Origin of the sequence: Acidovorax sp. NB1, from assembly GCF_005405905.1 — a bacterium.
GTDB lineage: Bacteria > Pseudomonadota > Gammaproteobacteria > Burkholderiales > Burkholderiaceae_C > Acidovorax.
On sequence record NZ_BJHU01000021.1, the window covers coordinates 509,850 to 567,520 of the forward strand.

At 61.3% G+C, this 57,671-nt stretch carries 51 protein-coding genes (2 of these 51 cut by a window edge); 14 read left to right on the plus strand and 37 right to left on the minus strand.

What is annotated here, in order from left to right:
• From AvAM_RS10640 to AvAM_RS10655, 4 genes are all read right to left on the minus strand, one after another.
• A protein-coding gene (locus AvAM_RS10640) for a response regulator transcription factor (RefSeq protein WP_063459990.1) crosses the window boundary here: on the minus strand, positions 1 to 461 show its 5' portion. It extends 232 nt beyond the left edge of the window; the window shows 461 of its 693 coding nt (coding positions 1-461); its start codon is at positions 459 to 461; its stop codon lies beyond the left edge, outside the window.
• 24 nt (positions 462 to 485) lie between these two features.
• Positions 486 to 1,376, minus strand: coding sequence for an acetylglutamate kinase (gene argB / locus AvAM_RS10645; RefSeq protein WP_094288851.1), 891 nt, complete (start codon positions 1,374 to 1,376; stop codon positions 486 to 488).
• Positions 1,377 to 1,442: 66 nt separating this feature from the next.
• Positions 1,443 to 3,317, minus strand: a complete 1,875-nt coding sequence (locus AvAM_RS10650; protein ID WP_137747020.1) for a hypothetical protein — start codon at positions 3,315 to 3,317, stop codon at positions 1,443 to 1,445.
• Positions 3,302 to 4,405: a glycosyltransferase family 4 protein gene (locus tag AvAM_RS10655; RefSeq protein WP_137747021.1), complete on the minus strand. Its 1,104-nt coding sequence runs from the start codon at positions 4,403 to 4,405 to the stop codon at positions 3,302 to 3,304. The genes AvAM_RS10650 and AvAM_RS10655 overlap by 16 nt, the downstream gene beginning before the upstream one ends.
• Before the next feature lie 156 nt (positions 4,406 to 4,561).
• On the opposite strand from AvAM_RS10655, the gene AvAM_RS10660 reads away from it, so the two are divergent.
• The 7 genes from AvAM_RS10660 (at position 4,562) to AvAM_RS10690 (ending at position 16,377) form a co-directional block, all read left to right on the plus strand.
• The gene (locus AvAM_RS10660) at positions 4,562 to 8,215 is read left to right on the plus strand and encodes a methyltransferase domain-containing protein (protein ID WP_137747022.1); all 3,654 of its coding nucleotides are present in this window, start codon (positions 4,562 to 4,564) and stop codon (positions 8,213 to 8,215) included.
• Between the two features lie 157 nt (positions 8,216 to 8,372).
• The gene (locus tag AvAM_RS10665; protein ID WP_171012189.1) at positions 8,373 to 10,202 is read left to right on the plus strand and encodes a glycosyltransferase; all 1,830 of its coding nucleotides are present in this window, start codon (positions 8,373 to 8,375) and stop codon (positions 10,200 to 10,202) included.
• Between the two features lie 448 nt (positions 10,203 to 10,650).
• Complete coding sequence (locus AvAM_RS10670; RefSeq protein WP_137747024.1) at positions 10,651 to 12,258, plus strand: cell surface protein; 1,608 nt, start codon at positions 10,651 to 10,653, stop codon at positions 12,256 to 12,258.
• Between the two features lie 78 nt (positions 12,259 to 12,336).
• Positions 12,337 to 13,311 carry a peptidylprolyl isomerase gene (locus AvAM_RS10675; protein WP_137747025.1) on the plus strand — a complete coding sequence of 325 codons (975 nt, stop codon included), beginning with the start codon at positions 12,337 to 12,339 and terminating at the stop codon, positions 13,309 to 13,311.
• Positions 13,312 to 13,384: 73 nt separating this feature from the next.
• Positions 13,385 to 14,185 carry an ABC transporter permease gene (locus AvAM_RS10680; protein ID WP_137747026.1) on the plus strand — a complete coding sequence of 267 codons (801 nt, stop codon included), beginning with the start codon at positions 13,385 to 13,387 and terminating at the stop codon, positions 14,183 to 14,185.
• Entirely contained in the window at positions 14,186 to 15,460 is a 1,275-nt protein-coding gene (locus AvAM_RS10685) for an ABC transporter ATP-binding protein (RefSeq protein ID WP_137747027.1), read from the plus strand. It begins immediately after the preceding gene.
• Positions 15,451 to 16,377 (plus strand): hypothetical protein, encoded by a 927-nt coding sequence (locus AvAM_RS10690; protein WP_249368042.1) that lies wholly within the window; start codon positions 15,451 to 15,453, stop codon positions 16,375 to 16,377. Before AvAM_RS10685 ends, AvAM_RS10690 begins: the two co-directional genes overlap by 10 nt.
• Positions 16,378 to 16,411: 34 nt before the next feature.
• On the opposite strand, the gene AvAM_RS10695 is transcribed toward AvAM_RS10690, so the two are convergent.
• Positions 16,412 to 18,247: a glycosyltransferase family 39 protein gene (locus AvAM_RS10695; RefSeq protein ID WP_137747028.1), complete on the minus strand. Its 1,836-nt coding sequence runs from the start codon at positions 18,245 to 18,247 to the stop codon at positions 16,412 to 16,414.
• On the opposite strand from AvAM_RS10695, the gene AvAM_RS10700 reads away from it, so the two are divergent.
• Positions 18,234 to 18,512 carry a hypothetical protein gene (locus AvAM_RS10700; RefSeq protein WP_137747029.1) on the plus strand — a complete coding sequence of 93 codons (279 nt, stop codon included), beginning with the start codon at positions 18,234 to 18,236 and terminating at the stop codon, positions 18,510 to 18,512. The genes AvAM_RS10695 and AvAM_RS10700 overlap by 14 nt on opposite strands.
• Here the strand turns inward: AvAM_RS10700 and AvAM_RS10705 are convergent.
• From AvAM_RS10705 to AvAM_RS10795, 19 genes are all read right to left on the minus strand, one after another.
• On the minus strand, positions 18,509 to 19,342 hold the full coding sequence (locus AvAM_RS10705; RefSeq protein ID WP_137747030.1) for a sterol desaturase family protein: 834 nt from the start codon (positions 19,340 to 19,342) through the stop codon (positions 18,509 to 18,511). The genes AvAM_RS10700 and AvAM_RS10705 overlap by 4 nt on opposite strands.
• A 79-nt stretch (positions 19,343 to 19,421) precedes the next feature.
• Positions 19,422 to 19,841, minus strand: coding sequence for a hypothetical protein (locus AvAM_RS10710; protein WP_137747031.1), 420 nt, complete (start codon positions 19,839 to 19,841; stop codon positions 19,422 to 19,424).
• Between the two features lie 24 nt (positions 19,842 to 19,865).
• Positions 19,866 to 22,262 (minus strand): type II secretion system secretin GspD, encoded by a 2,397-nt coding sequence (gene gspD / locus AvAM_RS10715; RefSeq protein ID WP_137747032.1) that lies wholly within the window; start codon positions 22,260 to 22,262, stop codon positions 19,866 to 19,868.
• Positions 22,263 to 22,946: 684 nt separating this feature from the next.
• On the minus strand, positions 22,947 to 23,525 hold the full coding sequence (gspM, locus tag AvAM_RS10720; RefSeq protein WP_137747033.1) for a type II secretion system protein GspM: 579 nt from the start codon (positions 23,523 to 23,525) through the stop codon (positions 22,947 to 22,949).
• A gap of 3 nt (positions 23,526 to 23,528) precedes the next feature.
• Entirely contained in the window at positions 23,529 to 24,731 is a 1,203-nt protein-coding gene (locus AvAM_RS10725) for a PilN domain-containing protein (RefSeq protein ID WP_137747034.1), read from the minus strand.
• Positions 24,732 to 24,736: 5 nt separating this feature from the next.
• Positions 24,737 to 25,603 (minus strand): general secretion pathway protein GspK, encoded by an 867-nt coding sequence (locus AvAM_RS10730; RefSeq protein WP_137747035.1) that lies wholly within the window; start codon positions 25,601 to 25,603, stop codon positions 24,737 to 24,739.
• On the minus strand, positions 25,603 to 26,277 hold the full coding sequence (locus AvAM_RS10735; RefSeq protein ID WP_171012191.1) for a prepilin-type N-terminal cleavage/methylation domain-containing protein: 675 nt from the start codon (positions 26,275 to 26,277) through the stop codon (positions 25,603 to 25,605). The genes AvAM_RS10730 and AvAM_RS10735 overlap by 1 nt, the downstream gene beginning before the upstream one ends.
• Entirely contained in the window at positions 26,274 to 26,684 is a 411-nt protein-coding gene (locus tag AvAM_RS10740) for a type II secretion system protein (RefSeq protein WP_137747037.1), read from the minus strand. Before AvAM_RS10740 ends, AvAM_RS10735 begins: the two co-directional genes overlap by 4 nt.
• A complete protein-coding gene (locus tag AvAM_RS10745) occupies positions 26,681 to 27,130 on the minus strand; it encodes a GspH/FimT family pseudopilin (RefSeq protein WP_137747038.1) in 450 nt (149 codons plus the stop codon). Before AvAM_RS10745 ends, AvAM_RS10740 begins: the two co-directional genes overlap by 4 nt.
• Before the next feature lie 24 nt (positions 27,131 to 27,154).
• Complete coding sequence (gspG, locus tag AvAM_RS10750; protein WP_137747102.1) at positions 27,155 to 27,577, minus strand: type II secretion system major pseudopilin GspG; 423 nt, start codon at positions 27,575 to 27,577, stop codon at positions 27,155 to 27,157.
• A gap of 28 nt (positions 27,578 to 27,605) precedes the next feature.
• Positions 27,606 to 28,856: a type II secretion system F family protein gene (locus tag AvAM_RS10755; RefSeq protein ID WP_137747039.1), complete on the minus strand. Its 1,251-nt coding sequence runs from the start codon at positions 28,854 to 28,856 to the stop codon at positions 27,606 to 27,608.
• Positions 28,849 to 30,576, minus strand: a complete 1,728-nt coding sequence (locus AvAM_RS10760; RefSeq protein ID WP_137747040.1) for a GspE/PulE family protein — start codon at positions 30,574 to 30,576, stop codon at positions 28,849 to 28,851. The genes AvAM_RS10755 and AvAM_RS10760 overlap by 8 nt, the downstream gene beginning before the upstream one ends.
• A 38-nt stretch (positions 30,577 to 30,614) precedes the next feature.
• Positions 30,615 to 31,586, minus strand: a complete 972-nt coding sequence (locus AvAM_RS10765; RefSeq protein WP_137747041.1) for a glycosyltransferase family 2 protein — start codon at positions 31,584 to 31,586, stop codon at positions 30,615 to 30,617.
• On the minus strand, positions 31,583 to 32,695 hold the full coding sequence (locus AvAM_RS10770) for a DUF1972 domain-containing protein (RefSeq protein ID WP_249368044.1): 1,113 nt from the start codon (positions 32,693 to 32,695) through the stop codon (positions 31,583 to 31,585). The genes AvAM_RS10765 and AvAM_RS10770 overlap by 4 nt, the downstream gene beginning before the upstream one ends.
• A 56-nt stretch (positions 32,696 to 32,751) precedes the next feature.
• Positions 32,752 to 33,297 carry a dTDP-4-dehydrorhamnose 3,5-epimerase gene (gene rfbC, locus AvAM_RS10775; protein WP_137747042.1) on the minus strand — a complete coding sequence of 182 codons (546 nt, stop codon included), beginning with the start codon at positions 33,295 to 33,297 and terminating at the stop codon, positions 32,752 to 32,754.
• A 6-nt stretch (positions 33,298 to 33,303) separates the two neighbouring features.
• Positions 33,304 to 34,188, minus strand: coding sequence for a glucose-1-phosphate thymidylyltransferase RfbA (gene rfbA / locus AvAM_RS10780; RefSeq protein ID WP_137747043.1), 885 nt, complete (start codon positions 34,186 to 34,188; stop codon positions 33,304 to 33,306).
• 13 nt (positions 34,189 to 34,201) lie between these two features.
• Entirely contained in the window at positions 34,202 to 35,092 is an 891-nt protein-coding gene (gene rfbD / locus AvAM_RS10785; protein ID WP_137747044.1) for a dTDP-4-dehydrorhamnose reductase, read from the minus strand.
• Positions 35,089 to 36,177: a dTDP-glucose 4,6-dehydratase gene (rfbB, locus tag AvAM_RS10790; protein ID WP_137747045.1), complete on the minus strand. Its 1,089-nt coding sequence runs from the start codon at positions 36,175 to 36,177 to the stop codon at positions 35,089 to 35,091. Before rfbB ends, rfbD begins: the two co-directional genes overlap by 4 nt.
• Before the next feature lie 111 nt (positions 36,178 to 36,288).
• A complete protein-coding gene (locus AvAM_RS10795) occupies positions 36,289 to 38,274 on the minus strand; it encodes an SDR family oxidoreductase (RefSeq protein ID WP_137747046.1) in 1,986 nt (661 codons plus the stop codon).
• A gap of 227 nt (positions 38,275 to 38,501) precedes the next feature.
• Here AvAM_RS10795 and AvAM_RS10800 point away from each other — a divergent pair, with 227 nt between their 5' ends.
• From AvAM_RS10800 to AvAM_RS10810, 3 genes are all read left to right on the plus strand, one after another.
• Positions 38,502 to 39,098 (plus strand): phasin family protein, encoded by a 597-nt coding sequence (locus AvAM_RS10800; RefSeq protein ID WP_137747047.1) that lies wholly within the window; start codon positions 38,502 to 38,504, stop codon positions 39,096 to 39,098.
• A 253-nt stretch (positions 39,099 to 39,351) separates the two neighbouring features.
• The gene (locus tag AvAM_RS10805) at positions 39,352 to 40,014 is read left to right on the plus strand and encodes a TetR/AcrR family transcriptional regulator (protein ID WP_137747048.1); all 663 of its coding nucleotides are present in this window, start codon (positions 39,352 to 39,354) and stop codon (positions 40,012 to 40,014) included.
• A 51-nt stretch (positions 40,015 to 40,065) separates the two neighbouring features.
• A complete protein-coding gene (locus AvAM_RS10810; protein ID WP_137747049.1) occupies positions 40,066 to 40,839 on the plus strand; it encodes a hypothetical protein in 774 nt (257 codons plus the stop codon).
• A gap of 158 nt (positions 40,840 to 40,997) precedes the next feature.
• Here the strand turns inward: AvAM_RS10810 and AvAM_RS10815 are convergent, their stop codons facing one another.
• Entirely contained in the window at positions 40,998 to 41,765 is a 768-nt protein-coding gene (locus AvAM_RS10815) for a type III pantothenate kinase (RefSeq protein WP_137747050.1), read from the minus strand.
• A gap of 170 nt (positions 41,766 to 41,935) precedes the next feature.
• On the opposite strand from AvAM_RS10815, the gene lysM reads away from it, so the two are divergent.
• Positions 41,936 to 42,421 carry a peptidoglycan-binding protein LysM gene (gene lysM, locus AvAM_RS10820; protein WP_137747051.1) on the plus strand — a complete coding sequence of 162 codons (486 nt, stop codon included), beginning with the start codon at positions 41,936 to 41,938 and terminating at the stop codon, positions 42,419 to 42,421.
• A 219-nt stretch (positions 42,422 to 42,640) separates the two neighbouring features.
• Here the strand turns inward: lysM and AvAM_RS10830 are convergent, their stop codons facing one another.
• The 7 genes from AvAM_RS10830 to AvAM_RS10860 all read right to left on the minus strand — a co-directional run bounded on the left by AvAM_RS10830 (position 42,641) and on the right by AvAM_RS10860 (position 50,095).
• Complete coding sequence (locus AvAM_RS10830; protein ID WP_137747052.1) at positions 42,641 to 43,057, minus strand: rhodanese-like domain-containing protein; 417 nt, start codon at positions 43,055 to 43,057, stop codon at positions 42,641 to 42,643.
• Between the two features lie 15 nt (positions 43,058 to 43,072).
• A complete protein-coding gene (locus AvAM_RS10835) occupies positions 43,073 to 44,041 on the minus strand; it encodes a M48 family metallopeptidase (RefSeq protein WP_137747053.1) in 969 nt (322 codons plus the stop codon).
• 10 nt (positions 44,042 to 44,051) lie between these two features.
• The gene (locus AvAM_RS10840) at positions 44,052 to 44,837 is read right to left on the minus strand and encodes a 1-acyl-sn-glycerol-3-phosphate acyltransferase (RefSeq protein ID WP_137747054.1); all 786 of its coding nucleotides are present in this window, start codon (positions 44,835 to 44,837) and stop codon (positions 44,052 to 44,054) included.
• 66 nt (positions 44,838 to 44,903) lie between these two features.
• Entirely contained in the window at positions 44,904 to 45,515 is a 612-nt protein-coding gene (gmhB, locus tag AvAM_RS10845; RefSeq protein WP_137747055.1) for a D-glycero-beta-D-manno-heptose 1,7-bisphosphate 7-phosphatase, read from the minus strand.
• A gap of 49 nt (positions 45,516 to 45,564) precedes the next feature.
• Positions 45,565 to 47,712 carry a glycine--tRNA ligase subunit beta gene (gene glyS / locus AvAM_RS10850; RefSeq protein WP_137747056.1) on the minus strand — a complete coding sequence of 716 codons (2,148 nt, stop codon included), beginning with the start codon at positions 47,710 to 47,712 and terminating at the stop codon, positions 45,565 to 45,567.
• Between the two features lie 11 nt (positions 47,713 to 47,723).
• Positions 47,724 to 48,629 (minus strand): glycine--tRNA ligase subunit alpha, encoded by a 906-nt coding sequence (gene glyQ / locus AvAM_RS10855; RefSeq protein WP_010462637.1) that lies wholly within the window; start codon positions 48,627 to 48,629, stop codon positions 47,724 to 47,726.
• Positions 48,630 to 49,093: 464 nt separating this feature from the next.
• Entirely contained in the window at positions 49,094 to 50,095 is a 1,002-nt protein-coding gene (locus AvAM_RS10860; protein WP_249368056.1) for a type II asparaginase, read from the minus strand.
• 262 nt (positions 50,096 to 50,357) lie between these two features.
• Here AvAM_RS10860 and AvAM_RS10865 point away from each other — a divergent pair, with 262 nt between their 5' ends.
• Complete coding sequence (locus AvAM_RS10865; RefSeq protein WP_137747058.1) at positions 50,358 to 51,266, plus strand: LysR family transcriptional regulator; 909 nt, start codon at positions 50,358 to 50,360, stop codon at positions 51,264 to 51,266.
• Positions 51,267 to 51,344: 78 nt separating this feature from the next.
• Here AvAM_RS10865 and fabB read toward each other — a convergent pair whose 3' ends face one another.
• The 5 genes from fabB to AvAM_RS10890 form a co-directional block, all read right to left on the minus strand.
• Positions 51,345 to 52,571 carry a beta-ketoacyl-ACP synthase I gene (gene fabB / locus AvAM_RS10870; RefSeq protein ID WP_137747059.1) on the minus strand — a complete coding sequence of 409 codons (1,227 nt, stop codon included), beginning with the start codon at positions 52,569 to 52,571 and terminating at the stop codon, positions 51,345 to 51,347.
• On the minus strand, positions 52,568 to 53,089 hold the full coding sequence (fabA, locus tag AvAM_RS10875) for a 3-hydroxyacyl-[acyl-carrier-protein] dehydratase FabA (protein ID WP_137747060.1): 522 nt from the start codon (positions 53,087 to 53,089) through the stop codon (positions 52,568 to 52,570). Before fabA ends, fabB begins: the two co-directional genes overlap by 4 nt.
• 159 nt (positions 53,090 to 53,248) lie before the next feature.
• On the minus strand, positions 53,249 to 54,850 hold the full coding sequence (lnt, locus tag AvAM_RS10880) for an apolipoprotein N-acyltransferase (protein WP_375708151.1): 1,602 nt from the start codon (positions 54,848 to 54,850) through the stop codon (positions 53,249 to 53,251).
• 20 nt (positions 54,851 to 54,870) lie between these two features.
• Positions 54,871 to 55,746 carry an HlyC/CorC family transporter gene (locus tag AvAM_RS10885; protein WP_137747062.1) on the minus strand — a complete coding sequence of 292 codons (876 nt, stop codon included), beginning with the start codon at positions 55,744 to 55,746 and terminating at the stop codon, positions 54,871 to 54,873.
• A gap of 114 nt (positions 55,747 to 55,860) precedes the next feature.
• A complete protein-coding gene (locus AvAM_RS10890; RefSeq protein ID WP_094288933.1) occupies positions 55,861 to 56,601 on the minus strand; it encodes a GNAT family N-acetyltransferase in 741 nt (246 codons plus the stop codon).
• A gap of 549 nt (positions 56,602 to 57,150) precedes the next feature.
• On the opposite strand from AvAM_RS10890, the gene AvAM_RS10895 reads away from it, so the two are divergent.
• Positions 57,151 to 57,671, plus strand: partial view of a hypothetical protein gene (locus AvAM_RS10895; RefSeq protein WP_137747063.1) — the start only. 799 nt of this gene lie beyond the right edge of the window; 521 of the gene's 1,320 nt are visible here — the first part of the coding sequence; its start codon is at positions 57,151 to 57,153; its stop codon lies off the right edge, out of view.

Here is a 57,671-nt window from a genome sequence, read left to right on the forward strand (position 1 = left end):
ACCTGCTCGCCCGCATCGCTGCGGATGCTGGCGCGGCGGCCAGCCGTGTCCAGCTCCAGCGGGCCAAAGCTCAGCACCGCCGTGGTGGCCGCCTGCGAGCGGCGCAGCAAGGCCCGCAGGCGCGCCAACAGCTCGGGCAGCTCAAAGGGCTTGACCATGTAGTCGTCTGCCCCCAGGTCCAGCCCCTGAACGCGGTCATGCAACGCGTCACGTGCCGTGAGGATCAGCACCGGCATGGCCGGGCTGGCCATGTCCGGGCGCCGCAAACGGCGCGTCAGCTCCAGCCCATCCATGGCCGGCAAGCCGATGTCGATGATCGCCGCATCGAACGACTCGGTGCGCAGCACCTCCTCGGCGCGCTCACCGCTGCCCACCCAATCCACGGCATAGCCCGCGTCGGTCAGCCCCAGCTTGATACCGCTGGCCACCATCACATCATCTTCGACCAGGAGCAAACGCATGGCGGGCCGCAGGAATATCGGAAATCAGTGCGACCGGATCATCGTGCCGTAGGCCTGCTCGGTCAGGATCTCCAGCAGCATGGCATGTGGCACCCGGCCATCAATGATGTGCACCGCGTTGACGCCCGCCTTGGCTGCGTCGAGCGCCCCGGCGATCTTGGGCAGCATGCCGCCGGAAATCGTGCCATCGGCGAACAACTCGTCAATGCGGCGGGCGGTCAGGTCGGTCAGCAGGTTGCCCGCCTTGTCCAAGACACCCGGTGTGTTGGTCAGCAGCACCAGCTTTTCAGCCTTGAGCACCTCGGCCAGTTTGCTGGCCACCACATCGGCATTGATGTTGTAGCTCTCGTTGTTTTCGCCGAAGCCAATGGGGCTGATCACAGGGATAAAGGCATCGTCCTGCAGTGCCTTGACCACGCTGGGGTCGATGGAAACGATATCGCCCACCTGGCCCACGTCGTGCTCGATGGCCGGGTTCTTGTTGTCCACCATCTTGAGCTTCTGCGCGCGGATCATGCCGCCATCGCGGCCCGTGAGGCCCACGGCCTTGCCGCCCGCCTGATTGATCAGGCCCACGATGTCCTGTTGCACTTCGCCAGCCAGCACCCATTCGACCACTTCCATGGTCTCGGCATCCGTCACGCGCATGCCCTGGATGAATTCGCCCTTCTTGCCCAGGCGGTTCAGGGCCGTCTCGATCTGCGGGCCACCGCCATGCACCACCACCGGATTCATGCCCACCAGCTTGAGCAGCACCACGTCTTCGGCAAAGTCTGCCTGAAGGGCCGGGTCGGTCATGGCGTTGCCGCCGTACTTGATCACCATGGTCTTGCCATGGAACTTGCGGATATACGGCAGCGCCTGGGCCAGAATTTCAGCCTTGTCGCGCGGGGCAATCGAAAGAAGGTCGGTCATGGGGGCGTGCCATCCGGAAGAAGAAAAAAGTAAGGCTTAAATTGTGCCCCAAGAATCTGAGAAGACTCACGGAGTCGGCCTGATGCCATACAGGACTCCCGGTCCACTTTTCCCCAGCAACACAAGTTGCGAAGAGTATTGCGCCTCATCGAAAGGAAACTTGCCGGAATGGATCAAGACCAGGCGAACGCCTAGATCCTGCATGATCCTCTGAGTCTCCAGTGGCGGACGCATCCGGCACGCCGAGCTGCAGTCTGCAATACGCGGAAAAGCAGCCCGCCCAAACCAGTCGCCAATGAGTTGCCCTCTGTAGTAAAAAAATGCGTTTTCATAGCCCATGTTGAGAACGCGCTCCCCGTACTGTGGAGCGAGTTCTTCAGCCCTGTGCAGCAGCGCTATTTCAGCAAACCCCTCGCGTTGCGCCGAAAGAGGGGCGCGCTTATGCCACTGAATCAACGACGAGTACGCGAGATAGCCAGCACAGGCAAGTGCAAGCATCCAAAAACACCGCACTAACATGTCAGTCGGCTCATGCCCCACAGTTGATGAAGTAGCCAACAACGCCAGCCCCCTCACCAGCGCCATGCACAGCAGCGCCGCAAGCGGCAAGACGGGAACAAGATATCTATCTACTTGGCTAATCCAAAACCAGAACAAAACATTGGCCCACACTACAAAACCGACAACAAACCAGAAGCGTCGATTACCCCTTATCAGCAACAATGGCAAACCGAAAGCGGCGTAGAGATAAGGTACATGGGCATGCCAGATGCCAGGCAAAAAGTTCACCCATTGCTTGGACAAACCATGCGTAGCTTGCTCTGCCATCTGCAACACAAGATCCTGCTCAGTCCACAAGTAGTAACCAAATATCGAGGCCCCAGCAGGATGAATGGGATCACCGGTCATCCAGTAGCTACGGGCATACCAAAACACCGCCACCATCCCGCACGGCACACCGAAAGCCAACACGTTACCCACAGCCCGTTTCCCCGAACCCCATATCAAGGACACTATCAATACAGCGGATACCGAGCCCCCCGCCACTACCAGCCCATGAAATTTAATGCCCCCTGCGAAACCGGCACACAGTCCAGCCAGCACCAACAAAGCACGATGCTCTCGCGCGCTTGGCCATGCCCAAATAGCGACGCCCAAAACAGCAGCCATGCAGAACAACGCCAACCCCGCATCTACATAGGCAAACCCCAGCGAATGCCCCAAGGCGGGCGTACAGATGTACAAAGCCCAAGCGAATACCCCCCATGCGGAGTGACCGAAAATCCACCGGGAAGCACCCATCAACCCTAGGAGAGTCACAGCCACAGGCCATGTCGCCAGCCACTGCGCCAGCCACGTGTCCACCAGCAATCCTCCAGCGAACAACAAGTGCATAAAAGCGGGAAAATATGGAAACCGCAGCCACTCATTGGCTACCAGCGACTGATGCTCAACAATCGCGCGGGCCAGTGGTAAATGGTAGGACGTGTCGTCCCATGCCCCCGGGAAGCGCCATGAAACCGCTACCGACAGCAGTACTGCACACGCTAAAGCGCACCACTCAGGGAGTGTTACCAATGCGTGGTCACTTGCGCCCACCGTCTTGATCGCAGACCCGCGATATCGCAAAACAGCAGCAATGCCAACGCTTCCGCCCCCCGCCATGGCAATCCCTGGCCAATGGAACAAGCCACAGACCGCCAACAACAACAGGAGCAACATGGCCCCGCCCATGCCCAGCACTTGCTGGAAAAACAACGCCAACAACCCCGTTGGTATCTGGCCGTAGCTTTGAGTCAAACAGCGGGTATCGCTCCGAGCCCCCCTCCAGAGCATTTGCCACAAACTCCAGCCAAGTGCTTGAAAGACGCCGATCCAAACCAGCGCCGCAAAGCCGGACCAGACAGGTGAGACACCAAACAATATCAACCCTGAATCCACCCAGGCACCTTAAAGCGCACGATGGCCAAATAAGCGACAACGTAAGAGACCACAAACAATACAGTAAATACAATAAGAAGCACGGTGTTCTGCCATGCCAGCACCGCTGGCACCACCGTCAGCATCGTGAAGGCCCACAGATAAGGCGATGTGCGATTGTTACGACTCAGCATGCGCCGAGATATATCGTCATCAAACACACCACGCACAATGCGCCGGTAAATTAGCTGGTGAAAATGCAATGCATCCGCCACACCAGGGGAAACCCCGCGCACCAGTTTTCTATAGATAGAAAACACCGTCTCCCACACAGGATAGATAAGCAGAAGAACGGGAAACCATGGCGAAACGGCTGGATTGCGCTGCACCAGGGAAATACTGGCGATCGCAATCACCACCCCCCATACGTACGCCCCGCCATCACCGGCAAAAAGCAAGCCGCGAGGATAGTTCCACACCAAGAAGCCCATCGTGGCGCCCGCTGTGGCAGCAACCAGCACCGCCAAGCTACGGTCCCCCACCTGCAATGCCACATGAACCAACGCCAGGCAAACTGCCAGCGCTACAGCACCTGCAAGGCCGTTGTAGCCATCGATGATATTGAAAGCATGAGGCAGCCCTGTCACAGCCAACAACGCTATACCACAGCCAAACCAAGGCACTGACGCCATCCAGCCATCCAGCCAATACAAATCCAACCGCGGTACGTTCAGGCCCAAAAGCGTCAACGCCAAAACCCCCGTCAATCCCGTGAGTGCCAGACGCCAACGCACAGCCAGACGCTGCGTTGCGTCCTCTGCCATGCCGCCCAAAACCGCAGGCATCAAAGCCGCCATCCAAAGCCCCACCCAAGGCCCCAAGCGCAAAGAAGCAGGATCTCCAAAAAACATGGACTGGGCTACCCCCATGCCCCAGCCGATCGCTACTCCCGTCAGCAGAGCCAATCCGCCAAGACGGGGAACATGCCCAGCATGAAACCGTTGGGGCATGTGATGGCCATAGGTGCGCGTGTGGGCATGCCCCCAGCGGACAACGGCACCAGCAACGAGCGCCGAAATCAAAAAGGCTACGAGAGAAATCAAAATCATGGCACGCCGATCCTATCGGCCTGCGCCAGCCGATATGTAAGGGTTCTTCAACACGGCGCGGCGTCAACCTGCCAAGCAAAGCCCTCTATTGTGGCAGGAACCGAGCGTCCAAGCCCCCGTGGCTAAAGCCAGAAAAAGCGCCGTCATAATCCTTGCATGACCCAAAGCAATGAAGAACTGCACTTTTATCTTCGGCAAATTCGGCCGGACGAGCAAACTTCGCTATCGGTTTTGGCCTCTTTGGTACCCGTGGAGGGCAAGGTACTTGATCTTGGCTGCGGAAGCGGCGCGCTGGGCCAGTACCTTAGCACTGAGCGCGGCTGCACCTGTGACGGCGTGACACTCAGCCGCGCAGAGGCCGAACATGCACACCCTCATTACCGCAAGGTCGAGGTGGCAGATCTGGAAGCAGTCAACCTGCCTCAGCTTTTCGCGGGCCATCAATATGACGCCATTGTTTGCGCCGACGTTCTAGAGCATTTGCGCAACCCCGAGCGAATTCTTCAAGCATGCCGCACCCTGCTCTCACCTAAGGGGCGGCTACTGATTTCAGTGCCCAATGCCGCCTATGCTGGCCTGACGCTGGATCTGATGCATGGCGAGTTCCGCTACCGCGCAGAAGGCTTGTTGGACAAGACCCACCTACGCTTCTTCACGCGACGCTCCCTGTATCGCTTTTTTCAAGAGAACGGCTGGTCGATCGACACACTTCAGGCGATTCGACGCGAGCTATGGGACTCAGAATTTGAGCAAACACCAGACAGCCTGCCCCCCGCCGTCACCCGCTATTTGTTATCGCTGCCCGATGCATTGAGCTACCAATTTATTGGAGTTGTGCGCCCTGCTGCCAGCGCCGAGATTGCGCAGCGCCCAAGTGACGAGCAAGCCCCACATGACAAGCATGCGACATTCACAGCACAGATGTACTGGGGCGAAAACGGCCAATACGACGAAGCGCGCAAGCGTGTTGTTAGCGGTCGTATTGGCATGCCGCGCCAAACGCTGCGTTTTGAACTACCAGCCCATGCAAGCAGCAACCCGAGCCTGCGGCTTGACCCCGCCGACCGCCCCGGCTTCCTGCATCTGCACAGCCTGCATCTACGGCAGGCTGATGGAACAGTTTGCTGGCAGTGGAGAGCAGACGAATCTCATGCCTTACCGCTCAATGACCAAGCTCACCACCAGATTAGCTGGGCTCCCCCTCTTGCCACAGCACCGGGTACCTCGCTGCTTCTACTCACAGGCAATGACCCCTGGTTTACCCCCCCCATTCCAACCCAAGTGCTGGCGCAGTGCCTGCAAACGCCAGGCTGCGCCCTGGAAATGGAAATCGGCTGGCCCATGTCAGCCGACTATCTAGCACTCGCCCATCGCACCCACGAACTGCAAACGCAGTCAGCGCATGCGGAACATGCGTTGGCCCAATTGCAGCACGCGCACCGACAAGTCTCCCTGGAACTGGCCCAGCTCGCACATTTGGCTCCTCTGTCCAACGAACACGCCCAGTTACAGCAGTTGCACCATCAACTCAATCTTCAGATGGAGCAAGTGCAAGCGCACGTGCGCGGATTAGAAAATTCTCGCGTTTTTCGCATCACCCGGCCCATCGCGCGACTCAAACACAAGGCAATCCGCCTGCTCAAGGGCAACACCGAGCCTGCCCCGCAGCCGATCCAACTGCCAGAGGTCACCCCAGACCCCAGCCCGAGCATTCCGACTCCTGCGCCAGAAACTCCTTCCCCGGATACCCCGGCTGCAGCACCCTCAACACCCCCCACCATCGCCCCGCCAGCGGCGATCGTAGACATCATCATCCCGGTATACCGAGGAATGGCCGACACCCAGCGCTGCCTCGGGTCCGTACTGCACAGCACGCTCAGAACCCCTGCGCGCATCATCATCATCAACGACGCCAGCCCAGACACTGAGCTGACCCAATGGCTGCGCGACCAAGCCCAGTGCGAGCCCCGCATCACGCTGCTGGAAAACTCCACTAACCTGGGTTTTGTGCAAACCGTCAACCGTGGCATGGCTCTGGCGCCTGACCACGATGTTCTGTTGCTCAACAGCGATACGGAAGTCGCTGGCAACTGGCTCGACCGCCTGCGCGAAGCCGTCTACCGCCAGCCAGACATCGGCACAGCCACCCCCCTGTCCAACAACGCGACCATCTGCAGCTACCCGCGCTTCTGCGAAAAAAATGCACTACCGCCAGGCCACGATACCGCGTCGATGGACGCGCTGTGCGCAGCCACCCACGCCAGCATTGGCGTAGACATTCCGACAGCTGTTGGCTTTTGCATGTACATCCGCCGCGACTGCCTGGCACAGACAGGGCCTTTTGACGCGCAGCGCTTCGGTGCAGGCTACGGGGAAGAAAACGATTTTTGCATCCGCGCCACACGCCACGGATGGCGCCACGTACTGGCCATGGACACCTACGTGCGCCACGTGGGCGGGGTTAGCTTTGGCGCATCCAAAAGCCCACGGGAAGCCGCAGCACAGGCCATCCTGCATCAACTGCACCCCACCTACGAGGCCACTATCCAGGCCCACGTGGCCGCAGACCCCGCACGCCCTTACCGCGAAGCGCTCGATGTTGCACGGCTGAAAAACAGTACCCTGCCACGCATTCTGGCCGTGCTCCATGGCATTGGCGGCGGCACCCGCCGGCATGTGCACGAACTATCCACGCACTTTGAGGGCCGTGCCATATGCCTCACGCTGACCCCCTTGGCCGATCACCGCGTTAGGCTCGAATGGGACGATGCAAAGGAATCCTTTGCACTCGACTATCACGGGCTGCAACAGGCAGATGAACTGGTCGAGCTGCTACGTCAAATTGGCATTGACCAGATTCACTACCATCACCTCCTGGGCGTCAATCCCGACCTGATGCGGCTACCGGAGCAACTCGGCGTAACCTACGACTTCACAGCACACGACTACTACAACGCCTGCCCACAAATTGCCCTCGTAGACCCAGCACAGTCGTACTGCGGCGAACAAGGCATCGAGCAATGCATCAATTGCCTGCAAGGCCGCCCCGCCCCCACAGGCGAAACCATCCAGGACTGGCGCCTGCGCCACAGGATATTTCTGAACGGTGCCCGCACGGTGCTTGCCCCCAGCCGCGATGCCGCACAACGCCTGGAAGGCTACTTTCCCACGGCCAATGTGCGCCACGCACCACACCTTGACATCACCCCGCGCACCCCTCTGCCCAGCCCGGCGCCACGCAGCCTGCATCCATCCAGCAACTTGCGCGTCTTTGTGGTCGGTGCCATCAATCAGATCAAGGGCGCCAACACCCTGGAAGCCGCCGCACAAGAGGCAGCACGCATTCAAGCACCCATTGAATTCCATCTACTGGGGTACGCCCACCGCCCCCTGCAACTGCAGCCCCATGCCAGCCTGAGTGTGCACGGCGCCTACGACGACGCTGACCTGCCTCACCTGCTAAGGCGCCTACAGCCTGACCTGATCTGGTTTCCCGCCCGCTGGCCCGAGACCTACAGCTACACACTAAGCGCTTGCCTCCAGTCAGGCGCACCCGTCATCGCTACCAACCTCGGAGCCTTCCCAGAGCGGCTCGCAGGTCGCGCGTGGAGCTGGATTCGACCTTGGGACACCGCGCCCGGGGATTGGCTGTCGTTCATGCTTGAGCTGCGCCAGCAGCACTATGTGCAGGGCATTCCACCCACACCTGCTCCGGGCATGCACATTCAGACCGCCGACGATCACCTGCCCGCCTGGTCATACGACACGGACTACCTCACCAACGCGCCGTCGGCACCCGTCCAACCCTAGTTCGCGCCTGGCTTTGGACACCAGAGCCCCCGCCTACGCCTTCCTACTTTCGACAGATACCGTGACTCAACCATTCCAAGACCTCCGTCGCAAGCTGCGCCTGCTGGCACACAGCCTGCGCCACTTGCTCAAAGACAGAGCCAATTTTCGACACAACATGCACAAGCTGCTGGCCGCATGGCGCGCCCACGGCATGCGGGGCCTGAAAGGCGCGCTGCTGGCATCACTGAGCGAAGGGCCACCAGCAACTGGCTGGCAACAACACCGCGAGAATTTTGCCGCTGCAGCCCGCCCCAGCATCGAGAGCGCCATCGCCGCCATGCAAAAGCCTGCGCGCATCGGCATTCTGGTGCCCACCTACAACACACCCGAGCCCATGCTGCACGACATGCTGCGCTCAGTGCAGGCCCAGTGGTATCCCCATTGGGAGTTGTGCATTGCCGACGACGCATCCACGGCCCCGCATGTGCGCCGCATTCTGCAGGACTATGCGCGCAAGGACAGCCGGATCAAGCTCCACCTGGGTGAGACCAATCGCGGCGTTTCACATGCCACCAACCTGGCACTGGCAATGAGCACCACCCCGTTTGTCGTGCTCCTGGACCACGACGACCTGCTGGAGCCGCAGGCATTGTTCCGCGTCGCCGAATCGGTACACGAGGACGACCCCGACATGACTTATTCGGACGAAGTGCTCGTTTCGCCCGATGGCGCAACCGTACTGCAATACGTTCTGCGCCCCACCTTTTCGCCGGAGTACTTGCGCGAGCACCCCTACATCGTGCACCTGGTGGGCTTTCGCACACAACTCTTGCGTGAACTGGGGGGGCTGGACGAATCGCTCTCCATCTCGCAGGACTACGACCTCATCCTGAGGGCATCCGAGCGCGCGCGCACCATTGTTCACATTCCGGAAATCCTGTACCAATGGCGCACACACACCGCGTCTGCAGGCCACAGCAAGGCCGCCGAGGTCATGAACATCTCTGCCGGGGTGCTTCAACGCCACCTGGACCGCACCGGGCAGGCGGGCACGATAGAGCCCGGCATGTCATTCAACTTCTTCTCGCCGCGCTACCCCCTGCAGCCCAACCACCGGGTGGCCATCATCATCCCCACCAAGAACCATGGCGAGCTGGTGCGCCAATGCCTGGAAAGCCTGCACGCCACCATTAGCCAGTCGGTGGCCTACGACATCGTGCTGATTGACCACGAATCCGACGACCCAGCTTCAGTTGCTTACTTCGCCACGCTGGCGCCGCAGGCCGCCGTGCTGCGCTATGCCGGCCCTTTCAACTTCTCTGCCATTAACAACTGGGCTGTGCGCCAGCTGCAAAATAGCTATACCCACTACCTATTCTGTAACAACGACATCGAAGCCATCGAACCCGGCTGGCTGGAACGCATGCTGGCCCTGGCGCAACAGTCCGGCGTGGGCATGGTGGGCGCACAGCTGCTCTACCCCGACCGCACCACCATCCAGCACGCAGGGGTGTGCGTAGGCGCGTTCGGCATTGCCGAGCACTACGGCAAGTTCCTGCGCCTGCCCCCCGACCGCGTGGACATCGCCCACCAGGGCCGCCTCATCACCACCCACGAGGTGGCCGCCGTTACAGCCGCCTGCCTGCTCATGCGGCGCGAAGCCTTTGACGCGATTGGCGGCTACGATGAAACCCTGGCCGTAGGCTTTGGGGACGTGGACCTGTGTTTGCGCACCCTGGAAAGCGGCTGGCGCATACTCTATTGCCCACAGGCCACCTTGCTGCACCACGAATCGCTCACCCGTGGCAAGGCAGAAGGCTACGACCCCCACCCCGAAGACTCGGCAAAATTCCTGTCGCGCTGGCAGGCTTGGCTGGACGTCGGTGACCCTTACTTCCACCCCGCCTACGAAATCAGGCACACCTGCTGGCTACCGCGCAACCCCTTGCCCGCCTCCGCAGCGATCCAGCGGCGTGTGCACACCCCAAGCCCCACCATCCGGTAACAACGCCCGTTATCCCGAACAATCCATGGTTGGGGCGGCACCAGCCGAAGCAGGGGCACTTCCACCCCAAAGCCATTCGGCAGTCAAACGCGAACGGGCTCAATAGCCCCCACCCGGGGGCACCGCGCAAGTTGGGCAAAGCGCACCACAACGCAGCTGCCTCGTGTGCGAAATGCCACACTCCTGCCATCAATCGATACAACTTGCGCATAAGGCCTTGCCCTGCGGCGCCAAAAGAATAAACTGCCCGCGACCCGCCCAAATGCTTGGGCCAAGACACCCGACGAAGGTTGGCTTGGCGCAGGCATGAAAGAAAGCGTTGTTTTTTTCAAACAAGGTTTTTTTTACAAGGGAGTACGGGCGCTGTAGCCCCAAAGGGCTGTGCTACCATCAACTAGCGTAATCAATCTTGGTAGTTGCGCTTTCAACTTTTAACTGGAGTTCATACATGAGAAAGAACGTTCTCGCCCTGAGCATTGCTGCCCTGATTGGTGGCGCTGCATCCGCAGGTGTGGTCATCCCTACCGCTGCTGGCGCTGGCGATGCTGTTGCTAATCCCGCTGGCGGCGTCTATCCGCTCGCCACGGCGCTGAACCCCACCGTTACTGGCGTGGGTCACATCCTGACCGTGCCTTACTTCACTACGCAAGGCACCAACAAGACACTGTTGAACCTGGTCAACACCGACAACGTGAACGGCAAGGCTGTGAAGCTGCGCTACCGCGGCGCTCAGAACTCTGACGACGTGTTTGACATCACCATCTACCTGTCGCCTGGCGACGTGTGGACGGCTGAAGTGGCTGCGGCCGAAGACGGCTCTGGCATTTCCCGTCTGGTGACCAGCGACACGTCGTGCACGCTGCCCTACAAGCAAGACATCAAGGACCTGGGCGGCAAGTTCAAGACCGACCGCGTGCGCGACGCTGACAAGGCTCAAACGCGCGAAGGCTACATCGAAATCCTGAACACGGCCGACGTGCCTCCAACGCTGGCAACTGCAACCGGCGCACTGGGCGCAACTGCCAACCCACTGTTCGCAGCAGTCAAGCACGCCACCTCCGGCGCGACCTCTGGCACGCCTACCTGCGCAACCGCTGTGCTGGACCTGCAAGAGAACGATCTGGACACGACTGCAGCAGCCAATGCCAACACGTGGTTCACCCGTGGTTACAACTACCCCACTGGCGGCCTGTTCGCTAACTGGACCGTTGTGAACGTGGCAGGTTTTGCTTCGTTCTCTGGCACCGCTACCGCTGTGCGCGCTGAGAACGCCGCTGGCGCCAATGGCGTCGGCAACATCGTCTGGTTCCCACAAACCAGCGCTGCACAAGCCAACGGTGCCAACGCAACCGTCGCTACAACCCTGTCGGCAGATCCCCTGCTGCTGGGCGGCGCTGTTCTGTCGGCTAAGTACGACTACCCAGATCTGTCCACGCCTTACACTGGTGCTGTGACTGCATCCGCACAGGCCACGAACCTGACGGCTGCCCTGGCTACGGCTGCGGTGTCTAACGAGTTCATCACCGGCAACGGCTTCTCGACCGACTGGATTCTGTCGCAACCTACCCGCCGCTACCACGTTGCTGTGAACTACGCAGCTGCTGCTGCCAGCCGTCTGGTGTTCCGCGACCTCGCTGCAGGTACTACCAGCCTGACCTTGGGCACGGACCACTACGCTCCTGTCAACACGAAGCTCAACACTGCCAACGACATCGCTGGTACGCCAGCCGCTACGGTGGCATGCGTGGTGCCAGGCAGCCTGCGCGGCTACAACCGTGAAGAGCTGACCAAGACCACGTTCGTGATCTCGCCAGCATCGGCCCTGACGCTGTGCGGCGAAGTGAGCGTGCTGTCCTTCAACAACACCGGCGATTCCGTGGTGGGTGGCGTGCTGACGCGCTCCAACCTGAGCACGGGCACCGGCATGGCTGAAGGCTGGATGCGTGTGAACACCCCTGGTGCTGTTGCTGCCGGTCTGCCAATCATCGGCTACTCGGCATCCAAGGTTACCGGTGCCAACCTGGGCGGCGCCTGGGCACACCGCACGGTTCGCTAATCTTCGGGTTAGTTAGCTTTGCATAAAAAGGCGGGGAACTTTCCCCGCCTTTTTTCTTTCAGTGCTACAGCTTTACTCTTGTTCTTTGTTTTCACGATGATGAAGTTTTCCACTGCCCAAATCCTGCGTTCTGCTTTGTTGTGTGCCAGCACCCTGAGTGCGGCCGCTGTTGGTCATGCCACTGAAGCCAATCCCGTTTTGCTCCAAGGGGCCGGTATTGTCATCACACAAGAGCAGGTACAAGCCGATCTGCGCGCCCTGTTGCCCAACCTCCGCGCACAATTGTTGGCCGACCCAGAGCAAATGAAGCAGTGGTTGGATACCGTCTACCTCCGCAAGGCCCTGGCTGCCGAGGCAGAGCGCCAAAAAGTGGCCGACCAGCCCGAAGTAAAGCGCCAAATACAGCAGAACCGCGAAACCATCCTGGCCAACGCCCGACTCCTCAATCTTGAGGAAGCCGCTGTCAGCCGAGCCGAGTTGCTGGAGGCCCAAGCCCGTACCGAATACCGAGGTGATAAGGACCGCTTTAACAGCCCCGCGCAAACCCTGGCCAGCCATATCCTCGTCAAGGGCAGCGACGACGCTGCCAAGACCAAGGCACAAGAACTTTTGGCCGAACTCAAAGCAGGCGCGCGGTTTGAAGAACTGGCCCGCAAACATTCGGGCGACCCGGGCAGCGCCCTGCGCGGAGGGAGCCTGGATTGGTTTCCGGCCGGCCGCATGGTGCCGGAGTTCGACGAGGCCCTCAAGCACCTGCAGCAGCCGGGTGATCTGAGCCCGGTGGTCAAAACCCAGTTCGGCTACCACATCATTCGCCTGGATGGCCGTCGCCCCGCCGTGGCCAAGTCGTATGAGGAAGTGCGTGACGAACTCGTGGCCTCTATCGCCACCAAACAACGCAATAAGACACGCGAGGCGGAACTGGATCGTCTGCGGAGTCTGGCACAAGGCAACCCCACTGCGCTAGACGCCTTCGTTGCCCGCGAAAAGCAGGCCGAAGCCGCGCAGTCCAAGGTTGCCGCCCCCACTGCGCCCCCCACAACCACCAAGTGAATTGCTTATGCGGGCTGGCTGCAGCGCACCAGCCCCCTCAAAGCCAGCCAGGGTTTTGTTTGCCCCCTTCCGCATGCCTATTCTGATCCAGCAAGCAGCCGCACTGTGGCGTGCGCGCGCTTTGTGCTGGGTGTTGACGCAGCGCGAAATAGCGGCCCGCTATGCAGGCACCGCGCTGGGCGCGGTCTGGGCCTACGCGCAGCCGCTGCTCACGGTGGCGGCCTACTACCTGGTGTTTGACGTTGTGTTTGCCATTCGCATGGGGGCTGGCGCCGCTACCCATGCCGCTGGCACTTACCTCATTGCTGGTATGTTGCCGTGGATGGCGTTTGCCGATGCACTTTCACGCGGCATGGCCAGCCTGCTGGAATCCGGCCCCGTGCTGCAAAAAAATGCGTTACCACCGATGCTGTTCCCGGCCAGGGCCATAGCCGCCAGCAGCATGGTCTTCGGCCCTTTATTGCTGCTGTTGCTATTGGCCTATGCCCCCCTCCACAACTTTGCACCTGCTGCGCTAGCCTTCCCTGTGCTAATGCTGTTACAGGTTTTGTTGTGTGTGTTGTGGGGTGCCACGCTGGCCATCTTGGCGGCTGCACTGCGCGACACCATGCAGTTCGTGGGATTTGCGCTTTCTCTGGGGGTTTTCTTGTCCCCCGTGTTGTTTCCTGCCAGCCAGTTCCCCGAGGGCTGGGCGTGGGTGCTGTGGCTCAACCCCATGACAGCCTGGGTGAGTGGCTATCAGTCGATCTTGCTTCAGGGCACATGGCCCGCATTGTCCGTTTGGGTTGGCATCGCTGCCTGGTTGGCGCTGGGGGCATTGCTGCTGAATTTGCTGCTGCGCCGCAGCCTGGATCAATTAACGGATTGGCTGTAGATGCTGCTGCCTTCGGCTTCGCACAATGATTTCGCTGCCGCCCGCTCGACGACGCTGAAAGTCAACGATTTGGGCAAGGAATACCGGGTATTCCAATCCCCTCAGCAACGGCTGTGGGCCTTGCTCAGCAACCGCCGCAATTTCACAAGCCATTGGGCTTTGCGTGGTGTTTCGCTGGAACTCAAGCGGGGGGAATGCCTGGGGCTGATCGGTGACAACGGCGCGGGAAAAAGCTCCTTGCTCAAGCTGTTGGCCGGAACAATGCAGCCATCTGAAGGCTACATCCAGCGCAAGGGCCGGGTCACGGCGATTTTGGAGTTGGGCGCAGGCTTTCACCCTGATTTCACAGGGCGCGAGAACCTGTACTTCGGCGGTAGCTTGATTGGCATCACGACGCAGCAAATGCATCGGCTGGAGTCGGAGATCATTGCCTTTTCCGAGCTGCAGGAAGCCATCGATCGCCCGATCAAGACTTATTCGTCTGGCATGGTGGTGCGCCTCGCTTTTGCTTTGGTGACTGCCATCGAGCCCAGTTTGCTCATCATCGATGAAGCCCTGGCCGTAGGCGACCAGCACTTCCAAAAGAAATGCGTCGAGCGCATTGAAGCCTTCCGCAACAACGGTTGCACCATTCTCTTTTGCTCGCACAGCCTCTACCACGTACAACGCCTGTGCGACACCGCACTGTGGCTGCACGAAGGCCAACCTCGCGCGCTGGGACCTGCGCCGGAGGTGATTGCCTCTTACGAAGCGCATGTGCGAGCCCGGCAACAGACGCCGACCGAGGTGCCACAGAGCCCTGCAGATGCCATTGACGCGGCTGCAGCCGTGTTGACGCCCCCTCAGAGCAAAGCGCAGCCAGCCCATGCGCACATCGAGTCGGTGGACCTGCCAGATGTGGTGGTGCAGCCGGATGCCTCGTGCGGCCGACTGGCTTCTCCTCACCTGCGTATCACGGTGCGGGCACATGCACCGGTAGGCGAGCGCCCCAACATTGGTGTCATGTTGGAACAGGCGGGCGGCGGTGTTGGTATCACCACGGCAGGCACGCATGTGGACGGCGCCAGCGCGATACAGGACGAGAGTGGCGCCTGGGTAGCCACTGTTACTTTCACCGACCTGCCGTTGCACACGGGCCAGTACAGCGTGAGCGCATACCTCTTTGATGCCATGGGGCTGGTGGTCTATGACGAGTGGAAGGATTGCGCCAGGTTTCAACATGTGTTTACGCAGTCAACGCCTGGTCTGCTGCACCTGCCGCACGTGTGGAGCTGACGCTGATGCGCTCGACCTTGCATCAACGGCTGCGCACCGAACTGCGCGATTTGATCGAACTCGTGCTAGTCCCCGGGTTGGCGGCCATCCTTCCCTGGCGCTGGTGTTTCTGGCTTTTCAAGCATCTGGCGCGCGTTCAGTGGCTTTACCGGGGCGCTTGCCTGCAGGCTCTGGCCCAAGCCCAAAGGCTAGGGCAGGTGTCACCGGGTGACGAAGCACGCTGGCTAGCAACACGCCGCCTGGTCACACTGGTGGATCATGCCGACCATTACCTGGCGGTAACCCGCTCCAACACCTTCATGCAGCGTCACATGGACGTGCAGGGGCAATGGCCCGACCCCGCCCGGGCGGGCGTGTGTGTCACGTTCCACTGGGGGGCTGGCATGTGGGCTTTACGACATGTCGGCGCCCAGGGTTTACAGGCCCATGCCTTGGTGGCCGCGATGGAAGGAACCCCGTTCGCGGGGCGGTCTGTGCTGCGGCGCTATGCCGTGGCACGCACCCGCAGCGTTGGCCAGGCACTGGGCCGTGCACCGCTGGTGGTGTCGGGTAGCCTGCGCCCCGTGGTGCAGGCACTCAGGCGCCATGAGCAGGTGTTCGCTGCGGTGGATGTGCCGGCCGATCAGGTGGACGCCAGTGCGTTGGTAACCCTGCGTGGCATGCCGGTGCGCGTGCCCAAGGGTCTGCTGCGGCTGGCAGTGGACATGCAAGTACCTGTGACCGTGTATGTGACTGGGTTCGACACACAAACGGGCAGACGGTTGCTGAAAATCGTCCAACTGGCATTGCCTGCACCAGGAAGCGATGCACAGGAGCTGGCACAAATGGTCTTTCAGCATCTGGATGACTCGCTAGCGCACAACAACGCGTTCTGGCATTTCTGGGGCGAGGCACCGCGTTTCTTTAACGGGCAGTGAGCCGTTTTTCTAGAGCAGCCAGTGCGCAGCAGTCTCACCCCTCTGCTCGGCGTGCAATAGCCGATAGGTCGCATTCGAGCGGGCCGGCAACCGAAGACAACACAGCACCTGACGGCCCCGGCTGCAGTCGCCACTCCAGGTCGTAGAAGATCGACCCCAAGTATTTGTGCTGGCGGGATTTCACCGCCGGGTGCGAGGCCTCACCGCCCGCGAGTTGCAGACGCCAATCAACGGCCTGCATCACTGGGTGCTCTTTCAGACAGCGCAGTGCAACACGCAGCAGCACGGCGTTGTCGTGAGGAGGAACGTCAATTACCAGCCCCTCTTCAAGGCGCGCAGGCGCGTAGGTCATGTAGTTGACTCGATGGTCGGTTCGCATCGCGATCACGGCTTGACCACCAAGGCCGATGCGCACTGGATCCACCGCGTAGATTGCACTGCCACCCACCCTTTGCAGCGGTTGCAGGCTCGCAGTGAATTCAAAATCTGCACGGTCATCATCGTGTGCAAAAAAGTAACCTGGGGCAGCCTTCGCACTGCTCTCCTCACAAGCGACTTCGAACGCCCGAAGATTCATGTCTTGCAACACCATGGTGCGCATCCCTGCCACTTGCCTGCTGCAGATGCCGTGGGAAACAAGGGCATCACGGACTTCGCGGAGGTATCTGTAGGTGTAGGCGGGTACCTTGTATTCCGCGAGCGCCCACGCTCGGGGGAAGAATGCACGAGACAGGCTCAGATCGTAATTCCCTTTGTTGGCAAATTGCACGTAAAGCACTAGGTGCCCCGCTACTGCAAGCACCGCCACGCCCGCGCCCACACCCAGAGACATGCGCGGCGACAGTTTTGCGCGCTCACTCCAGCGCCCCCAGCCCATGGCCGCCAGTACGGCCAGCCACGGATATATGACGTACAAATGCCAAAAGGAGCCCTGTGCCAACACTGCCATGGCGGCGACAAACCAGAGGATGGCGGACAGCAGAACCCAGCGAAATGTGAGGCTGGCAATTGCTGTGCCGCACCCCAGAATACCGCCCACCAGCATTGCGAGAAGATGAACGCCCGTCAGCTGGGCCAGACCGGGTATGGCCGGCTGTATGCCTCTGACGATGCCGTAGGGCATCAGCAATGCGTCTCTCCACTTGCCAGTATCCGACAGGCGGGTGAGCACTTCTCCGAAGCTTGTACGCTCAACGGCTGCCCCCTGGGGCTGGAGAGAGACCCATTGAGCAACGGCATCAGAGTGGACAGCCCACAATGCTGTGAGGCCGATGATGCCCGCCACGGTGAGCAAGGTCACTTTGTCAGTTAGCACCTTGCGGTGCACGGCCACGTACATCCCCAGCCCCAACAAAAGAGGGGCGGCAGAGGGATGCACTTGCAGGAGGACGAACACCACACAAGGAAGGGCCAACCATGCCGTGTTGCGTGACTCGATAGCCCGTACGAACAATGCAAGCCACACATTGCTCAATGTCATCGCCAAGGCAGGGTTCCAAGCGCTATGGGCATGGACCGAGGCAAAAACTGGGAACGCAAAAACAACGTACGCCAATCCGTAGCGGGGGCCAAAACTTCGGGACATCTCTCGCCAAAGGAAGCCAGCGGAGAGAATAAAAAGTAGCGCGAAGAAAATAAATACAGCACCTTCGCTGTCATGGATCCACAGCGGCAGGGCGAGCAGGTAGTAGAAGGCCGGTGGCAAACGGACTTGCTCACCAAACATCGGCGGACTGTCTACAGGCCAGATATGGCTGCGCACCAAATTACGGGCAACTTCCATGTCGCGGATCTGGTCTGCTCCATGAAGCGTGACATCGTAAAAGAACAACAGAATGCCCGCTAACAACACCATGATGACCAAAGCCATCACATCGAAGAGACGATCGCGGTCTACGGGGATAGGGGGTTGCAAATGCCTGGTCACCCGAGCGAGTCCAATCGAAAGTGTTATCAAGATTGCCGATGCGAAAACAGCGGGCATCCTGAATCTGGGATTACGCGAAGAAAATGAAAATCTGCTTGACTCAAAGCCGAAACGCCGCGCGCGCCATGGCTATTGCGAGGATTTGCAACGCAGCATGATTGGGGTTCTCGGCATCTCTATGAAACGAATTTCCAACCCCGCTCACTAGAAGCTTTTGGGCTCGCTCGGCGGCCCTGCATTTCTTCTGATCAGCAGTATCGGCCAGGGAGCCAACAGGGCCCAACTGCGCGTGCTGCTAAGGCCTACGATACCTGTTTCGGGATAGTCATCTCGTGCTGGAATCTGGCGCGTACTGAATACGTGGTCCCACAACTGGGTGAAGACTCCAAAGTTGGTGTCATAGTGCCGCTCTTCAATGGAGTGGTGCAACCGATGGTACGCGGGCGTAATCACCAAGCGCTCCAGCATTCCAAATCGGAAAGAGACATTCCAGTGCATGAATATCCCATTGAGCACAATGAAGCCGAGAACCCACACAGGTGCGCCATGTGCGCCACCCATCAAGATAATCAATGGCACAGTCACTATAAAGTAGCGAAAGCCTTCTTCAAGCCAATGATGGCGCCCCACACTGCTTGCAGAGACGTTGACGTCTGAGTGGTGGACCATGTGGTAACGCCAAAGCCATGGAACCTGGTGCTGCGCTCTGTGCAACCAGTAATACAGAAAATCGAAACAAGCGAGGTAAAGCAGCCACAGAGCGACTTGCTTGACCGACGTATCAGCCCATTGCCGCAATCTCAGGATGTCGGGTGGCACCTGCGCATCAAGGGTTGGCAGTACGTAACTAAGCACGGTGCCACCAAGGGCCAAACCGAGCGGGATATAGACGCTATTAGCGATAACGGTAGGCCAATGCAGCCTTTTGCCAGGCCTCAAGACCTCCACCGCGATAGCCCCAACCAACACTGGCCACCAAGGAACAAGGCCCGCAAGCACTGCGCGCAGATGGCCCCAAAGGTTTAAGAAGAAGTCCATCACACGCAAATATGCCGTTTCCGCCTGCTAGGCCTGCATTGAATGCTATAAAATATATAGCATTCATGCCTGATTCAGTTCAGTTGTACTTGTGAAACCACCACTGGCCATTTTCCAGCACCCACGTTTCCCACATGGTGGATGGCAGAGGTTTGGTACCAAAACCGGGTGCCACCACTTGAACCCCCACAGTGACCGATACCAAGCAGCGGTCGCTATCAGGGCATTTCACTTGGTCAACCTTGGGCTCAACCCAAGATGCACCGCTGCCAAAGCTTTTGCTGTAAGAGTCTGCATCATTGAGCGCCCTGTAGGACGGTGTGAGGTAGGCGTAAGCTTTGGTGAACTCGCGCGCTTGCATCAGATTGACACGCTCTTGCGCACGCTTTTGAACCGTGGCTTCTGGCGTAGCCGGGGTGATAGCGGCGCAGCCCGCAAGGACTGCCACTGCAGTCAGTGCTCCAACAGATGCAAGGGATTTGATGAAATGACTTTTCATGGCTTTGATAAATAGAAGAACAAGTTACCGGGGAGACGGGGCTGCTGCAGGAGTGGCAGGCGCCTGAGGGGTCGGGATACCGTCTGCCCTCGGGGGAACACTCTCAATGGACAGCAGCCCTTTCATGCGATCACGCAGATCTTCGCTGACCTCTCGCACGTCGATGTCGCTGCGTACGACTTTGGGCGTGATGACTACCAATAGTTCCGTGCGTGCGCCTGCACGCGAATTGGTGCCAAACAGATTGCCCACCAACGGCAGGTCCTGGAGCAAGGGCACTCCATTTTTGCCTCGAGTTTCGTTGTCTTTGATCAGTCCGCCCAGCACTATCGCCTCTCCAGAGCGGACGGCAACTTTGCTGCTGATCTGACGTTGCATGAAAGTGGGTTGATTATTGGCACTCGTGCTAGTTGTATCGGACACGTCCGTCACGGTCTGATCAATCTGCATGGACACAAGATTGCCGGAATTTACCGAAGGGGTGACCGCCAGGCTGACGCCAGTGTCACGGTACTGCACGGTACTGGTCGTAGCATTTGAGCTGTTGAGCCAATCGGTTGTGCTGGAGAGCACAGGCACCTGGTTGCCCACAGTCATCATGGCCAAGTGATTGTCCAACACCATTAGCGATGGGTTGGAAATCATCTTGATGGTGGTCTTCCTGGACAAGGCATTGAGCGCCATGCGGATTTTTCCCGCAGAGTTGACCAACGAATAGGTAAAGCCTTGCGCCATGGCGGTACCAAGGCTGCCGGTCCCCGACGTGACAGCACCCGATCCTGAGCTGATTTGCCCGGCCCCTTGGTAGTTGTTGCCAACACCGCCATCGAAAGCCCATTGCAAACCATAGTTGAGATTGTCGTTCAGGGTGACTTCAATGATGGAGGCCTCGATGAGTACCTGCGTAGGCGGGGTATCCAACCGCTTCAGGGTTGTTTCTATTTTTTCAAACTCACCACGTGTACCCCAGATCAGAATGCTGTTATTGAGGTCGTCGGACATAACGCGGATGTTGCCGATAGCCGCAGTAATCGGTTGAACCTGCTGGCCCGCTCCAACAGTACCTTGCTGAGCCCTGGCCCCAAAGGCCGAGGAGTTCGCCCCCGACCCCAGTCCATTGCCAAATGCGCTGCCCCCCAGCAACCCCGAACTGCGGGCACCTGCATTGTTCTGGAAGGCATTGTTGCCAGTCATCCCCCCCCCAGCAAATGAGTAGCCGGAGGTTGCGCCCGTCACGGGAGTCAGTCCAGGCGCGACCCCACTGTTAGCAGATGACCCACCTACCGCCCCACCACCAAAAATGCCCTGCAAAACACCTGCCAAGTGACGCGCATTACCGTTTTGCACCCGGTAAATGTAGAGCTGAGGTTCGGCACCACCGTCGCTAGGTCGGTCGAAGCGTTCAATCCAGCGGCGCGCTTCGTCAAGATATGCGGCCTTGGGCGTAACAACCAAGATGCTATTGATGCGCTCAATGGGCAGCACGCGCAAAGCACCAAACAAGGGATTGTTGTCTCCAAGCCCGACTGCTGGGGAGTTGGTAGCCGATGCAGCTGTGCCAGGTGTAGATCGGGTTGTGGCAGTGGAGGCGGTGGGCGTACCCGGCCGCGCTGCCGCACTGCCAGGTGCGGACGTCCCAGCACTGCCGATGAGTCGCAATGCAGCCTCGACTTCGCTCACGGAGGCGTACTTGAGAGGAAACACGCCGACAGACATACCTTTGAGCAAATCCACGTCGAAGGTATTGACGATATCCAACCAACCTTCGGCTTGTGAACGGGTTCCAGCCAGAACCAGCAAATTGCGCAGGCTATCAACACGCACTAGGCTGTCCGGCGGCATCATGGGCCGCAGAATGGTGGCCATCTCCGCTGCACCGATGTATTGCAGAGGAACGATGATGGGACCCGAACCAGGGGGCATGGCCACCGGGCCTGCCTGTCGGATACCAGAGCTGATGTTTCTAAGAGCCTCTGCTCTGCCTACGTGATAGCTACCTCGAGTATCTCCGACCAGCGCAAGTCCATTGACGGCCAGAGCGCTCTCCAGCAGAAAAACAGCCTTGTCGGGTGCCACGGGAGTACGCGTGGCTAGAGTAACCGTTCCGCTGATGGGCGGGTAAATCACATAGTCAACTTTAAGCAAATCGCCAAGGATGGTGCGAACAACCTCAGCGATAGGTGCATCTTCAAAATTGAAACTAATAGGCGCACCTCCCAGGGGAGATGCAGCCTTGACGGGAGCAATGACTCGATCATTGCCGCGCATGATGCGTGGCTCGCCATTTGAGCCTAGCGTTTCAGCTTCAACTGATGGCTGTGCATCACGCGGAGGCTGCTCTGGGGAAGTAACGCTCTGTGCCTGCGACGCTTGGCACGCGGCGGCCAGCGCCAAAGGAAGAATGTGCTTGCTGAGGGTCATAAACTCATGTGGGTCCGGGTCAGGGGCCAAAACGGGGACGACGCCGAACGGCGGCGGATGCGGGCGCAGATACCGAGGCAGGCTCTGCTGCGGGTTGCTCCGTCGGCGTTGCGACGGGCGTAGCTTCAGGCACTTGCGCCTGAGGATCAATATTGGCGAGCGCGCGGCTACCGCCGAATGGCGGCACGTCAGCTCCAGCGGCACTTGCCCTGGAACGAACCAACAGCAATTCCCGCGTCTGACCTCCGTTGGTGAATACCGCGCTTCGCTCTTTCACAGAGGTCAGCTGCCAGCCGTTTATGGACTCACCCAAGCGGACCCTACGCCCTTTTCCATCAATGCGTACGATCGCGCCGCCAAAGTCGCTTCCACCGAAAAAAACGCCAACTATCTGCGCGTTTGCCAGAAGGTCCGGAGGAGGAGCCGGAACGGGCGGCGGCGGTGGCGGCGGTGGACGACGAGTGCTGGAAAATATGGGGCGCTCAAGCAGTGCCAAGAATACATCGGTGCGTACTGGCTCACGGCTGGGCAAACCCGGAAGCATTTGCATATAGTCTGACTGTATGGGGTCCGGGCGTACCCAGTGGGTATGACGCACTTGCCCCTGAGGGTCTACCCACATTGCAGTCAAAGCCAACGCCAACAAAACATTGGCAGCGATGAGCATGCCGATCACCGGATTCTTCATGAATGCAACCGTCGCAGGATGAGAAATCCGAACTGCACCGACAAGCGCTGAACCCCACGATCCGGCGTGTCCTGGCTCTGAATACTGATTTGGTCAATGATCACCGCTGGACGCTGCTCCGCCAGTCCTATCAGCGCGCCTTGCAAAGCCGCGATGTCACCTTCAGCGCGCACTGAAAGAGGAATTCGCTCCATTTGCTCCTCAGTTTTAGCCGGAAGCACTTGACTGCTAGAAATGCTCATGCCGGCGGCAGTGAGCAGACTGCGTACTCGCTGCTGCACCTCATTGCCGGTCTGATTGGCATCCTGGCTACCGTCGTGAACATAAAGCGCCTCTAGTTCGCGCGCGCGCGCTGCAGCAGCCGATAGTGCATCGCCCCCTGCCTTCAGACCGGCCAGTCGCGCGTATCGAGGCCCAATAAAATCGGTCAGTCGGGTTTGCACCCATTGGTGCTTTTGGTAAACGTAGGTACCCGCAGCCAAGGCAACGGCCAGGAGACACGCCACGGTCACCAAGGGGATAACAATTTGTGAACGCAAGTACTGCTGCATGAATTTGCCAAAGTAAGCGGACATTCGTCACCGGGTGAAACGGCTCTTGCGAGGCGTCTCAGCACTGGCTGGAGTCGTGGTCGACGCCCCCACCGAATCATTCGATACAGACGAAACCGAGGGAGAGGTGGCAGGCGACGCACCAAGCGTCGGCTGAGCAGGGGGGGCAACGCTGGCTGGGTTGACGGCCACAGAGAACACTGCGGGGTCCAGCTGTATTTCAATACGGAAATTTTCCGCATTCGGCGCCAGCGCGCGCGTGGCGGCCGTGGGAGCGCGCACCTCGCGGAAGCCTGGCACCGAGCCAAGTGTTTGCATCAGAGTAGCAGCATTTCCTGTAAGCCCCTGAATGCTGACTTTCAAACCTTGGGTTTGCATGTTTTGGAGATAAGTATCGTCAGGCAGCACTTTCGTCAGTACCGTCATGAGTTGCAGCAAGTCGATGCGCTCCGCCAGCACGCCGCGCACTACCTCCAGCTGCTCGACAGAATGCGTAAAGGCTTCACGTTGAGCTGCGGCCTGCTTGGTCTCGTGCTGCATGCTTTCAAAAGCTGCAATCGCATCAAGCGATCGGGCTCGCAGTTGCAATGAGGGCGTAATGGCCATCATCCCTGCAATCACCATAGCAAAGAATACAAACGCAAAGGCAACACGACGTTGCCGAACGACCTCCTGCTCTCGGCTTTGCTCGCCCCAGCCACGGACAATGATGGGGTTACCATCAGTTGCAAAAACCCAGGCTTCAGCCTTTCTGCCAGATCGCAACCCGATATCACTCTGCCGCTCGTCGAGGTATCGAGCAATTTGCCGCCGAGAGGCAAGGATGACTTCGACGAGGTTTTTGCCCGACGCTTTGTCCAAGAGCGCGTGCGTCCCCCACACCGTGTCATCCATCGCAAAAGGACTGGTCGCACGCACTTCAAGCTCCACGGCTTGGGCTATGGCAGGGCCCGGCAAACCCGGCATCTGCTGCAGTTTGCGGAGCACAAGTTCTTCTGGAATTTCAACAGCCCCAAACTCTGCAGTCTCGATACCCTTGGCAGCCCCAAGCAACCGCCCCTTCCACAACACCAAGCTGCCATCTGCGCGCAATACACTTACAGGCAAAACAGGTGTCAACCAAGCGAATAGGGGTGTTTTCGCCACTGCTCGCCACGAAGCAAGGAATTGACGCCCAAGATCACGTAAGTCAAAGCCAAAAAGCTCAAAAGGGGAAGTCTGAGTGGACATAAGGCCTATATGCCCTTAGGAGATGATGCGAGCATCCAAGTTTCAGCGTTAAATATGCGCCATGGCAGTCCCGCCCGCATATCCGGGCTGACATCTACATGGAGCTGAACTACGCCTTGAGAACCATCAGCCATTGGAACCAACGCCTGAACGCGGTAGCGGGAACCGATTCCGGAGTCGATAAATTCGGCACGCAAAGCCGTGACGTCTATGCCTGCGCCACCACTCTGGCGGCGGGCACTGACCATGGACTGGGCGCGCGCCACATTCCCTTCCGCGAGCATTGTCAGCACCTCCAGCGGTGCAGCCCGGGGATTCACCTTGCCTGAGCCCTGCACATCAGCAGTCACAAGGGCGCGAAGTCTAGCATAGAGGTTGTAATCAACCCCTGGCACGCGCATCAGCTCCGACGCGTCTTCGAACCCCTGAGCACGCCCCAAGGCATCGGGTTTTTGACGCTCTATCACAATGGATTGCGCCAACTTCGCGGCAGCTTGAACGTCCTGCCCTCCGGCTGTCGCAAGAAGCACGGTCAACAGTTCAGGCGCGGCCCGGTTGATATCTACAAAACCGTTCAAAGCATTGAACTCAACGGGAATCACCCTCCCGCCATAAGACACTTGAAGGGTACGCCACGGCTGGCGCGGCCCGGCCTGCGGAGAGGTCAATTCCTGCAAGGCAAGCATAATCGCAGCCTCACCCGACACCTGCGCTTCGATCAAGCCACGTGCTGCTGACATGGTCCGTGTCTCGGCTCGAATAGCGTACACAATGCCCGTCACTGCAACGCTGAGAGCCGCCACGATCCAGAGCACGGCCACCAGAGCAATACCCTCCTGGACCGCACCCCTCCGCCATTCGGCTTTTGTCATCAATCACGCCCCCCGAGAGTGAAGCGAGTCGCTCCGATCTGACTAGCTGGCAACTGGCGCAGAGGTACGATCCATACCGGCCACTCACCCGACTGCGTATTCAACTCGATACGCACACGCGCGGGCACGCTGTCCTGGCGATGCCATGTGCCGACCCATTGCGGTGCAGACTGCCACGCATCTTCATAAGCCATGGCAAATGAAGTGACGGCATGAGCCACCTCAAACGACTCTGCCGAGCCCCAATCGGGCTCCCCTCCAACACCGTTCCATGGTGCAAAGCGAAGCACCAAGGCAGGACCATTTGCCCCCCCCTCTAGCGCAAGCCGAAAATAGCTACGCCCCCCTGCGCCAAATCGAGCTGGCATGACCCCGACCCAAATAAGCTCCTGTGGCCTTGCAACAAACTGATAAGGGGAGGCATCTGGCACCAAAGCCCGCGGTGCACGACGAGTGGAAATGCGACCAAGCGCTTTTTCAACAAATGCGGTCGTCACGCGCAATTCGTCGGTAGCATTTAGACGCTGCTCCACACGATCCTGTGCCTGAGCCATGGAATGAATGACGGAAAGCATGCCAGCCATCACAAGGGACAGCAATGCCATACTGACCAACAACTCCAGCAGCGTAAAGCCACGAGAAACACGGAGCTGATTTAGAAGCAAAGGCTTCATCGCGCCCCCTCCACAGCGACAACGGGGTTGCGCTGGGGCCGCAAGGTCTGCAGTTCGATGGAGCGAATTCGCCCACCATCGCTCCATCGTACATAAATCACCACTGAGTGCAGTAGCGTGATATTTGGCTGGACGCTACCAAAAGGCGATGTACGCACCTGCCATTCGAAACCAGCGGACTCACCCGACTCGTTCCAACCTGTCTCTGGAATCGCGTCTTTAGCCGCCAACAAAGATTGGCCAAGCATCAAGGCTTTTTGCTGCTCTTGTAGCATGCCGGCATTTTGGACACTGGCTCCAAGCGCACGGTACAGCACCCCTATTGCCATCGCCATAATTGACAAGGCAACCAACAACTCCAGCAGAGACATGCCGCGTTGCCGCCCGCAGCACTGAGCACGGGTCATGGAGCCAATGTTTCCAACGCAACTCGACCAGATAACCAGTCAACGCGCAACCGAGCGCCCTCTCCAGACGGGCGCAGTATGTCTACGCTACCACCGGTAGCCCCTCCACCGGGGAAAAAGCGGATGCCAGCACCTTCGCGGCCGTTCGCCTCCTCACCCGCCATGGTGACCCGAATCTCCAAAGGCTCGGGTATGAGACGCGCTTGCTGCCCGTCAACACGGTAGCTGCGGCGCTCAAGATCGACGACAAAAGAGGTCTCGACACGGGAAACAAGCGCCTGTTGCCGTGCCGCGCGCATGTCCATCATGATGCCTCGCAAGGCATCGCGATAGTTGGCCGAATCACGCAACCGATCAAAAGCCATCGGCGCCAGCCCTACCAGCAACGCCGATATGGCAAGCACAACCAAGAGTTCTACCAGCGTGAAACCTCGAATACAACGCATACAGCAGGCTGAAAGCTGCCTATCTCACTGAGCATTGCGCACATCTGCGTTTTCGCCATCCCCCCCTGGCGCGCCATCAGCGCCCAACGAAAGAATCTCAATTTTTCCACCAGAACTCGCATAACGGTACGGATGGCTCCAAGGGTCAGAGGGGACTCCGCCTCGGAGGTAGGGGCCGTTCCAACCATTGGCACTGCCAGGCTTCTTAACGAGCGCGTCCAACCCCTCTTCAGTGGTCGGATAGCGTCCCACGTCTAGCTTGAACAACTCAAGGGACTTATCTATATCCGCAATTTGTATGGCAGCAGTTTTGGCCTTGGCCCCTCCGAACTGGCCCAGTACACGCGGCCCAACCAAGCCCGCCAGCAATGTAAGGATAGCTAGCACAACCAGCAATTCAATCAACGTAAAGCCGCGAACAGGACGGCGGGTACTGGCATTCACCATGAGGATGGCTTCCTTGGGCAAACAGAAATTATACGGCGAGGTCATTAATTGAGAGGATTCCAAGCAGGATAGAGACGATGATGCCGGCGATCAGAACCCCGAGTACCAGAATAAGCACAGGCTCAACCAAAGTCAGCAGACGCTTGATCCCAATTTCCACCTCGCGGTTCAATATATTTGACAGCTCCAGCATCATGGGCCCTATGCGACCAGTTTCTTCTCCCACCCGAATAAGATTGATGGCTAGAGGTTCAAAGATCCCGGAAACAGCGGCAGCCTGCACCATCCGGCCCCCTTCCTTAACAATGGGCGCCATCTTGACCAACGCCTGCTGCAAAGGAACATTGCTGACTGTGTCCGTCGAGATATGCAATGCAGTGAGCATGGGCACGCCATTGCCCAGGAGGGTCCCAAGCGACCGCGAGAACAACGTCAACTGGTACTTTAACGCCAGCCGCCCCACGAGAGGAAGCCTGAGCAAACGCGACTGCCACCACTGCCGACCCGCGGGAGAATTCAGCCAACGCGACAAAAACAACATACCAAAAACCGCCACCACTCCGATCAGCAAGCCGTAGTGCCGAAAGCCCTGGCCCATGATCATGACGATACGGGTGGGTAACGGCAGGGCATCGCCCATGTCGGAAAAAAGCTTCTCAAACTGTGGCACCACGAATCCGAGCATCACGATGAGAGATAGCACAGCCACGCCCAACAATATGGCGGGATAGATCGTGGCGGAGATGACATTTTCGCGGAGAGCACGCTGACGCTCCATATGCTCGACAAGGCGGTCAAGCACAGAAGACATCTGACCGCTGACCTCACCCGAGCGCACCATGTTGATGTAAAAGTCTCCAAATAGAGCACGGTGAGCTGTCAGAGCACGGCTCAGGGGTGTTCCACCCTTCACAGCATCCAAAATACCTTGTACCAGCCCCATCACGCTGGGCTTGTGGCTCATATCGATCAACACGCGCAAAGCGTTGTCCAGCGCCAAACCAGCTCGTAGCATGATGGCCAGCTCAGATGTAAAGGCCATGACATCCGCAGCATTGACGGGCCCTTTCCCCTGACGACTCCTGGGCTGCGAAGAGACGCCGCCAGCCTGTCCCGCAACAGCAGCGGTGCCCCCCGTGTCGGCCACATCATTTAGAGCCAATGGTGTAAGCCCTTGTTCTCGCAACTGCCTAAGCGCCGCAGCACTATTGGACGCAGACAAACAACCTTGCTCAATGTTGCCCGTCGCGTTAGCGGCTCTCCAAACGAAATCAGGCATCGGTCTGGTCCTGCGTTACACGTGCTACTTCGTCGAGCGTCGTAACGCCTGCAGCAACCTTGCGCAGCCCATCCTCGTACAGGCTGAGCATGCCGCCCTTCGAGGCAAGTGAGTGCAGCACGTTCGCATCAGCGCCGTCGATGATGGCACGACGCATCGACTCATCCAGCACGAACAGTTCGTGAATGCCAATACGCCCTCGATAACCGCTTTGGCGGCACTGGACACAGCCCACCGCACGATAGATAGGTCGATCAGGGTCTGCGAAACGAGCGAGCCCCGTCTGCTCACGCACCTGCATGCCAGGTTCGTAAGGCTGTTTGCAATGACTGCACAAAGAGCGCACCAAACGCTGAGCGAGTACACCATTTACAGAGGATGTAATGAGGTAGCTCTCAACGCCCATGTCTTGCATGCGAATCACAGCCCCCGATGCGGTGTTGGTATGCAACGTAGAGAGTACCAAGTGACCAGTAAGGGCCGATTGAACGGCTATCTGCGCAGTCTCGCCGTCACGCATTTCGCCGATCATGATGATGTCGGGATCCTGGCGCAGAATGGAGCGCAGGGCATTGGCGAAAGTCAGATTGATTTGCGGATGGACCTGGATCTGATTAATGCCTTCAAGCTGATACTCGACCGGATCTTCAACAGTAATAATTTTATTGGCATCGGAGTCGATTTTAGACAAGGCAGCGTAAAGAGTGGTTGTCTTGCCCGAGCCTGTAGGACCGGTGACCAACAAAATGCCATGGGGCCTGGCCAGCAATTCATTGAATCGCAAAAGCGTGTCTGACTCGAAACCCATGGCTTCGAGGTTCAGACGCACACTGGCACGATCGAGCACGCGCATGACCACGCTTTCCCCGTACACAGTGGGTACCGTGGAGACACGAAGATCCAGCTCGCGCCCCTTCACACGCGTCTTGATCCTACCGTCTTGCGGAAGACGACGCTCTGCAATGTCCAAATGCGCAAGTAACTTCACGCGAGAGCTGACAGCGGCTGAGAGCCGCGGCGGCACGAGCTCACCGTGATGAATCACTCCGTCAACACGATAACGGACATGGAGCCCATCATCAAATGGCTCCAGGTGGATATCGGAGGCTCTGAGGTCAATCACACGACCCACGATACTGTTAACCAGCCGAATAACGGGCGCCTCACTCGCCAAATCCTTGAGGTGCTCGATGAAATCGATGCCATCAGATCCGTCCCCGAAAATATCACCGTCCTCAGAAACATCTTCAACGGACTCAGCAAGCACCTTCTCAATGTCGCTCTCCAACGCCAAGTACGGATGAATCCTGCATCCGGATGCCAATTGCATCGCTTTGAGCAAGAACGCGTCCTGTGGAACAGCCATAGCGACATAGAGGTCCAAACCTTCTACGCGAAGAGGATAAATCGCATGCGCGCGCAAAAACTCCGGCGATAACCCTTCCACCTCTGGCATCGAGTCCGGCAGCTCCTGTGCGGATACGAACGATATGCCCAGTTGCTTTGAGATAGCCTGCGCCACGTCGCCCTCGGACACGAGCCCCAGGCGAACCAACACGCGACCCAGCATTCCCCCCATTTCACTCTGCGCGGACAGCGCACGCTCAAGATCTCGGGCTGTGAGCCTACCGCCTTGCACCAGCAACTCTCCCAGTCGCGTGCGCTCTTCATGCCCCCCTCTTTGCGATGAGGTTTGCACATCTACTATCGATATGGTCATGAGATTCTCTGGAAACACGTTGCGCCGCCATTGTGCCGCTACCACAGAAATAGACGGCAAAAATTGTCTAACATCGGCCCCTTGTAGTACTTGCCATAACCCCCGAGACGCCTCCAGACAGACAGCCTCCGCCAATGCAAGTAGTCACGGACCTGAAGATCGTTCAAGCCACGCTCAAGTAGTCGCTCCTGCAGTGCCTGGGCTTGATCCAGCGTCTCTAGCCCCAGCCATCGGATTCGAGCCATAGTTCGAGGACCATCACAGACTATTCGTAGAATCCTGTCGCCAATCTCCCTGCTTCTTGCACCCACTTGGTTACCTCCATGCTGGCGGTACAGAACAAGCGGATCCGTCAGAAAATGTCGGCGCCCCTGGCAACTCAGCAAAGCACACCACCAGTCGTGCATCACAACCCGGGGGGGCAGTGGCAATGCTAGGTTCAACAAAGCTTGATTCACCATCGTGGCGCAGCCAGTGACGTGGTTGACACCAAGCAATACGGGTAGCGTCATCGAAGAAACATTGATGCGCTGCTGCCGAATAAAAGAGGCCGCAACAGTGTGAAGACTCTCGTCAACAACACGTAAATCAGAATGCACGAGGCACGGCATGCTGGCATCGCATTCAAGCTCCGTCATAGCTTGGACAAAACGCTCAACTTTGTGCGGTAGCCAGACGTCATCCTGATCACAAAAAGCTATCCAACGCGCGCTCCCATCCTTCGCTGAAGCAGCCATGAGTGCCTCAAAATTGCGCGCTACTCCTCGACCTGGATGGGGGTTGGACACCCATTGAATCCAACCCGCCGTCATTCGCTGAGCGAACGCTTGGACAACGGAAACAGTCGCGTCGCTCGATCCATCGTCACTGACCAGTATCCGTATATTGGGATAGGTTTGAGCGGCCAGAGACTCCAGTTGCGCTTCAATGTACCGAGCGCCATTGTAGGTAGCCAATAAAACATCAACCAAAGGCCCCCCCCCCAACATAGGCTGTGCCTCAACTGTCATGCTGACGGACAGCACTGCTCATACATGAGCGATTCGTAGGCATCGGTAATTTGCTCCCAGTCATAGAACGATTGCACGACTTGCCGAGCACGCTCAGCGCGCTTCTGCCGCTCTTCGTGCGTGCGATGGAACCAGTCCTGCAAGCACGCAGCCAGTTGCTGCGAAGTACGAAAGTAATCGGCAGCATCCCGGGCCACCTCGCTATTGAACTCGTTGTCATGCGCGATGACCCAGTTGCCGCAGGCCAATGCCTCCAGCAATGAGGGGTTAGTCCCCCCCACCGAGTGGCCGTGCAGGTAGCAGGCTGCATGCACGCGCAGGCTCTGGAGCTGAGCAACATCGTAGATGCCTCCAACAAACCGCACTCGCTCACTGGCCAGCGCCTTCAGTTGCCGCTGGTAGGGCGTGCCGCCTGACACATCCCCCACCACCACCAGGGGCCAGTCGCTCCCATGCAGCAGATACCCTTGGACGATCTCCAGAATATGGTTCTCCGGCTCCGGCCGAGCCACCACCAGCATGTAGCGATGCGCTTGCAAGCCCCAGTTGGCAAGCACCGAGGGATCGGCCGCTTCGGCAGGAACCAGTTCAGCGCCATACGCAACAAAACTGGTCGGAGCGCCCCACGGGTAGTTCTGGCGGAACCGCTGGGCAATAGCCTCAGCGTCTGCGATCAGGCGCGTTGCCACCTTGGTGGACATCCACTCCATGCACCGCAGGTAAGTGCGGGCCCCCCTGCCCCACTTGCTGCGGGCCCATTCCAGCCCGTCCACATTGATCCAGACCGGCACGCCGAAGACGCGCGGCCACCAGCAGGCCCAGGCCGCACCATAGCCCAGCATGTAGACGAGGTCGTAGTCACGGCGCGCATCCCACAGGCAAGCGCAATCGTAGGCCAGCACCGAGGCCGCGCCCCAACGGGGACGACGCCGGGTGCGGACCCGGACCCCTTGGTACAAGGTATCTGCAACCGGGCGATCCCCGCCCTCGGCATAGACCGTGACCTGGTGCCCACGGGCGACCAGTCGCGTAGCCAACTGCTCGGCAAAGGTCTCAAAACCACCGTAGCTTGCAGGAATACCCCGCGCCCCAAGGATGGCGATGCGCAATGAGGCTGGAGGGCTATCGACTCCGGGGGCCTTGGGCGCTGGAGCCAGAGAGCCCGTCAAAGGTCGGCCTCGGCCAGCCAACGCCCTGCCTGGTCTTTCGCAGACAGCTGGATGGCCGCCTCCACGGAAGGCCAGGCAATGGCCAGCTGCGGATCGTCCCAGCGGATGCAGCGCTCGTGCTCGGGGCTGTAGTAGTCCGTGGTCTTGTAGAGAAAGTCGGCCGATTCGGAAAGCACCAGAAAGCCATGGGCCAAGCCCGGCGGCACCCAGAGTTGCCGGTGGTTGTCTTCCGTCAGCAGTGCACCCACCCATTGGCCGAAGGTGGGCGAACCCTTGCGGATATCCACCGCCACATCGAACACGGCCCCGCGCACAACCCGCACCAGCTTGCCCTGGGCCCGGGGTGGCAACTGGTAGTGCAGGCCACGCAGCACGCCCTGGCTGCTGCGGCTGTGGTTGTCCTGCACGAACGCATGGTTCGTGCCCGTGGCTTCATTGAAGGCCTGCTGATTGAAACTCTCGTAGAAAAAACCTCGGCTGTCACCGAACACCTTGGGTTCGATCAATACAACGTCGGGGATGGATTGCCGGATAGCTTGCATGGCGGATCAATAGACCTTGTCGTTCAACAGGCGCTGCAGGTACTGGCCGTAGCCGTTCTTGGCCAGGGGTTGGGCCAGGCGCTCCAGCTGCGTGCTGTCAATCCAGCCCGAGCGCCACGAAATCTCTTCGGGGCATGCAATCTTCAAGCCCTGGCGGTGTTCCAGCGTCGCAATGAACTGCCCCGCTTCGAGCAGGCTCTCGTGGGTGCCTGTGTCGAGCCATGCGTAGCCGCGCCCCATGATTTCCACGCTCAGCTGGCCCTGGTCCAGATAAAGGCGGTTCAGGTCGGTGATTTCCAGCTCTCCGCGCGGCGAAGGCTTGAGGGCCTTGGCCATCTGGACCACCTGGCTGTCGTAGAAGTACAGGCCCGTGACCGCATAGCTGCTCTTGGGCTGCGCAGGCTTTTCCTCCAGCGACAGCACCTTGCCCTGGGCATCGAACTCGGCCACGCCGTAACGCTCAGGATCCTGAACATGGTAGGCAAACACGCTGGCGCCCACCGTGCGCTGCTGGGCACTGCCAAGCAGTTCGTGAAAGTCGTGGCCATAGAAAATGTTGTCGCCCAGCACCAAAGCGCTGGGGGCGCCATCCAGAAACGCCTCGCCGATCACGAACGCCTGCGCCAGGCCATCCGGGCTGGGCTGCACCGCGTACTGCAGGTTCAAACCCCACTGGCTGCCATCCCCCAGCAACTGCGCAAACCGCGGCGTGTCCTGCGGGGTGCTGATGATGAGGATGTCGCGGATGCCCGCCAGCATCAGGGTGCTCAGCGGGTAGTAAATCATGGGCTTGTCGTACACCGGCAGCAGTTGCTTGCTGATGGCCAGGGTGGCGGGGTGCAGCCGGGTGCCGGAGCCGCCGGCCAGGATGATGCCTTTGCGTTGCGTCATGTGGGGGTGCCGTTCAAAGAATTTCAGCCAGCATGCGCGCCACACCCGTCTGCCAATGGGGCAGCTGGAGGCCAAAGGTGGTCTGCAGCTTGTCGGTGTTCAGGCGCGAGTTGTGCGGACGCACGGCCGGGGTCGGGAAGGCGCTCGTGGGGACTGGCGCCACCTCTTTAGCTACTATTTTAATAGCTGAATTTTCAATACCAGTGCGCGCAAGCACGTATTTTGCATATGCATTCCAGGTCGTTTCACCTGCGGCCACACAGTGGTACAGGCCCGCGTCCTCGGGGTGCTTGTGCAGATGGCGCAGCGCGTGGGCGGTGACATCGGCCAGCAGGTCGGCGCCGGTCGGGGCACCCCATTGGTCGTCGATCACGGTCAGGCGCTCGCGCTCCTGGGCCAGGCGCAGCATGGTCTTGGCAAAGTTGCCACCGCGCGCGGCATAGACCCAGCTGGTGCGCAGGATCAGGTGCTTGGCACCAGCCTCAGCGATCAGCTGCTCGCCTTCGAGCTTGGTGCGGCCGTACACGCTCAGCGGCGCAGGCTGGTCGGTTTCGACCCAAGGGCGGGTGCCACTGCCATCGAAGACGTAGTCGGTGCTGTAGTGCACCAGCCAGGCGCCCAGCTTGGCCGCCTCCTGCGCAATCGCGCCAGGGGTGGTGGCGTTCAGGGTGCGCGCGAAGTCGGCCTCGCTCTCAGCCTTGTCCACGGCAGTGTGGGCTGCGGCATTGACGATGACGTCGGGGCGCAGGGCGCGCACCGTCTCGGCCACGCCAGCGGGGTTCGCGAAGTCGCCGCAATGCTCGGTGCTGTCGAAGTCCAGCGCCGTGACCGTGCCCAGCACGGACAGGCTGCGCTGCAGCTCCCAACCGACCTGGCCGCCTTTGCCAAAGAGCAGGATGTTCATGCGCGGGCGTCCGCAGCGGGGGCGGGCTGCTGCTCGTACTGGGTTTCTACCCAGTCGCGGTAGGCGCCGGTCTGCACGTTGGCCACCCAGTCGGCATGCTCCAGATACCACTGCACGGTCTTACGGATGCCGGTGTCGAAGGTTTCGGCAGGCTTCCAGCCCAGCTCGCGCTCGATCTTGCGGGCGTCGATAGCGTAGCGGCGGTCGTGGCCCGGGCGGTCCTTCACATAGGTGATCTGGGTGCGGTAGCTCTGGCCGTCGGCGCGGGGACGCAGCTCGTCGAGCAGGCTGCACACCATGTTCACGATCTCGATGTTGGGCTTCTCGTTCCAGCCGCCCACGTTGTAGGTCTCGCCGGGAGCCCCGGCTTCCAACACACGGCGGATGGCGCTGCAGTGGTCCTTCACGTACAGCCAGTCGCGCACCTGCATGCCGTCGCCATACACCGGCAGGTTCTTGCCAGCCAGGGCGTTGACGATCATCAGCGGGATCAGCTTCTCGGGGAAGTGATAGGGCCCGTAGTTGTTGCTGCAGTTGGTAGTGAGCACCGGCAGGCCGTAGGTGTGGTGCCAGGCGCGCACCAGGTGGTCGCTGGCGGCCTTGCTGGCGCTGTAGGGGCTGTTGGGCTCAAAGCCGCGCGTCTCGGCGAAGGCCGGGTCGGTGGGTGCGAGCGAGCCGTACACCTCGTCGGTGGACACGTGCAGGAAGCGGAAGGCCGGGCGCTCGCCCTCGGGCAGTGCGCCCCAGTAGGCGCGCACGGCTTCGAGCAGGCGGAACGAGCCCACGATGTTGGTCTGGATGAAATCCTCGGGCCCGTGGATGGAGCGGTCCACATGTGACTCGGCCGCGAAGTTGACCACCGCGCGGGGCTTGTGTTCTGCCAGCAGGCGGGCGAGCAGGGCGGAGTCGCCGATGTCGCCCTGCACGAAGATGTGGCGCGCGTCGCCCTTGATCCCATCCAGGTTGTGCAGGTTGCCCGCGTAGGTGAGCTTGTCGAGGTTGACCACGGGCTCGCTGGAGGCAGCAAGCCAGTCAAAAACGAAATTGGCGCCAATGAAACCTGCGCCGCCAGTAACCAGAATCATGGGATGGGCTGTGTGAAATGCCTGCTCGGCAGAACCCGCGATTATCCCACCCCGCCCGGCTACCGGGTAACAGAGTTCAACGCGCGCCTCCCGAGGCAGATGGAGGCGTCATTAGAAGTGGATACCACGCATCATCTGCTGCAGCGCCACCGCCTCTGCAGACAGCTGCGGTTTGGCGTCCTTGCCGCCCTTGGCAGCAGTGGAATCCGGGAACATGCGGAAGCTGGTGTTCATGGTGATCTGCGCCACGCGCGGCACCAGCGCATGCAACAACTGCCCAGTGATGCCCAGGCGCGTGGCAATGCGCACGGGCTTGAAGATGCAGGCCTGGGCAATCATGTCGGCCGCCTCTTCCGGCGCCAGGGTGGGTACGTTGTTGTAGATCTTGGTCGGCGCGATCATGGGCGTGCGCACCAACGGCATGTTGATGGTGGTGAAGGTGATGCCCTGGTCGGCGAACTCGCTCGACGCACAACGGGTCCACGCATCCAGCGCCGCCTTGCTGGCCACATAGGCCGAGAAGCGCGGGGCATTGGTCAGCACGCCGATGGAGCTGATGTTGACCACATGCCCTTTGCGCTTTTCTACCATGCCGGGCAGGAAGCCCATGGTCACGCGCAGGCAGCCGAAGTAATTCAGCTGCATAGTGCGCTCGTAGTCGTGGAAGCGGTCGTAGCTCGACTCGATGGCGCGGCGGATGGAGCGGCCTGCGTTGTTGATGAGGAAGTCCACGCCGCCGTGGTTGTCGATGAGCAGCTGCACGAAACGGTCGCAGTCCACCATGTCCGCAATGTCGGCCGAATAAGCGATGAACTGGTAGCCCTTGGCCTTGGCTTCTGCACAGGCTTCGTCGAGCTTGTCCTGGTCGCGGCCGCAGATGATGGTGGTGGCGCCCGCCTCGGCAAACTTGTGCGCCGCCGCCAGGCCGATGCCCGACGAGCCGCCTGTGATGAGCACCACTTTGCCCGCCACCGTGCCCTTGAGCGTGCGGTCGATGAACAGTTCGGGGTCGAGGTTGCGCTCCCAGTAGTCCCACAGGCGCCAGGCGTAGTCCTTGAGGTTGGGGCAGCTCACACCCGAGCCCTTGAGCGCCGCCAGGGTTTCGCGGCAGTCAAAGCGCGTGGGGTAGTTCACAAACGTGAGCATGTCCTCGGGCAGGCCCAGGTCCTTCAAGACGGCATTGCGCACGCGGCGCACGGGCGCCATGGCCATCAGGCTCTTCTTGATGCCCTTGGGGATGAACCCCAGCAGCGCGGCGTTGATGAACAGGTTCATGCGCGGCGCATGGGCCGCGCGGCTGAAGATGTCCAGCACATCGCCCACGCGGTAGCCCACCGGGTCCACCAGGTGGTAGCACTTCTTGGTGATGTCCTTCTGGTGGCTGATGACGTTGAGTGCATTCACCACGAAGTCCACCGGCACGATGTTCACGCGCCCCCCCTCCAGGCCCACGGTGGGCATCCAGGGCGGCAGCAGCTGGCGCAGGCGCTGGATGAGCTTGAAGAAATAGTAGGGGCCGTCGATCTTGTCCATCTCGCCGGTTGTGCTGTCGCCCACGACCATGGCGGGGCGGTACACCGTCCAGGGCACCTTGCAGTCCTGGCGCACGATCTTCTCGCTTTCGTGCTTGGTCTGGAAATACGGGTGGTCCAGGCCCTCGGCCTCTTCGAACATGTCCTCGCGGAACACGCCTTCGTACAGGCCGGCGGCCGCGATGGACGAGACATGGTGGAAGTGGCCGGCATCGATGGCCTTGGCCAGGTCCACCGTATTGCGCGTGCCTTCGATGTTCACAGCCACCTGGGTTTCCTCATCGGCGCCCAGGTCATAGACAGCTGCCAGGTGGTAAAAATGGTCGACCTGCCCCTTGAGCTTCTTCACATCATCGGCCGCCACGCCCAGCTTTTTGGCGGTGAGGTCGCCAAACACAGGGACAGCGCGTGCAGGCCCCACGCCCCAGAAGCTGCGCAGGTCGGCCACCTTGTCGGCACTCTCCTTGCGGATCAGGAAGTGAACCACCGCCCCCTTGCGCTCCAGCAACTTCTTCACGAGCCGCTTGCCAATGAACCCCGTTGCCCCCGTCACGAAATACTGCATGGATAACTCCTCTGAGATAACTTCATTCTTGCCCAAGGCCTGCGCACCCCGATTCAGCAGAAACCCGCGCCGATACTAGGCAAGCTTGGCCTGCGGATGCTAGATGGCGCGCTCTACATTTTTAGGAGCGCACGCCTACACCTTGCACGCCGTGCGGCGTACAGTGCGGCCATGCGTCGAAGGCACACCGCCCCGGCAAACCCAACCAACCGCACAACGGAGGCCCCATGGTCAAGAAACTGCAGAAACTCAGCGCTGACAAGAAAAAGAGCAACGCCCAACTGTCCAGCACCGTCAAGGACTCCGCCCAGCAGATCTGGCTGGCTGGCCTGGGCGCATTCTCCAAGGCGCAGGAAGAAGGCGGCAAGGTGTTTGAAGCCCTGGTCAAGGAAGGCCTGACCATCCAGCGCAAGACCCAGGCCGTGGCCGAAGAAAAGATCACCGAAGCCACCAGCCGCGTGACCACCATGGCCAGCGACATCGGCTCCAAGGCCCAAGGCCAGTGGGACAAGCTCGAGAACATCTTTGAAGACCGCGTGGCCAAGGCCCTGGCCAAGCTGGGCGTGCCCTCGGCCCGTGACCTGGAAGCCCTGAGCGCCCGTGTGGACGCCCTGGCCAAGGGCAGCAAGGCAGCGCCTGCCAAGGCTGCAGCCAAGCCTGCCGCCAAGGCACCTGCCAAGAAGGCGGCTGCAAAGAAGGCCGCCCCCGCCAAGGCTGCCGCCAAGCCCGCCGCCAAAGCACCTGCCAAAAAAGCGGCAGCCAAGAAACCCGCAGCCCGCGCAGCCGCCGACACCGGCGCCAGCAGCCCTTCGTCGGCCAGCTGATTGCCCCCCACCACGGGCAAAGGCGGCTCCACAAACCGCTGACACCTGAAAGCGGCCCACGCGCCACAGCGTGTGGGCCGCTTTTCTTTTTGGTGAAACCCACGAAGTGCGTTACAAGCCATTGCAGGGCAGACCTTGCAGCCCGGCAATGGCAGCGTGCCGCCATGCCGCAGTGCAGCATGGCGGCGTGGGTTAGAGTAGCCACCAGAGACACAGCAACAACGATGCACAACGACGCGAAGGGCCCGCACACATGGTGAAGAAAGCGCCACGCCGCACCGCAGAACGCATTCTGGAAGTCACGCTGGACCTGTTCAACCGGTTCGGCGAACCCAACGTCTCCACCACCCTGATTTCGGCCGAGCTGCGCATCAGTCCTGGCAACCTCTACTACCACTACCCCGCCAAGGACGAGCTGATCAACGCGCTGTTTGATCGCTACGAGCGCTCGCTCACCGAACTGCTGGCCGCCGCCGATGGTGTGCGCAACGTGGAAGACGCCTGGTTCTTCATGCACACGCTGTTCGAGCTGATCTGGCAGTACCGTTTCCTGTACCGCGACCTGAACGACCTGCTGTCCAAGAACCGGCGCCTGGAAACCCACTTCCAGGCCATCCTCAAGAACAAGACCCGCGCCGTGCGTGCCATGCTCGACGGCATGGGCCGTGCAGAAGCCCTGCACATCGACTCGCGCGAGCTGGAGGCCACTGCCACCAGCATGGTGGTGGTGCTCACCTACTGGCTCAGCTTTGAATATGTGCGCGACCCACGCCGCGCACTGGAGCCCGAAAGCGCCCAGGCCGCCCTGATGCGGGGCGCCCACCATGTGCTGAACCTGCTCATGCCCTACCTCGAAAGTGGCCAGCGGGCCCACCTGCTGCAGCTGGTAGGCGCCTACGCGGCGGCCCCAGGCTGACACAGCCACCCGCCACAGATCCCCCAACAAGAACTCCCGGAGACACACACCATGGCCAAATGGACCCCCTTCCCCCACGCTGGCGACTACCCGTTCGACGCCGCGAGCGTCAAGAAGCATTGGGCACGACTGCATGGCGGTGATGCCGAACCCTGCCCCAAGGACACCGCCGTGCTGGAAGCCTGGGCGCTGTTCCACAGCGGCGATTTTGAAAAAGCCGCTGCCGCAGGCCTGGCCGCAGGCGGCGCAGGCATCACCGTGGCCAACAAGGCCACCTCCATCTACGCCAACTACCTGGAGCCCAAAGAGAAGACCCGCCTAGACCTGTTCACCCAGGTGGCCGAGCGTGCCGAGGCCCAGGCCAGCGAAGACCCGAACAACGCCAATGCCTGGTACTGGCACGCCTATGCGCTGGGCCGCTACAGCCAGGGCATCAGCGTGGCCAAAGCACTGGCGCAGGGCCTGGGCGGCAAGGTGAAGGAGTCGCTGGAAAAGGCCATCGCCCTGTCGCCCAAACACGCCGACGCACGCATCGCGCTGGGCGCCTTCCATGCCGAGGTGATCGACAAAGTGGGCTCGCTGATTGGCGGGATGACCTACGGCGCCAAAAAGGACACGGGCCTCAAGCTGTTCCAGGAAGCGCTCAAGCTCAACTCCGGCTCGGCCATTGCGATGATCGAATACGCCAACGCACTCGTCATGCTGGAAGGCGACAAGAAGATGAAGGAAGCCACCGCGCTGTACGAAAAAGCCGCCGCCGCCGAGCCCATGGATGCCATGGAGCGGCTGGACGTGGAAATGGCGCGGAGTGAACTAGAGGAGTAACCCCCTGAGGCGCTTCGCGCCCGCAAGCGAAACGTCGCCTTTGCGGCTTGGCGGCCCTTGCGCGGTGGCACTGGCTTGGGCCACGCCGGTATCTCAAGCAGCACCCACGACAAGCGCTGGCTCAGCAGCAGCCACAACGTTGGCACGGACTTACGTCCTCAGCCCCCAAAGCGCCGCGCGGCAATCTCCAGCAGCCCGTCAAAAATCAGGTTGTCCACCAGTTCGAACGGCCGCGTCATGCTGGGTGCCATCTTCCAGCCTGCACCGCCGGTCATGATGCAGGCGGGCTCCTGGCTGCAGTGCTCTAGCAGGTGCTGGTACATGCGCTCCACGGCCCCTGCGATGGCGTAGGTGCCACCGCTGGTCAGGGCGTCGCTGGTGTTGGTGGGGAAGGGGCGCACTTCGCCCGTGGGCACATGCAGGCCGGCGGTGCCGGTCTCCAGCGCGCGCAGCATGATGCCGTGACCGGGCAGGATCAGGCCGCCCATGAAGCGGCCTTCGGTGTCGATGCACTCCACCGTCACAGCCGTGCCAACCATCACCACCACCAGCGGCCGCGCGGGCCCGCGTGCCAGCACATGGTGGCGCGCGCCGATCATGGCCACCCAGCGGTCCGAACCCAGACGCGAGGGGTGGTCGTAACCATTGGTCAGCCCCGCCTCCTGCGTCGAAGACACCACCCAGGATGGGGCCACGTCCCACAGCTCCATCTGTTCCTGCACCCGGCGCTTGACGGCATCCCCCGCCACCACGCAACCCAGCATGCGCGTCGGATGCGGCAGCGATGCCCAGCTGCCTTCAGCCAGGCGATCGATGTGGTCAAGGAACTCGGCGCCATGCGCAATCAGCGCAGCCCCGGGGCGGGGAGCGTCGTACAACGCCCATTTGAGACGGGTGTTACCGACGTCGATGGCCAGAAAAGTCATGCGGCGGATTATCCCGAGTTTTGGAATCGGGGCTGATCCCGCCGAGACAGCCCCACAGCGGCCCACACGGGAATGTGAAAAATCGTTTCACGCCCTCTGTCTGACACGGGCCCGCCCCCCATTGCCGCTACATTGGTCTCTCCTTTTTCTGCAACCTCAGGAGGTACGACATGGGTCTTTTCAGTTTCATCAAGGAAGCCGGTGAAAAGCTGTTTGGCGGCAAGGATGCGCAGGCGGCCACCGCCGCCACTCCCACACAGGATGAACTCAACGCCAAGGCGAGCAAGGCCATCGAGACCTACATCGCCGCGCAAAACCTGGGCGCCAGCAATGTGCAGGTGGCCTTTCAGGGCCCCGAAGGCAAGGTCACGGTGAAGGGCACCGCCCCCACCCAGGCTGCCAAGGAGAAGATCACCTTGTGCTGTGGCAACGTGGCCAGCGTGACCAGCGTCGAGAACCAGATGGAGGTCACCAACCCCGAGCCCGAAGCCCAGTACCACGACGTGGTGCGCGGCGACACGCTGAGCGCCATTGCCAAGAAGTTCTACGGCGACGCCAACAAGTACCCCGTGATCTTCGAGGCCAACAAGCCCATGCTGAGCCACCCCGACAAAATCTACCCCGGCCAGAAGCTGCGCATCCCTGGATTGAAGTAACCCCCTGAGCCGCTGCGCGTCCTCCCCCAAGGGGGACGCACCCAGTGGCCCGGCGAAGCCGGTTCCACGGGTGCACTGGCTGCGGGCGGGGGTGGTGCGAAAGCCTGTGGGAACGGGCTGCAACGAAGGCAGTCCCAGCGACGCCGCAAGGCAGATTTCAAGCCAAAATAGCTGCTACCGCTTGATAGAAAAGCGCTGGCAGCTATTTTTTTAGGAGCATCAACTCTGTTTCCACGGCAGGCCGTGGAAGCGCCAGCCGCCTCGCTGGCCGCGGTGGCCCTCTGCGTCGGGGTCGCCCTCGAAGCCTTCGAGGATGTTGTAGGCGGTGAGGCCCAGCTCGGTCGCGCGGCGCGCAGCGGCGATGGAGCGCACGCCGCTGCGGCACAGCAGCACCGCAGGCGTGCCAGCAGGCACGGCGGCGCGCATCTGGGCATCAAAGTCAGCATTCATCGCCATGCCGGGCCACTGTTTCCACGCCACGGCGGCAGCACCGGGCACCCGGCCCACCCACTCGCGCTCGGCGTCGCTGCGCACATCCACCAGCACGGCCTGCCCGGCCTGCACCCACTGCCAGGCCTGCTGGGGCGTGATGTCACCGGCATAGCCGTCGGCGGGAGAAATCTTGGCTTCGGTCATCGTCAGAGTCCTTCGTCAATCCCACAAGGGGGCGGGTTCTTCACGGAGATGGCTGCGCAGTTGCGCATAGTCGGGCACCACAGTCGCAACCGTGTCCCAAAAGCGCGGGCTGTGGTCCATCACGCGCAGGTGGGCCAGCTCATGCGCCACCACGTAGTCGATGATGGCCGGGCGGTAGTGCAGCAACCGCCAGTTCAGGCGGATGGCGCCATCGGCCTTGGCGCTGCCCCAGCGGGTGTTGGCGCTCGACAGCCGCAGGCTGGCCCAGCGCACGCCCAGGAGCGGCGCAAAGTGGTCCAGCCGCTCGGTGAAGTGGCGGCGCGCGTCGCGCATCAGCCAGGCCTGCACGGCGTCGCGGATCTGCGCGGGGCTGGCGCTGTGGGGCAGGCCGATGTGCAGGCTGTCGCCCTGCCCTGCCGCTACCACCAGCGCCCCGCCCTTGCCCGCAAAGCCGTGGCTGGGGTCCAGCACCACCGTCAAGGGCTCGCCCAGGTAGGGCAGCACGGCGCCATGGGCCCAGACGATGCGGCCGCCTTCCATGCGCTGCTGGCGCTCGCGCGCCTCGCCCAGCTTGCGCAGGATCCAGTCGGATTTTTCGCGCAGCGCAGAATCCACTGCGCCCAGCGTGACCCAGCTGGGCGCACGCACCGACAGCCCGTCAACCCCCACCGTGAACCCGATGCTGCGGCGCCGCGCGCGCTGCAGGGCATAGGCCACGACGGCATCGCCCAGCAGCAGCTCGCGATTGGCCTGCGGGTGGCGGAATTCAGCGGGTGACAGCAGGGAAGGCAGCGGCACCGCCGGAGGCGCCGGGATGGAGGGGCGGTTTACTATATTTTTAGGAGCAATCAGCGCTTGCCCATCAGGCGCAGAGGGCATTTTGGGCTTGGTATCCGGCACGCCCGCAGCTGGGGCCAACGGTGCTGGCTCCGCAGCGGCAGGCGGGTCAAACAAGTCCAGCGCCAGTTGCACAAGCCGCTGCATCACGGTGGGCTTACTTCCCGCTCGGGGCGGCCCCATTGGCCGCAGGGGCCGCGGGGGTTGCCGGATAGGCCCCGGGGTCCAGGCGGCGCATTTCGGCTTCGATCCAGGCCTCCACCTCGCGCATCAGTTCATCGGGCTCGCGACCCACGCTGGAGATGGGTTGGCCAATCGACACTTCCACCAGGCCCGGCCGCTTGACGAAGGCCTTGCGAGGCCACACCTTGGCCGAGGTGACGGCAATCGGCACCACGGGCGCGCCCGTGTCGATGGCCAAGCGCGTGCCGCCGGTTTTGTACTGGCCCTTCTGCCCGCGCGCGATGCGCGTGCCCTCGGGGAACATGATGATCCAGATGCCCTTGGCCAGCAGGTCCTTGCCTTGCTGCACCACCTTGTTGAAGGCCTGGGTGCGCTGGCTGCGGTCGATGTGGATCATGTCCAGCCGCCCGATGGCCCAGCCGAAGAAGGGCACATAGAGCAGCTCCTTCTTGAACACGTAGGCCAGGGGGTGCGGCATGATCGTCGGCATCAGGAAGGTCTCGAACGTGGACTGGTGCTTGACCAGCAGCACCGCCCCGGCGTTCTCGCCCTGGGGCAGGTGCTCCATGCCGGTGATCTCCACCCGGATGCCCAGGATCACCCGCGCACCGCTGATGCACAGCGACAGCCAAGCCCGCGCGATGCGGTACAGCGGTAGGCCGCGCACACCGAGCAAGGTGCCCAGCATGATGGCCAGGGCGTAAGGCACCACGGTGATGCCCATCCAGAGAAGGTGAATAACGGAACGGAGAAAGGCCATTTTTGATGGTTTTTTAGGCCGCCACCGCCTGTCCATCAAGCGATTACAGCTATTGAATTGATAGTATCAGGAGGCCAGGCCACCCACAGCAGGCAAGGGCGTGGCCGCAAGCGGTGGCGCCGTGGCAGGCACCGCAGGCAACAGCTGGTCCACAAAATCCCCCAGGCTGGCATGCACACGCAGACCTGGCGGCAGCCCTGCTGGCAGGGGCCCCACCGGGTGCAGCTGCGCCGACTGCCCCGTGCACACCAGGTGCAGTTGCGCGCCCAGTGCGGCACCCGCCTGCAGGTGCGCCACACAGCTGCCCACCACCTGCACGTCGTGGCGCTCCACGCCGTAGCGGTCGCTGATCTGCTCCAGCAGACCCGGTGCAGGTTTGCGGCAGGTGCATTCTTCGTCGGCCGCGTGGGGGCAGTAGAAAACGGCGTCGATGCGCCCGCCCACGGCCGCCACCTGCCGGTGCATCTTGGCGTGGATGGCGTTGAGCGCCACCACGTCAAACAGCCCGCGCCCCAGCCCCGGCTGGTTGGTGGCCACCACCACATGCCAGCCCGCGTGATTGAGCCGCGCAATGGCTTCGAGTGCACCGGGCACGGCCGTCCACTCGTCGGCCGAGGTGATGTAGTCCTCCCCCAGCGGGTTGAGGGTGCCGTCGCGGTCCAGGATGACGAGTTTCATAGGAGGGGGTGCCTTGTGGAAACAGACCGCCAGCCTATCAGCCCCGGGATCACACCGCCAGACGCGAGAGGTCGGCCACGCGGTTCATCGCGTTGTGCAGCATTTTGAGCAGGCCCAGGCGGTTCATGCGCACATCCAGCTGTTCGGCGTTGACCATCACGTCGTCAAAAAACGCATCCACCGGCGCGCGCAGCACGGCCAGGGTTTGCAGGCTGGCGGTGTAGTCACCGGCGTCGAACTGTGCGTTGGCCTCGGGCACAAAGCGCTGCAGGGCGGCAAACAGGTCCTGCTCGGCCTTTTCCTGCAGCAGCTCAGGGTTGACATGGGCATCCACCGGGCCTTCGACCTCGGCCTTTTTCAGGATGTTGCCCACGCGCTTGTTGGCTGCGGCCAGGGCCGGGCTTTCGGGCAATGCGGCAAAGGCGCGCACGGCCGCTAGTCGCGCGGGAACATCACGCCAGGTGGTCATGCCCTGAGCGTTGACGACTGCTTCAACTTCGGACGAGCCGTAACCGAGGTCTTTCAAGTAACCCTTAAGCCGGTCGAAGAAGAACAACGAAAGATCTGTTCGAGCATCTCCGATAAGTCCGGGAGAGAACCCTTCATAAGCAGCATTGGCAATCGCTTGAAAACCAAGGGGAAGCTCCTTCTCCATCAGCATGCGGATCACGCCCAGCGCATGGCGGCGCAGCGCAAACGGATCGCGGTCGCCCGTGGGCAGGTTGCCGATGCCGAACATGCCCACCAGGGTTTCCAGCTTGTCGGCCAGGGCCACCACAACACCGGCCGTGTTGCGGGGCAGCGTGTCACCCGCGAAGCGTGGCTTGTAGTGGTCTTCAATCGCGTTTGCCACGGTCTCGCCCAGGCCGTCGTTCAGGGCGTAGTAGCCGCCCATGATGCCCTGCAACTCGGGGAACTCGCCCACCATGTCGGTCACGAGATCGGTCTTGGCCAATTGGGCGGCCAAATCGGCGTCTTGCACCAGCTGCGCATCGCCCAGCTGCTGTGCGATGGCCTTGGCAATGGCGCGCACGCGCTCCACGCGCTCACCCTGCGTGCCGAGCTTGTTGTGATAAACCACCTTGCCCAGGCCCTCGACGCGCGAGGCCAGGGTCTTCTTGCGGTCCTGGTCAAAGAAGAACTTGGCGTCGGCCAGGCGCGGGCGCACCACGCGCTCGTTGCCGCCGGTCACAAAGCTCGTGTCTTCGGGGCTGATGTTGCTGACCACCAGGAACTTGTTGGTGAGCTTGCCAGCAGCGTCCAGCAGCGGGAAGTACTTCTGGTTGGCCTTCATCGTGAGGATGAGGCACTCCTGCGGCACACCCAGGAACTGCTCTTCAAACTGGCAGATGACGACGTTCGGGCGCTCGACCAGCGCGGTCACCTCGTCCAGCAGGGCTTCGTCTTCGATGGGGCGGGCACCGTTGCCAACCTTAGCAGCGGCAGCGGCCAGCTGGCGCACGATCTCGGCCTTGCGCTCGGCAAAGCTGGCGATCACGGCGCCGTCTTTTTGCAGCGTGGCGGCGTAGTTGTCGGCGTCCTTCAACACCACGGGCGACACGGCGGCTTCAAAGCGGTGGCCTTGGGTGCTGTTGCCAGCCGTCAGACCCAGTGCCTTCACGGCCACCACGGTGCTGCCGTGCAGAGCCACCAGGCCGTGTGCAGGGCGCACAAAGTTCACGCTGGTCCAGCCGGGCAGCTCGCAGTCGGTTTCGAGCTGGTAGCTCATCACCTTGGGGATGGGGAGCTTGGCGATGGCTTCGTCGAGTGCCTTTTGCAGGCCCGCAGCCAACGTGGCGCCGGGCACCACGCTGTCGTAGAACAGGGCTTCGGCCTTGCCGTCCTGGGCGCGCTTGAGCGCGGCCACGGCGGCTGCGGGGTTGGACACATCGGCGCCCAGGGCCTGCAGCTTTTTGAGCAATGCAGGCGTGGCGTTGCCGTCCTTGTCCAAGCCCACGGTCACGGGCATCAGCTTTTGCTGCACGGCCTTGTCGGCGGCCTTGTCGGCCACAGCGGTCACGTGCGCAGCCAGGCGGCGGGGCGAGGCAAAGGGCGTGACCACGGACGCTCCCGTCGCCAGGCCCTGGGCCTTGAGCTGGTCGCCCAGCACGGTGGCAAAGGCATCGCCCAGCTTCTGCAGTGCCTTGGGGGGCAGCTCTTCAACAAACAGTTCAACGAGGAGGTTTTGGGTTGTCATCGTCATTTCTCTCACGCAGCCTTCTTCGTCATCTGTTCCACCCACTCGCGCGGCGCCATGGGGAAGCCCAGGCGCTCGCGGCTCTCGTAGTAGCTCTGCGCCACCGCACGGGCCAGGTTGCGGATGCGGCCGATGTAGGCAGCGCGTTCGGTCACACTGATCGCGCCGCGCGCATCCAGCAGGTTGAAGCTGTGTGCGGCCTTGAGCACTTGCTCGTAGGCGGGCAGCGCGAGCTGCTGCTCCATCAGGTACTTGGCCTGCTTTTCGTGCGCGTTGAAGGCGGTGAACAAAAAGTCCGCGTCGCTGTGCTCGAAGTTGTAGGTGGACTGCTCCACCTCGTTTTGCTTGTACACGTCGCCGTAGCTCAGCGTGTCGGTCCACTTGAGGTTGTAGACGTTGTCCACGCCCTGCAGGTACATGGCCAGGCGCTCCAGGCCGTAGGTGATCTCGCCGGTGGCGGGCTTGCAGTCGATCCCACCAACCTGCTGGAAGTAAGTGAACTGCGTGACTTCCATGCCGTTGAGCCACACCTCCCAGCCCAGACCCCAGGCGCCGAGCGTGGGGTTCTCCCAGTCGTCTTCCACAAAGCGGATGTCGTTCTTTTTCAGGTCAAAGCCGAGGGCTTCGAGCGAGCCCAGGTACAGCTCCAGGATGTTGGCCGGTGCGGGCTTGAGCACCACCTGGTACTGGTAGTAGTGCTGCAGGCGGTTGGGGTTCTCGCCGTAACGGCCGTCCTTGGGGCGGCGGCTGGGCTGCACGTAGGCGGCCTTCCACGGCTCGGGGCCGATGGCGCGCAGGAAGGTGGCGGTGTGCGAGGTGCCGGCGCCCACTTCCATGTCATAGGGTTGCAAAAGGGCGCAACCCTGCGCGTCCCAGTAGGACTGCAGCTTCAAAATGATTTGCTGGAATGTCAACATGGCGTCTGTGGCTGAGGCACTGGCAAGCCAGGGCCGGGCAAATAAGGGGAAAAGAAGAAAACGCGGTGCGTGAGCAAACCCCAGGGCCCGTCGCCCTATAAGGCAACAAGGACGGGCATCGCGCGCGCAAACCAGTGATTTTACGGCGCCCCGCCGCGTGTGCTGCGACAGCGCCCACAACATCGGCCCGCACCCATGAAAAAAGGCCGGAGCCCTTTTGGAGCCCCAGCCTTCCCAACCAGTCACGCGCGCTATAAGCCGGTGCGTACCAGTGACCACCTTTGCGGGTAGCCTGTCGGTGCACCCGTTGTGCACCAAGTCAAATCAACTCACGATCCATCACACTGGCCCACAGCGCCACCACGAGGCGCTGCCTAGGCCAGTGCCCCCGCGCAAGGGCCGCCCCGCCGCGCTGGGGGCGTCCCCCTTCAGGGGGAAGGCGCGAAGCGACTCAGGGGGTCTTCTCAATACTCCCAGAAAATGCGTTGCAGTTCCTTGCTGTCGTTGGTCTTGGTCAAAGCGACCATGGCCAGGATGCGGGCCTTTTGGGGGCGCAGGTCATGGGCCACAACCCAGTCGTACTTGTCGTCAGGTTGCTCGGCATTGCGCAACACAAAACCGTCGGGCACGCGGGCCGAGCGGATGATCTGCACGCCTTGGCCACGCAGGGCCTTGAGCGAATCGACCGCCTGGGCAGCCACCGAGCCATTGCCGGTGCCAGCGTGGATCAGCGCCTTGACGCCCGCCTTGCCGTAAGCCTCGATGCCGGTGGTGTTCATGTTGCCGTAGCCATAGACGATGTCCACGGCAGGCAGGGCCTTGATGTCGTCGATATTGAACTCGGACTGGGCCGTGTGGCGCTTGACCGGGGCGCGGAACCAGTAGTTCTTGCCTTCCACCACCATGCCCAGGGGGCCCCACTGGCTCTTGAAGGCCTCAGTCTTGATGTTGATGGTCTTGCTCACGTCGCGACCGCTCTGGATCTCATCGTTCATCGTGACCAGTACGCCCTTGCCTGCGGCGTCCTTGCTGGCGGCCACGGTCACGGCGTCGTACAGGTTCAGCGCACCATCGGCCGACAGGGCCGTACCGGGGCGCATGGAGCCGACCACCACGATGGGCTTGTTGGTACGCACGGTGAGGTTCAGGAAGTACGCGGTTTCTTCCAGCGTATCGGTGCCATGGGTGATGACGATGCCGTCCACATCGGCCTGCTTGGTCAGGGCCGATACGCGCTGGCCGAGGCGCAGCAGGTGTTCGTTGGTGAAGCTCTCGGACGCGATCTGGAACACCTGTTCGCCCGACACCTTGGCCACGTTGGCCAGCTCTGGCAGGCCTGCCAGCAGCTTATCGACCGGCACCTTGGCGGCGGCGTAGGTGGCGCTGTTGGCCGCCGAGGCGCCCGCACCGGCAATGGTGCCACCCGTGGCCAGCACGACCACATGGGGCTTGGCCGCCTGGGCCATGGCGACCGTGGACAGGGCCGAGAGCACCACGCCCGCAAACCAGCGGCGCGTGATGGACGAGGAAGAATCAGAAAAAATTCGCATGGTTGTGTCTCCGGGTCATTCTTCGGGCACAGCGGGGTGTGCTGCGTCCTGCTGCCGTCCGGCCCCGGTGTGCGGGTGTCGGGCGGTGCGGCATCCTATGAGAAATCCACACACAGCCAAGTGGAATAATTGGCGTCACCTTGTGAATTTGATTCACACCCTCTTTTTGGGCATTCCCATGAACCTGCGCCAGCTCGAAGTGTTCCAGGCCGTTTTGCAGACCGGCAGCATGAGCGCGGCGGGCCGCCTGCTGTGCATCACCCCATCGGCCGTGAGCAAGGCCGTGGCCCACACCGAGCTGCAGCTAGGCTACCGGCTGTTCAACCGCACGCCCGCAGGCCTCACGCCCACGCCCGAAGCGCAGGTGCTGGCCGTGGAATCTGGCAGCCTTCACCGCCAGCTGGACGCACTGCAGCGCACGGCGCGCAACCTGGCCACCACCGAGCTGGGCGATGTGCGGCTGGCGGCCATTCCGTCCATCACCCATGAGTTTTTGCCCACGCTGCTGCACCGCCATGCGCAAAAACACCCGCAGGTGGGCGTGGAGGTGCGCACCATCCACCAGGACCAGATGACGCAGGCGCTGCTCACGCGCAGCGTGGACTTCGGGCTCGGGTTTTTCAAGCATCCGCACCCACAGGTAAACAGCGAGCTGCTGGTCAGCGGCCGCCTGTCGCTGGCGGTGGCCCGCACCGTGTGGGACCGCGCCCCGCGCGCCGCCAGCACGGCCGCGCGGCTGGCGCAGGTGCCCGCCATCCGGCTGGTGGGCGACGACCCCATGCGCCAGTCCATCGACCACACGGCCGACCGCCTGGGCACACCGGGGGGGCCGGGCATCCAGGTGCAGACCTCGCGCCTGGCGCTGGAGCTGGTGCGGCTGGGCATGGGCTGGACGGTGGTGGACTTCCTCACGGCCATCCGCCTGGACCCCGCCCACATGGTAGCGGTGGAGCTGCCCGATCTGCCGCCCATGTCGCTGTACAGCTACCACGCAGGCAGCCACCCGCCGGGCCTGCAGGCCACACGCATGCTGGCCATGCTGCCTGCGCTGCTGCACGAGGCGCTGTCGCCCCGGCCGCGCAAGTAACCCGCTCCATATGACAAAACCCGCCACCGCTGTGCGCGGGGGCGGGTTTGGCGGCAGCGGAACCGGCGAAAAAACCGATCAGGCACCCATCCAGCGGCGCAGCACCAGGCTGGCATTGGTACCGCCAAAGCCGAAGCTGTTGGACAACACCGTCGTCAGGTTGGCATCACGCGTTTGTGTGACCAGGGGCATGGAGCCCAGTGCGGGGTCGGGTGTTTCCACATTGGCCGAACCGGCGATGAAGCCCTTGTTCAGCATGATCATGCAGTAGATCGCCTCTTGCACACCGGTCGCGCCCAGCGAGTGGCCGGTGAGCGACTTGGTGGACGAGAACGGCGGCACCTGGTCGCCAAACAACGCCTTCATGGCGCGCACTTCCTGCATGTCGCCCACGGGCGTGGAAGTGCCGTGCGTGTTGATATAGTCGATGGGCGCATCCAGACCGTCCATCGCCTGCTGCATGCACGCAATGGCGCCATCGCCCGAGGGGGCCACCATGTCTTCGCCATCACTGGTGGCGCCAAAGCCCACCACTTCGGCCAGGATGGTGGCGCCGCGCGCCAGCGCGTGCTCCAGGCTTTCCAGCACCACGGCGCCGCCGCCGCCGGCGATCACGAAGCCGTCGCGGTTCGCATCGTAGGCGCGCGAGGCCTTCTCGGGCGTTTCGTTGTACTTGCTGGACATGGCGCCCATGCCGTCGAACAGCAGCGACATGCCCCAGCTCAGCTCTTCGCCCCCACCCGCAAACATCACGTCCTGCACGCCCCAGGCGATCTGCTGCGCCGCAGCGCCGATGCAGTGCGCCGACGTGGAGCAGGCCGAGGTGATGGAGTAGTTGATGCCCTTGACTTTGAAATTGGTAGCCAGGCAGGCGGACACGGTGGAACTCATGCAGCGCGTGACCTGGTACGGCCCTACGCGGCGGATGCCCTTCTCGCGCAGCGTGTCGGCCGCTTCGATCTGGTTGGCGGGCGAGCCACCGCCCGAGCCCATGATGAGGCCGGTGCGCGGGTGGCTGACCTGCTCTGGCGTCAGTCCTGCTTGTTGGATGGCGTCTTCCAGCGCAATCTGCGCATAGGCCGCAGCGTCACCCATGAAGCGCAGCTGCTTGCGGTCGATGCGCGCTTCGATGTCGATCTCGGGCGCGCCGCCCACTTGGCTGCGCAGGCCCAGCTCCTTGAACTTTTCCACGGCCTTGATGCCGCTCTTGCTGGCCCGCAGCGAGGCTTCCACCGTGGCCAGGTCGTTGCCGATGCACGAGACAATGCCCGCACCGGTGATGACTACGCGCTTTTTGGTCGTCATGCTGCGTCCTTGTCGTCGCCCTCGCGCTTGAACAGGCCCACGCGCAGGTCGTTGGCCACATAGATTTCCTTGCCGTCGGCCAGCAGGCGGGCGTCGCCGATGGCCATGACCAGCTTGCGCTTGATCACGCGCTTGATGTCGATTTCGTAGGTGACCAGCTTCACATCCGGGCCCACTTCGCCGGTGAACTTGACCTCGCCCGCGCCCAGTGCGCGGCCCCGGCCTGGCAGCTTGAGCCAGGTCAGGTAGAAGCCGATGAGCTGCCACATGGCATCCAGCCCCAGACAGCCGGGCATGACCGGGTCGCCCTGGAAGTGGCAGGCAAAAAACCACAGGTCGGGCTTGACGTCGAGTTCGGCCCGGATCTTCCCCAGCCCGTGCGCGCCACCATCGCCGTCGATGTGCGTGATGCGGTCAAACATCAGCATGGGTGGCAGCGGCAGACGCCCGCTGTCAGCGCCGAACAGCCGGCCCTCGCCCGAGGCGATCAGTTGTTCGTAGGAAAAGGAATCAGCCATCTTCAGTCGTGCTCCAGAACGGCGGTGGGCCCGCCTCAAATCGTCGTTGTACGCAACACAAGCCCCCGCTTGCGGGGCTCTATTATCAAGGCATAGGGAGTCGCCTCTAAAGAAGCGATTGTCCAGCCCCCTCGCAGGCGGGTAGGCGACTGACCTGAATCAACCGCCCCGCGCCCTGCGCGCACCCTGCGCCCAAAGGGCCGCCGCCAGCGCCAGGCCCCCCAGCGCCCACAGCGGCCACAGGCCCCAGCGGGCCACCCACCACGCATAGGGCGTGATCGCCCAGCCGGTGTTGGCGCTGAGCCCACGGCCTTGCACTTCGCCCCGGAGCACGCCCCGGGTGTGGCGCTCCAGCTGGTGCGTGACCACGCCCCGGTGGTCGATGATGGCCGTGGCGCCGGTGTTGGTGGCGCGCACCATGGGGCGCTCGAACTCCAGCGCGCGCATGCGGCTGATGTGCAGGTGCTGGTCAATCGCCAGCGAATTGCCAAACCAGCCGATGTTGCTGAAATTGACAAACACCGTGGGCGCCTGGGCCGGGTCGATGAAACGTGCGCCCAGCTCTTCGCCAAACAAATCCTCGTAGCAGATGTTGGGCGCGATGCGCTGGCCCTTCCACACAAAAGACGCCTGGCCCACAGCGCCCCGGTTGAAGTCGCCGAGGGGGATGTCCATCATGGCCGTGAACCATTTGAAGAATGGCGGAATGAACTCGCCAAAGGGCACCAGGTGGTGCTTGTCGTAGCGGTAGGGGTCCGCCTGCCCCGCTGCAGTGGCTGGGGCCAGGCCCAGCACCGAGTTGGTGTAGCCCAGCGTTTCATCCCCCAGCGGAATCCCTACGAGTGCAGCCTGCGGGCCCTGGGCGTAGCGTTGCTGGAGGCCTTCCAGGTAGCCGGGGATGAGCTGTTGCGGCAGCAGCGGGATGGCGGTTTCGGGCGCCACCACCAGGTCGGCCTTGGCATTGCGCAAGGCTTCGGCATACCACTGGAGGGCCACGGGCACACCACTGCCCGGCTGGAATTTCTCGTCCTGCGGGATGTTGCCTTGCAGCAGTTCCAGGCTCAATGCGGGCGGCTGGGGTTGCGAGGGCGTATGGCACAGATTGACCGCGCAGAAGCGCTGCACCGTGACCCCGGCCAGCACAGCCGCCAGGGCCAGCAACAGTGCCCACAGGCGCCACCGACGCAGGTCGGCAGGGCGCAGTTGCACCACCCCCATGGCCAGCGCAGCCGCCACGGCGCCCAGGCCATAGACCCCGACATACCGCGCGAGCGGCGCCAGCGGCCCATCGACATGGGCATAGCCCCCCGCTCCCCACGGGAAACCTGTCCACCAGATGCCCCGCGCCAGCTCGGCCAGCAACCACAGCGCTCCGAAAAGCAGAGCAGCTCCGCCTTGATGGACGGGCGCAAGGCGGCAAAAAAGGCCTAAGACTGCAGCGTAGTAACTGCCCAGGAACGCGGCCAACGCCAGCACCGCCGCCACCGCCAGCGGCGCAGGCAAGCCGCCATAGGTGTGCATGGAAATGAACAGCCACCAGAAAGTGCCCGAAAGCCAGGCTGTGGCAAACACACCGCCGATCAGGGCGCCCCGCTGCCAGGGCACTGCGCCGTGCACGCCCGGTCGCACCAGGCGGGCCAGCACCGCGATAGACGCCAGCTGCAGCCACCACAGCGGCTGGCCACTGCCCGGCCAGGCCAGCGACGCGGCCTGCGCCAGCCCAGCGGCCAACGCCAGCAGTGCCTGCACAGGCCAGCGCATCGTCAAGGAAACCCGCGCCATCAACCGGCAGTGCTGCCGTCTTCGGCCTTGGACACCTTGAACCAGCGCACGGCGCCGCCCTTGGTATGCAGCACCACAAAATGCAGGCCGCCCAGCACCAACTGCTCGCCACGCTTGGGCACATGGCCCATCTCATGGGCGATCAGGCCGCCGATGGTGTCAAAACTCTCGCCGGGGTCGCTGCTCTGGATGAGCGTATCAAAGGCCTCGCAGACGCGCTCCACCGAGGTGTCGCCGCTCACGCGGTAGGTGCGATCGGCCAGGCCGAAGATGTCGCCGTCGTCCTCGGGGATATCGAATTCGTCCTCGATCTCGCCCACGATCTGCTCCAGCACGTCCTCGATGGTGACCAGCCCGGCCATGCGGCCAAACTCGTCGATCACGATGGCCAGGTGGTTGCGGTTGCCCCGGAACTCACGCAGCAGGTCGTTCAGGCCCTTGCTCTCGGGCACAAACACTGCCGGGCGCAGCAGGGCCCGGATGTTCAGCTCGGGCGCACGCTGCAGCTTGAGCAGGTCCTTGGCCATGAGGATGCCGATGATGTTGTCGCGCTCGCCCTGGTACACCGGGAACCGCGAATGTGCGGTGTTGATGACCAGGTGCAACAACTCTTCGAAGGGAGCGTCGATGTTGACCAGGTCCATGCGCGGCGCGGCCACCATCACGTCGCCCGCCGTCATGTCGGCCATGCGGATCACGCGTTCCAGCATCACGCGCGACTCGGCGCCAATGACCTGGTTGTCCTCGGCTTCGGCCAGGGTTTCGATCAACTCTTGCGTCGAATCGGGGCCAGGGTGGATGAACTCGGCCACCTTCTGCAGGAAGGTGCGTTTGTCTTCCTTTTCGGGCGGACGCCCGGGATGCGGATCAGACACTGTCGTGGAGTGCAGGACGTGCGGTGGTGAATCGAGCCCCTAGGATAGCGGATTGTGATGACGGGGCCCCGCAGCGGCCCCGCACTACGCCAAGGCACGCCCGGCGCGCGGGCGTTATTCGGCCGACTGGTGACGCGCGTGCTGCACGCCGCTGCGCACTTCCTGCACGTTGGCCAGAAAATCCCAGAACTGCTTGGCCTGCTTCTTGAGCTGGTAGTCCACCTCGGCAAACTGCTGCTCCACGATCTCGGCCATGCGGGTGTCGAGGCTTGCGGGCGGGATCTGCAGGTAGGCCTCGGACTCGGAGCCATCACGGCGCACCGTGGCACCGGCGTTGCGCGCAATCTTGAGCATGGCTGTGTTCTCGGACAGCGCATGGATGAACACCATGTTCACGCCTTCGTTGCGGGCATGCATCACGGCACGCTCGAACAGGCGCGCGCCAAAACCACGGCCCCGGGCCTGCTTGAGCACCGACACGCCAAACTCGGCGCACTGCTTGTGCTCGGGGTGCTCGGAAAACGCCAGGTGGGCCATGGCGATCAGTTCGAGGCGGCGGTTGTAGATGCCAAAGATCTCGTCGCGGTTGAAATCCAGCTGCTCGGCGTAGCGGCGGATCTGCTCGTCGTTGGCGGCGTAGCCAAACCGCAGGTAGCGGTCTGCAGGCTCCAGCTGCAGCAGGTGCTGGGTGATCCGCTCCCGGTAGGAGGGGCCCAGGGAGCGGATAGGAACCATCACGGGCGTCTCCTGCTGGTGGATGTGAATGTCAGAGGCAGAAGAGCCGCCCGTTACCGGGCGCAGCATGTCCCGGCCTGCGTACCAGGATGCCTTGAGCCAGTCTTTGGTTGCGAACATGCCACCAAATATAAGGGTTTTCCCTGATCATTTCCAGTAGTTTTTGCTGCGTCGCAGCAACTTAGAGAGATCATCCCAGTTTCGAGGAATTGTTGCACTCACTACTCAATGAGCAGAAACCTCAGCCTCCCGTCCCAACGCTTCAACTGAGCCCACTGCGAAAAGCCAGAGGAAGCTGGCATGTCCCGGTCCGACAGCCCCGCCGCAACCAAATGTAAAAAAATGGCAAGCGCTGACAAAAGTTAGGCTTAACGCTGTCGCAACCGATACCATCAAATGCTTACACCAAATCCCCCCTCGCGTCAATAATTTCAGAGCTTAGAAATTCTATAGGGAAATATCTATTAAAACAGGGGAGTGCCTTTGAGAGGGCACCACCCAAGCGACAACCTCTGAAGCCATGAATTCCAAAAAGGCGCGCTTACTTTCTGACGCCTGGCATGCAACCAATTGTGCTACAGCAGGCATATCGGGGACGATCTTTAATTGTTAGTTTTTGAATTTTTAGCCCCAACAACTCCATCCCAATAGTTGCCTCGCAGCGAGAAGTTGAAAGCAGCTTTTGATATCAGCATTTTTAACGGAGCCTTTTCTATGCCCTATACATCGACGACTATCGACTATGAATCTAAGCAGGGACAGCCTGGCCTTGATCGCCGCACTGTGAGCGCCGCCTTACTCGGCTCAATACTCACTGCGGCGTGCGGTGGCGGCTCCACCACCACTGCAGGCTTGCAAATTATCGAACACCCTGCTGATGTAAAGGCCGAGCGAGGTGCAACGGCGACTTTCTCGGTGGTAATCAATGACCCTACCGGAGCAAAATACCAATGGAAAAAAGACGGAATCGAGCTGCCTGGAGAAAACCGCCCTACATTGACCTTGACCGATGTGCATGAAAATCAAAATGGCGCAACGTTCAATGTAGAAATATCCTCTCCCCACGGGGAAACATCTTCACGGCCCGCAAGATTACTAGTTGTAACCACATATGGTATCGTACCGTCGCCACTCTTAAACACCTCCACTATCATTGGAACGGATAGGTCGCGCAATTTTTTTGCAGTGCG

Excerpts from the sequence above, each read along its gene's own strand:
- argB (WP_094288851.1), bottom strand. The coding sequence starts at position 1,376 with ATGACCGACCTTCTTTCGATTGCCCCGCGCGACAAGGCTGAAATTCTG.
- AvAM_RS10655 (WP_137747021.1), bottom strand. The coding sequence starts at position 4,405 with ATGATTTTGATTTCTCTCGTAGCCTTTTTGATTTCGGCGCTCGTTGCT.
- AvAM_RS10660 (WP_137747022.1), top strand. The coding sequence starts at position 4,562 with ATGACCCAAAGCAATGAAGAACTGCACTTTTATCTTCGGCAAATTCGG.
- AvAM_RS10665 (WP_171012189.1), top strand. The coding sequence starts at position 8,373 with ATGCACAAGCTGCTGGCCGCATGGCGCGCCCACGGCATGCGGGGCCTG.
- AvAM_RS10670 (WP_137747024.1), top strand. The coding sequence starts at position 10,651 with ATGAGAAAGAACGTTCTCGCCCTGAGCATTGCTGCCCTGATTGGTGGC.
- AvAM_RS10680 (WP_137747026.1), top strand. The coding sequence starts at position 13,385 with ATGCCTATTCTGATCCAGCAAGCAGCCGCACTGTGGCGTGCGCGCGCT.
- AvAM_RS10685 (WP_137747027.1), top strand. The coding sequence starts at position 14,186 with ATGCTGCTGCCTTCGGCTTCGCACAATGATTTCGCTGCCGCCCGCTCG.
- AvAM_RS10700 (WP_137747029.1), top strand. The coding sequence starts at position 18,234 with ATGACCAAAGCCATCACATCGAAGAGACGATCGCGGTCTACGGGGATA.
- AvAM_RS10695 (WP_137747028.1), bottom strand. The coding sequence starts at position 18,247 with ATGGCTTTGGTCATCATGGTGTTGTTAGCGGGCATTCTGTTGTTCTTT.
- AvAM_RS10705 (WP_137747030.1), bottom strand. The coding sequence starts at position 19,342 with ATGGACTTCTTCTTAAACCTTTGGGGCCATCTGCGCGCAGTGCTTGCG.
- AvAM_RS10710 (WP_137747031.1), bottom strand. The coding sequence starts at position 19,841 with ATGAAAAGTCATTTCATCAAATCCCTTGCATCTGTTGGAGCACTGACT.
- gspD (WP_137747032.1), bottom strand. The coding sequence starts at position 22,262 with ATGACCCTCAGCAAGCACATTCTTCCTTTGGCGCTGGCCGCCGCGTGC.
- gspM (WP_137747033.1), bottom strand. The coding sequence starts at position 23,525 with ATGTCCGCTTACTTTGGCAAATTCATGCAGCAGTACTTGCGTTCACAA.
- AvAM_RS10725 (WP_137747034.1), bottom strand. The coding sequence starts at position 24,731 with ATGTCCACTCAGACTTCCCCTTTTGAGCTTTTTGGCTTTGACTTACGT.
- AvAM_RS10730 (WP_137747035.1), bottom strand. The coding sequence starts at position 25,603 with ATGACAAAAGCCGAATGGCGGAGGGGTGCGGTCCAGGAGGGTATTGCT.
- AvAM_RS10735 (WP_171012191.1), bottom strand. The coding sequence starts at position 26,277 with ATGAAGCCTTTGCTTCTAAATCAGCTCCGTGTTTCTCGTGGCTTTACG.
- AvAM_RS10740 (WP_137747037.1), bottom strand. The coding sequence starts at position 26,684 with ATGACCCGTGCTCAGTGCTGCGGGCGGCAACGCGGCATGTCTCTGCTG.
- AvAM_RS10745 (WP_137747038.1), bottom strand. The coding sequence starts at position 27,130 with ATGCGTTGTATTCGAGGTTTCACGCTGGTAGAACTCTTGGTTGTGCTT.
- gspG (WP_137747102.1), bottom strand. The coding sequence starts at position 27,577 with ATGGTGAATGCCAGTACCCGCCGTCCTGTTCGCGGCTTTACGTTGATT.
- AvAM_RS10755 (WP_137747039.1), bottom strand. The coding sequence starts at position 28,856 with ATGCCTGATTTCGTTTGGAGAGCCGCTAACGCGACGGGCAACATTGAG.
- AvAM_RS10760 (WP_137747040.1), bottom strand. The coding sequence starts at position 30,576 with ATGACCATATCGATAGTAGATGTGCAAACCTCATCGCAAAGAGGGGGG.
- AvAM_RS10765 (WP_137747041.1), bottom strand. The coding sequence starts at position 31,586 with ATGACAGTTGAGGCACAGCCTATGTTGGGGGGGGGGCCTTTGGTTGAT.
- rfbC (WP_137747042.1), bottom strand. The coding sequence starts at position 33,297 with ATGCAAGCTATCCGGCAATCCATCCCCGACGTTGTATTGATCGAACCC.
- rfbA (WP_137747043.1), bottom strand. The coding sequence starts at position 34,188 with ATGACGCAACGCAAAGGCATCATCCTGGCCGGCGGCTCCGGCACCCGG.
- rfbD (WP_137747044.1), bottom strand. The coding sequence starts at position 35,092 with ATGAACATCCTGCTCTTTGGCAAAGGCGGCCAGGTCGGTTGGGAGCTG.
- rfbB (WP_137747045.1), bottom strand. The coding sequence starts at position 36,177 with ATGATTCTGGTTACTGGCGGCGCAGGTTTCATTGGCGCCAATTTCGTT.
- AvAM_RS10795 (WP_137747046.1), bottom strand. The coding sequence starts at position 38,274 with ATGCAGTATTTCGTGACGGGGGCAACGGGGTTCATTGGCAAGCGGCTC.
- AvAM_RS10800 (WP_137747047.1), top strand. The coding sequence starts at position 38,502 with ATGGTCAAGAAACTGCAGAAACTCAGCGCTGACAAGAAAAAGAGCAAC.
- AvAM_RS10805 (WP_137747048.1), top strand. The coding sequence starts at position 39,352 with ATGGTGAAGAAAGCGCCACGCCGCACCGCAGAACGCATTCTGGAAGTC.
- AvAM_RS10810 (WP_137747049.1), top strand. The coding sequence starts at position 40,066 with ATGGCCAAATGGACCCCCTTCCCCCACGCTGGCGACTACCCGTTCGAC.
- AvAM_RS10815 (WP_137747050.1), bottom strand. The coding sequence starts at position 41,765 with ATGACTTTTCTGGCCATCGACGTCGGTAACACCCGTCTCAAATGGGCG.
- lysM (WP_137747051.1), top strand. The coding sequence starts at position 41,936 with ATGGGTCTTTTCAGTTTCATCAAGGAAGCCGGTGAAAAGCTGTTTGGC.
- AvAM_RS10830 (WP_137747052.1), bottom strand. The coding sequence starts at position 43,057 with ATGACCGAAGCCAAGATTTCTCCCGCCGACGGCTATGCCGGTGACATC.
- AvAM_RS10835 (WP_137747053.1), bottom strand. The coding sequence starts at position 44,041 with ATGCAGCGGCTTGTGCAACTGGCGCTGGACTTGTTTGACCCGCCTGCC.
- AvAM_RS10840 (WP_137747054.1), bottom strand. The coding sequence starts at position 44,837 with ATGGCCTTTCTCCGTTCCGTTATTCACCTTCTCTGGATGGGCATCACC.
- gmhB (WP_137747055.1), bottom strand. The coding sequence starts at position 45,515 with ATGAAACTCGTCATCCTGGACCGCGACGGCACCCTCAACCCGCTGGGG.
- glyS (WP_137747056.1), bottom strand. The coding sequence starts at position 47,712 with ATGACAACCCAAAACCTCCTCGTTGAACTGTTTGTTGAAGAGCTGCCC.
- glyQ (WP_010462637.1), bottom strand. The coding sequence starts at position 48,629 with ATGTTGACATTCCAGCAAATCATTTTGAAGCTGCAGTCCTACTGGGAC.
- AvAM_RS10860 (WP_249368056.1), bottom strand. The coding sequence starts at position 50,095 with ATGGCCCAGGCGGCCAAGCCCCATGTGGTCGTGCTGGCCACGGGTGGC.
- AvAM_RS10865 (WP_137747058.1), top strand. The coding sequence starts at position 50,358 with ATGAACCTGCGCCAGCTCGAAGTGTTCCAGGCCGTTTTGCAGACCGGC.
- fabB (WP_137747059.1), bottom strand. The coding sequence starts at position 52,571 with ATGACGACCAAAAAGCGCGTAGTCATCACCGGTGCGGGCATTGTCTCG.
- fabA (WP_137747060.1), bottom strand. The coding sequence starts at position 53,089 with ATGGCTGATTCCTTTTCCTACGAACAACTGATCGCCTCGGGCGAGGGC.
- lnt (WP_375708151.1), bottom strand. The coding sequence starts at position 54,850 with ATGCGCTGGCCTGTGCAGGCACTGCTGGCGTTGGCCGCTGGGCTGGCG.
- AvAM_RS10890 (WP_094288933.1), bottom strand. The coding sequence starts at position 56,601 with ATGTTCGCAACCAAAGACTGGCTCAAGGCATCCTGGTACGCAGGCCGG.